This is a genomic window from Xylocopilactobacillus apicola (assembly GCF_033095985.1).
GTDB lineage: Bacteria > Bacillota > Bacilli > Lactobacillales > Lactobacillaceae > Xylocopilactobacillus > Xylocopilactobacillus apicola.
On the sequence record NZ_AP026802.1, the window covers coordinates 2,244,758 to 2,302,428 of the forward strand.

Annotated in this window: 30 protein-coding genes (2 of these 30 running past the window's edge); 10 read left to right on the forward strand and 20 right to left on the reverse strand. The window is 40.0% G+C overall.

The window, feature by feature from the left end:
• Nucleotides 1-2,475: the 3' portion of a bacterial Ig-like domain-containing protein gene (locus R8495_RS10920; protein ID WP_317635487.1), read on the forward strand. The gene continues 3,621 nt to the left of window position 1, outside the view; only the last 2,475 of its 6,096 coding nucleotides appear in the window; its start codon lies off the left edge, out of view; its stop codon occupies nt 2,473-2,475.
• 331 nt (nt 2,476-2,806) lie between these two features.
• Here the strand turns inward: R8495_RS10920 and R8495_RS10925 are convergent, their stop codons facing one another.
• Entirely contained in the window at nt 2,807-8,518 is a 5,712-nt protein-coding gene (locus tag R8495_RS10925; RefSeq protein ID WP_317635488.1) for a KxYKxGKxW signal peptide domain-containing protein, read from the reverse strand.
• Between the two features lie 601 nt (nt 8,519-9,119).
• Here R8495_RS10925 and R8495_RS10930 point away from each other — a divergent pair.
• The 3 genes from R8495_RS10930 (at nt 9,120) to R8495_RS10940 (ending at nt 19,547) form a co-directional block, all read left to right on the forward strand.
• Nucleotides 9,120-16,964, forward strand: a complete 7,845-nt coding sequence (locus R8495_RS10930) for a KxYKxGKxW signal peptide domain-containing protein (protein WP_317635489.1) — start codon at nt 9,120-9,122, stop codon at nt 16,962-16,964.
• A gap of 643 nt (nt 16,965-17,607) precedes the next feature.
• Complete coding sequence (gene istA / locus R8495_RS10935; protein WP_317636635.1) at nt 17,608-18,873, forward strand: IS21 family transposase; 1,266 nt, start codon at nt 17,608-17,610, stop codon at nt 18,871-18,873.
• Nucleotides 18,873-19,547, forward strand: coding sequence for an ATP-binding protein (locus R8495_RS10940; protein ID WP_317635490.1), 675 nt, complete (start codon nt 18,873-18,875; stop codon nt 19,545-19,547). The genes istA (R8495_RS10935) and R8495_RS10940 overlap by 1 nt, the downstream gene beginning before the upstream one ends.
• Before the next feature lie 281 nt (nt 19,548-19,828).
• Here R8495_RS10940 and istB read toward each other — a convergent pair whose 3' ends face one another.
• Genes istB through istA (R8495_RS10960) form a run of 4 tightly spaced genes read right to left on the reverse strand, consistent with a single transcriptional unit; the run spans nt 19,829 to nt 21,810 of the window.
• A complete protein-coding gene (gene istB / locus R8495_RS10945) occupies nt 19,829-20,401 on the reverse strand; it encodes an IS21-like element helper ATPase IstB (protein WP_317636636.1) in 573 nt (190 codons plus the stop codon).
• Nucleotides 20,402-20,566: a hypothetical protein gene (locus R8495_RS10950; protein WP_317635491.1), complete on the reverse strand. Its 165-nt coding sequence runs from the start codon at nt 20,564-20,566 to the stop codon at nt 20,402-20,404. It lies immediately after the preceding gene.
• Nucleotides 20,567-20,569: 3 nt separating this feature from the next.
• Nucleotides 20,570-20,827: a Mu transposase domain-containing protein gene (locus R8495_RS10955; RefSeq protein WP_425613246.1), complete on the reverse strand. Its 258-nt coding sequence runs from the start codon at nt 20,825-20,827 to the stop codon at nt 20,570-20,572.
• The gene (gene istA, locus R8495_RS10960; protein ID WP_317635493.1) at nt 20,767-21,810 is read right to left on the reverse strand and encodes an IS21 family transposase; all 1,044 of its coding nucleotides are present in this window, start codon (nt 21,808-21,810) and stop codon (nt 20,767-20,769) included. The genes R8495_RS10955 and istA (R8495_RS10960) overlap by 61 nt, the downstream gene beginning before the upstream one ends.
• 20 nt (nt 21,811-21,830) lie before the next feature.
• Here istA (R8495_RS10960) and R8495_RS10965 point away from each other — a divergent pair, with 20 nt between their 5' ends.
• The 3 genes from R8495_RS10965 to R8495_RS10975 all read left to right on the forward strand — a co-directional run bounded on the left by R8495_RS10965 (nt 21,831) and on the right by R8495_RS10975 (nt 23,914).
• Nucleotides 21,831-22,163, forward strand: a complete 333-nt coding sequence (locus tag R8495_RS10965; protein WP_317635494.1) for a hypothetical protein — start codon at nt 21,831-21,833, stop codon at nt 22,161-22,163.
• A 207-nt stretch (nt 22,164-22,370) separates the two neighbouring features.
• Nucleotides 22,371-23,135, forward strand: coding sequence for a Mu transposase domain-containing protein (locus tag R8495_RS10970; RefSeq protein WP_317635495.1), 765 nt, complete (start codon nt 22,371-22,373; stop codon nt 23,133-23,135).
• Nucleotides 23,135-23,914: an ATP-binding protein gene (locus R8495_RS10975; protein ID WP_317635496.1), complete on the forward strand. Its 780-nt coding sequence runs from the start codon at nt 23,135-23,137 to the stop codon at nt 23,912-23,914. The genes R8495_RS10970 and R8495_RS10975 overlap by 1 nt, the downstream gene beginning before the upstream one ends.
• Nucleotides 23,915-24,906: 992 nt before the next feature.
• Here R8495_RS10975 and R8495_RS10980 read toward each other — a convergent pair.
• The 10 genes from R8495_RS10980 to R8495_RS11025 all read right to left on the reverse strand — a co-directional run bounded on the left by R8495_RS10980 (nt 24,907) and on the right by R8495_RS11025 (nt 50,150).
• A complete protein-coding gene (locus R8495_RS10980; protein ID WP_317635497.1) occupies nt 24,907-34,056 on the reverse strand; it encodes a MucBP domain-containing protein in 9,150 nt (3,049 codons plus the stop codon).
• Between the two features lie 384 nt (nt 34,057-34,440).
• Nucleotides 34,441-38,226, reverse strand: a complete 3,786-nt coding sequence (locus R8495_RS10985; protein ID WP_317635498.1) for an immunoglobulin-like domain-containing protein — start codon at nt 38,224-38,226, stop codon at nt 34,441-34,443.
• 126 nt (nt 38,227-38,352) lie between these two features.
• Entirely contained in the window at nt 38,353-41,334 is a 2,982-nt protein-coding gene (locus R8495_RS10990) for an immunoglobulin-like domain-containing protein (protein ID WP_317635499.1), read from the reverse strand.
• Between the two features lie 15 nt (nt 41,335-41,349).
• Entirely contained in the window at nt 41,350-44,481 is a 3,132-nt protein-coding gene (locus R8495_RS10995; protein WP_317635500.1) for an immunoglobulin-like domain-containing protein, read from the reverse strand.
• 263 nt (nt 44,482-44,744) lie between these two features.
• Nucleotides 44,745-45,992, reverse strand: coding sequence for a tyrosine--tRNA ligase (tyrS, locus tag R8495_RS11000; protein ID WP_317636637.1), 1,248 nt, complete (start codon nt 45,990-45,992; stop codon nt 44,745-44,747).
• A gap of 36 nt (nt 45,993-46,028) precedes the next feature.
• The gene (locus tag R8495_RS11005; protein ID WP_317635501.1) at nt 46,029-46,718 is read right to left on the reverse strand and encodes a 2,3-diphosphoglycerate-dependent phosphoglycerate mutase; all 690 of its coding nucleotides are present in this window, start codon (nt 46,716-46,718) and stop codon (nt 46,029-46,031) included.
• 112 nt (nt 46,719-46,830) lie between these two features.
• A complete protein-coding gene (locus R8495_RS11010) occupies nt 46,831-47,697 on the reverse strand; it encodes a DNA/RNA non-specific endonuclease (RefSeq protein ID WP_317635502.1) in 867 nt (288 codons plus the stop codon).
• The gene (locus R8495_RS11015) at nt 47,691-48,812 is read right to left on the reverse strand and encodes a hypothetical protein (RefSeq protein ID WP_317635503.1); all 1,122 of its coding nucleotides are present in this window, start codon (nt 48,810-48,812) and stop codon (nt 47,691-47,693) included. The genes R8495_RS11010 and R8495_RS11015 overlap by 7 nt, the downstream gene beginning before the upstream one ends.
• An 11-nt stretch (nt 48,813-48,823) precedes the next feature.
• The gene (locus tag R8495_RS11020; protein WP_317635504.1) at nt 48,824-49,663 is read right to left on the reverse strand and encodes an ATP-binding cassette domain-containing protein; all 840 of its coding nucleotides are present in this window, start codon (nt 49,661-49,663) and stop codon (nt 48,824-48,826) included.
• Complete coding sequence (locus tag R8495_RS11025; protein WP_317635505.1) at nt 49,656-50,150, reverse strand: hypothetical protein; 495 nt, start codon at nt 50,148-50,150, stop codon at nt 49,656-49,658. The genes R8495_RS11020 and R8495_RS11025 overlap by 8 nt, the downstream gene beginning before the upstream one ends.
• Before the next feature lie 75 nt (nt 50,151-50,225).
• Between R8495_RS11025 and R8495_RS11030 the strand changes: the two genes are divergently transcribed.
• Both R8495_RS11030 and R8495_RS11035 read left to right on the forward strand, forming a co-directional pair.
• Nucleotides 50,226-50,579, forward strand: a complete 354-nt coding sequence (locus R8495_RS11030; protein WP_317635506.1) for a hypothetical protein — start codon at nt 50,226-50,228, stop codon at nt 50,577-50,579.
• Nucleotides 50,580-50,648: 69 nt separating this feature from the next.
• Nucleotides 50,649-51,074 carry an Hsp20/alpha crystallin family protein gene (locus tag R8495_RS11035; protein ID WP_317635507.1) on the forward strand — a complete coding sequence of 142 codons (426 nt, stop codon included), beginning with the start codon at nt 50,649-50,651 and terminating at the stop codon, nt 51,072-51,074.
• Nucleotides 51,075-51,104: 30 nt separating this feature from the next.
• Here the strand turns inward: R8495_RS11035 and R8495_RS11040 are convergent, their stop codons facing one another.
• Nucleotides 51,105-52,442 (reverse strand): replication-associated recombination protein A, encoded by a 1,338-nt coding sequence (locus tag R8495_RS11040; protein WP_317635508.1) that lies wholly within the window; start codon nt 52,440-52,442, stop codon nt 51,105-51,107.
• Between the two features lie 52 nt (nt 52,443-52,494).
• Here R8495_RS11040 and R8495_RS11045 point away from each other — a divergent pair, with 52 nt between their 5' ends.
• On the forward strand, nt 52,495-53,430 hold the full coding sequence (locus R8495_RS11045; protein ID WP_317635509.1) for an alpha/beta hydrolase: 936 nt from the start codon (nt 52,495-52,497) through the stop codon (nt 53,428-53,430).
• 52 nt (nt 53,431-53,482) lie between these two features.
• Here R8495_RS11045 and R8495_RS11050 read toward each other — a convergent pair whose 3' ends face one another.
• The 4 genes from R8495_RS11050 to R8495_RS11065 all read right to left on the reverse strand — a co-directional run.
• Complete coding sequence (locus tag R8495_RS11050) at nt 53,483-54,181, reverse strand: DUF1003 domain-containing protein (RefSeq protein WP_317635510.1); 699 nt, start codon at nt 54,179-54,181, stop codon at nt 53,483-53,485.
• 3 nt (nt 54,182-54,184) lie between these two features.
• Nucleotides 54,185-56,059, reverse strand: coding sequence for a tRNA uridine-5-carboxymethylaminomethyl(34) synthesis enzyme MnmG (gene mnmG, locus R8495_RS11055; protein WP_317635511.1), 1,875 nt, complete (start codon nt 56,057-56,059; stop codon nt 54,185-54,187).
• Between the two features lies 1 nt (nt 56,060).
• Nucleotides 56,061-57,413, reverse strand: coding sequence for a tRNA uridine-5-carboxymethylaminomethyl(34) synthesis GTPase MnmE (gene mnmE / locus R8495_RS11060; protein WP_317635512.1), 1,353 nt, complete (start codon nt 57,411-57,413; stop codon nt 56,061-56,063).
• Between the two features lie 94 nt (nt 57,414-57,507).
• On the reverse strand, nt 57,508-57,671 hold the 3' portion of the coding sequence (locus tag R8495_RS11065; protein WP_317635513.1) for a Jag N-terminal domain-containing protein. It continues 541 nt past the right edge of the window; the window shows 164 of its 705 coding nt (coding positions 542-705); the start codon falls outside the window, past its right edge — the gene reads right to left on this strand; it ends in the stop codon at nt 57,508-57,510.

Genomic DNA, 57,671 nt, shown 5'->3' on the forward strand with positions numbered 1-57,671 from the left:
GGTAGTTACGAAGTAACATACAAGTATACGCCAAAACGCCCAGTTCCAACTACAAGTGACGTCCCGCAAATGCCAGTGGACTTGCCAGAAGTTACAGTAATGGTGACGGTAACAGTTCATGCGAAAAAGGCGATCACGCTACATTACGTTGACCAAGATGGTAAAGACATTGATAGCTCATACTTAACTGGTGTACCAGAAGCCATGAAAAATGGTGATCACTTTGGAGCTTATGGTTCAACATTTACCATCAATGCACCTGAGAAGTTAGGTGACAGTTACAAATTTGTTCAAGCGGAGAAGACCGGCGATGCAAGACATGCGCCGTTAACAAACAATACCTTAACCTTTGGTGATGATGCGCAAGAGATCAACCTGGTTTACCAGAATGTTTTAAAGATTCAATTTATTAATGACGATGACGGCAATCCGCTTCACGATGCACTGAGTCTTGACGGTGCTAAGAATGGTGAAATAGTTTCGATAGCTGATGCAAAACAAATTATCGACGGAATTGAAGAGAATGGTAAGTATCTCGTTAAAGCCGATAGTGATAGTCAGACGCCAGTTGTTTTTGAGACCAACGGCAACTCGACAATCAAGTCAAATGGGAAACCGCAGACAATCACGTATCACTTCAAGAATAATCAGGCATCCTTAAAGGCGAAAGATCTTGCACTTTCAGAAGGTGCTTCCTGGAGTCCAGCAGCTTCGTTTGATAAAGGGCTTGATTACAATGGAACTGAATTTAATTTTAGCGATCGAACCGTTAACTATACTGGGACAATTGATACCAGTAAGGCTGGAACCTACACCGTAACTTACAAGTACACACCAAAACGACCAATTCCTGGCACAAATGACTTTAAGGAATTGTCGGAAGTTACAACAACGGTAACGGTTACAGTTTATCCAAGAAGAGCTATCACGTTAAATTACATTGACCAAGACGGCAACAAGATTAATGATTCATATTTAAATGGGTTGCCACAAGGCATGGAGAGCGGTGATCATTTCGGAGCTTATCACGGAACCTTTACGCTTAATCCTTCGAAGACGTTAGTTAAAGATGGGAACACGAGCTATAAATTGACCAAAGTTGAAAAGGGCAGCTCTATCCTAACTGAAAATGACTATACCTTAACGTTTGGAGATGACGTCCAAGAGATCAACTTAGTCTACAAGAGTATCGCAACCATTAAGTTTGTCAATGACGACGACCAAGGTGCAAACCTTCATGATCCACTTACTCAAGATAGTGGTAACAAAGATCAAGTCGTTGAGTTAAAAGATACTAAAACTATCGTCGATGGAATCGAAGGCAAAGATCGATATCTTGGTAAAATTGAAAGTGGCGTGACTGTTACTTCTGCTAAAGATACAAACGATAAGATTACCTCAGACGGTCAGCCGCAAGTAATCACTTATCACTTCAAGAACAACCAAGCTAAACTAACAGGCAAAGACATTACAATCGCTAAAGGCAGCACTTGGGATCCCGCATCAACACTTGATAAAGGAACTGATTACGATGGAACTGAATTTAACTACAGTGAAAGAACTGTTAACTATACTGGAACAGTTGATACCAGTACAGTTGGAGAATACACCGTAACTTACAAGTACACACCAAAACGCCCAATTCCAGGCGCAAATGACTCCAAGGAATTACCGGAAGTTACTACAACGGCAAATGTTACGGTTGTTGACAAGCAGCCAATTACACTTGAGTACGTGGATCAAGATGGCAATAAAATTGATACTAAATACTTAGCCGGTCTATCGCAAGATATGGCAAGTGGAGCTCATTTTGGTCCATATCAATCAACATTTACCCTGAATCCACAAGCTAATCTTACCTTCGACAAAGATGTTTATTATCAATTTGTCCAAGCTGAGAAGACAGGGGATTCAACGCATACCAAATTACCAAGTAATACGCTAACCTTTGGTAATGCTGCTCAAAGTATCGATCTGGTCTATAAGAAGGCTAAGAGCACTATTACAATCCACTTTATAGACGCAGGTAAGGGCAAAGAACTTGCTAAGGATGTTAAAACGGAAGAAATTGGCAGTACACCTTTAGATTTAAGTGAAACCAGCAGCTATATTAAAAGTAAAATTCCTGATGGATACGTTTATGCGAAAGATAGTGAAATAGCAGGCAATGGATTAAAACAAACACCTGAGGTTAAATTCCTTGCTAAGGCCCAGGATGTCAATGTTTATCTTTTAGGAAAACCAGTTAGATTCAAGATTCTACATCGTATTTATATGAACCCATCAAAAGACGTTAAGGGTCTGCGAGATTTGGATATGGAGGTACGTACAGGTTATCAGTATGACTTTAGTTTAAATAATAAGGATCACGCAGCACCTAGAGGCTATACGTTAATACCTGGTCAAGAAAGCAAGACAAATGGAACAGTTGAACGTGATACAGTAGTTATTTTATATTACTCAAGAATTCGTTAATATTATTATTTTGGACATATAATTTATCTGTTCACATTGCGAACCGCAATTCTTCTATGATTATAGAAGAATTGTGGTTCTTTTTTTGATCAATGTGAAAGTTGAAGGCGGGCACAACCAAGATGATGCGTACCACAAAAGAAAGGCTCGCAATTCTGATTTTAAGAATAACAGAATCGCGAGCCTTTTAATATACGTCGGTTATTTGGTACATACGTTAACAGAACCAACACAAAAAGCTCCCAATTCAGTCTCTCGACTGTCTTGGAAGCTTCTTTCTTTGGTACTTATGTTATGAACTCTTGTATTTAGCTTGTGCTAAAACCCAGTTCTAACGAATCTTTGCGTAATACAGGATTATTTCTTTGCCGTCAGTACCCATAGTTCCTTTCAGCTTACTTTCCTGACCCGGTATCAATGTATAGCCTCTCGGTGCTTTATGTGCACTGTCATTAATATCAAAGTCATAATCTGAACCCTCCTCTATAGAAGTTTGGAAGTCTTTTAATCCTCTAACACCTCTTGTTGAAGGAAGTTGTTCCTTATGTATAACTTTCAAAATATGTGTTGCCTTTGATTGAGGGCTCAAATACACATTTATATCTTGAGATTGAGTTGTATATGTTGGATTTTCTGGCTGTTTCAGATTCATACTTGATAACTCACTATTAGATGTATAGGAGTAGCCCGTATGAGCATTAATAAAGTCCGAAACATAATTACTTGCAGCATCTAATTTTAATACATCTCCCGTCCTATAAGAGGCTTTAGGATTAGAATTTGAATCAGGATTCTCTTTTGGAGTTACAGTTCCGAGTTCTTTCAACGTTTTAGCATCTAAAAAGTGAACTGTAATATTACTTTGTGCTTCACCAATAACATAAACTGTCTGAACTCCACTTGTAACACCATACACTAATTCTGGTTGCGTCAAACTACTTCCCAAATCATCTAACTCAGCTTTACTTGCTACATGATATCCTGCTGGAACATGTCCTTTGACCTCGTCACTATCTACCTTTAAGTTGTCGCCGGTTACATGTCCTGATGGGATATATGGCATACCTACTTTCTTCGTAGGATCGGAAGCATTTACAAATTGGATTGAAATGTTATCTATTGAATCGGCTGTATAGTAATAAGTAACTTCATGTCCGCCATCAGCTGTTAGTTCCCATGTATCAGGTTGTTGGTTTGGAACAATTGTATAGCCTGCAGGTGCTTTTTGTTCTGGATCATCTGGACTAACTGTTACGTTATCTCCGATTATGCCACCTTTATAACTATTTCCAGTTCCAACTTCCCCCATGCCTGGTACAGGAGTAGCAGTGCCTTTAAGATAATGGTGAATCGTTACTCTGCTTGATGCATGACTTGTGCCATCAACTACATCTCCTGCTACATATACAGTTTGTGTCTGTGGAGTTGTTGAGAACTCTAGGTTTTTATCTGGCTGAGAATTACCATTCAGTTCACCATTTGTTGCATAGTGATATCCTGCTGGAATTGTCTTCTTAATATAGCTATCAGGACCTACACTTGTGAGATCTAAAGTATCACCAGTCTTACCCTTTGGAGAATCAGTCTTAACAGTTTTACCATTCTTCGCGTTTACAAAGTTAATTGTAACGTTACTTTGTTCTTTAGCTGTGTAATAGAAGGTAATATCACCTGTACTGTCAGGCTTAAACTTATAAGCTGTCTCTTTAGATTCAGAAGCTAAAGTATACCCTGCTATTGGTGCTGTTGGTTGAACTTTGATAGTTTCTCCAACACGTCCATTCATTGTGATATCAGACATTCCTGGAACGTTTGTTTCAGTATTATTCGGTCCTTTAATCTTATGATGAACAGTTAATGCATTACTTGCAGTAGTTTCTTTACCAACAACATAAACGATTGGATTTTCCTTTGGTGCTTGTGGTCCATATGTTGGGTTTTGGGGTCTTGTTAATCCCTTAGCCTTCAATTCGTCATCACTTGCCAATTGATATCCGTTCGGCACTGCACTCTTGATCTCTGGGTCGTTACTTAAATCTAATTCATCCCCTGTGAAGTGAAGTGTAGGAGTACCCGTACCTACTACATCCTTACCCGAACCATTGATGTTAACAAAGTCTACTGTAATATTACTTAAAGAAGAAGGCTTGTAATACAAGTTAACAGTTCCTGGCTTCTTAGGGTCAAATTTATAGCTAGTGTCTGATTGAGATACAAAATCATATCCAGGCGCTGCTGGTGTTGGTTGGATCGAGATCGTTTCGCCAACTTTTCCACCCTTCTTGATGTCTTCCATGCCTGGAACCTTAACTGGATTGCCATCTTTATCAGTCTTGTCTTTGAGATAGTGGTGAATGGTCAACGCATTTACATCGCCTTCAGCAATATCATTACCAACAACATAAACTGGAACCGGAACAATCGTACTGCCTGGTTTATAAACTGGATTGTCTGGTTGCTTAAGCTGATTGCCATCTGAACCTGTCTTACCTACTAATTCATCATCAGTTGCTACATGATAACCATCAGGAAGTTTAACTGTAGATAGATCAAGGGTATCTCCTGTGTGATTGCCCTTAGGAACTTCAGAACCAACGCTAACATTACTGTTGTTAACATCCTGGAAATCAACCTTAATATTGTCTTGAATATCAGCAGTATAGTAGAAAGTAATCTCGCCTGGTTTCTTTGGATCAAAAGTATAATCAACAGCTTTTGATACTGGATCTGTACTATAGCCATCTGCTGCTGGTGTTGGTTTAACATTAATAGTCTGGCCAACGCGTCCACCCTTCTTAATGTCCTTCATTGTTGGAACTGGAACGTCATTACCGTTCTTGTCTTTCATCATGTGGTGGATTGTTAGTGCATTAGCGTCATTTTCGCTAATATCATTACCAATAACCCAAATTGACGGATATTGATCTTCAGAAGTATATGTTGGATTAGCTGGCTGTTTCGCTGTTGTACCATCTTCGCCGACTAATTCAGCACCTGTTGCAACATGATAACCATCTGGCAGATGTCCTGCTAAATCAGAATTAGGATTATCTTTTGGAGAAGAGAGATCAAGACTATCGCCAGTATGATTACCTGTTGGTGTATAAACTGGCTTCACTTCTTTTTTATTTGTAACATCCGTGAAGCTGATATGAATGTTGTCATATTGATTTGCGGTGTAGTAGAAAGTGATTTCTCCTGGTGTGCTAGTGCTAGTATTTGGTGCAAAAGTGTAATCAGTAGCTTTTGCAGTTGGATCCAAAGTATAGCCTGCTGCAGCTTCTGTTGGTTTAACTTTGATAGTCTGACCAACACGTCCACCCATCTGAATATCTTTCATCGTTGGAACTGGTACATCATTACCATTCTTATCCTTCATCATATGATGAACAATTAATCCGTTTGTAGCACCCGGAGCGATAACGTCACCAACTACATAAACTGTTTCTTTTTTTGCATCTGTATCAAAAGTAGGATTAGCTTGTGGCTGTTTTTGTCCTGGTTTTAATTCTGAAGCATCGGCATAGTGGTAACCATTTGGTAATTTAGCAACGCCAGCGCCATTCTTACCAAGATCTAATTCTTCACCAATATTACCTGCTGGATTGTCAGAAGATACTGGTTTCTCTGGATGATCAACGTCAACAAATTCTACTGTGATGTTATTAGCAGCTGATCCGTTATACACAACTTTAACTACTTGATCGTTGTCACCGAAAGTTAACTTAGAACTAGCAGCGTTTTGCTTAACACCGTCAACCTCAAAGTGATCTAAAGTATAAACTTCTTTACCATTGAGTGATAAAGCATTTACGGGTGTAACTGTAAAATCAGATCCGTAAGGAAGGCTATGCTGTCCACTAGTCAAATTATCTTTCAAATCTGTCAAGAACTTAGGATCAATCTCATTACCCTTTTGATCGACATATTTTAAAGTGATATATTTACGATCAACAATACTTATATTAGTCTTCTGAGAGCTAACCTGACCATTATTTCCGTAAGGATAGTTATAAACAACCTCGTAGCTTCCAGTATTTTTCGTTAAATCATCATCAGTTGGATTTAAACTTGAATTAGGAACTGTGTTATTTACATGAGTTAAGTCTTTAAACTCTAGATCAACCTTTGCTCCAGTGCTATCATGTTTCCAACCACTAACAAAGAGGTCTTCTGGATTGAATTTATCATCCTTGTAATAAGTTTTTGATGGTTTAACGGTAAAATCTGCCCCGTGAGTAGGATCATTAGGTGCATAGATATTAACAGTCGACTGTTTAGTGATTTTAGTAGAATCGTTACCATATGTGTATGAATATGTAATCGTGTATTTACCAGGATTCTTTGTTACATCAGCAGCATCAACTACTTTGCCATCAGGTCCCGTAATAGTAACGTCAACACTTGTATTCTTAATTGGATCGCCATTAACTTCTTCGCCCCCAATTAAACCTTCATACTTATCAAATGTGTCACCAACGAAATGATTAACATCTTTTACATCAAGATTTGCCTCGGCGGTCAACTGCATATATTGGTTTGGAGATGTTTGACCATATTGATCGACAGTAAATACTGCAATCTGATGGGTATCTCCGACGGTCAACTTATCTTTAGGAATCACAAAAGAGAATGGTTTCTCAGTATTATCAGTTAACACTGGACCAGTAAACTCAATTTCTGTTCCACCATCGATACTATAATAATATTTCAATGGCAAAGCTGTAGTATCTTTGTCTGATACTTTACCCGTTACTGTATAGTCATTCTTACCAGTATATCTCTCAGATTCTTTGTCCAACTTAATAACAGCTGTTTCAGCATTTTCATTGATCATCCCAGTTTGATAACTAAGTTCACGCGATTCGCCAACTTTTAAATCCTGACCTTTCCAAACCATGAAAAGTCCTGGATCACTTACAGGAGTAGTTGTAGCGTATTCGCCATCTTTATGAGGGGCTTGACCTTTTGGAACTTTACTACCTAGAGAATCAGGTGTAGGAAATAGTCTCTTAGCATCGTCGTAAGCATTACCTGGACTTACCCAGCCAGTTGGAGAAGTCGGAGTATTAAAGTAATAATTTAAACGATATGTATTTCCGTCAGGCCCTTTACCTCTACTAAATAATCCAGCATTATTTGCGATATAGTACATTGGAGCTGAGTCACCTTGATCCATAAAGTATGTATCGAAGTCTGATTCAAAGAATAATCCTGGCAAATCGTTAGCAGGGTCATTTTGATTACCACTTGCCAAACCGGTAACGTTACGAGCAGAAATAGTGTAGTTAACGTAGCTACCATTAGGCTTAAACGTTTGCGTGTAATCCATCGTATAAGTCTTGCCCTTAATTAAATAGTCAGAAGAATATTTAACAATCAAGTTCTGATTTAATTCAGGATCACTAGGATCATTATTCTTACTAGGTTCGGTTCCGATGTAGTAAAGTCTTTGACTCCCTTGGATTGGCCCAGCAAGAGTTTGCATATCATTATTGATTCCGATCTTAATTCGTCCACGTCGACGACCAGAATCATAAAGAGCATTACTAAGAACTTGACCTGTAGTTTTGTTTATGACGTTAAAGTTTGGGAGTGCTCCATAAAGTGAAACACTTCCCCCGCCAGTAATTTGTCCAGTTGCATCACTTGCATAAATGCTTGCAAGTGGTGCAGTAGTTCCGTCCCCGTAGAAATAACGTAGATAAGTATCTTTACCAGTAATGATTTTACCAAATACTGGTGCAGAGTTAGCAGTAGTAAGCTGTGTATATTGTTGTGCTAAAGTCAAGCCTGAATCCTTAAGCAGTGGATTACCACTAAACTGACGCATCAATTCTGCATTTTGATTAGCGTTGCTCTTTGCTGTTAATTTTACTTCGCTTGCCTTGGTAGCAGCATTAACTGATGCTGTAGGCAAACCAACAGCAAGGCAAAGACCAAAGGCAGTAATTCCAGCAACTACCCAACTTTTACCTGATTTGTACATCTTATAATGAACCTTTTCGTCCATTAACATATATTTTCTTCTATTTAGTTTCAAAAAACTTTCCTCCTAGATAACCAATAGATATTTTACAAAAGAGAATTATATCACATATATTTTAATTCGAATAATTTTTTTGATGATAAATACAAAAGATGTGTTTCCGAAATAAGAAACAAAATTTCAAAATTACGTTTATAAGATGCCCCTAATTTAGACCCTCAAATATAATATGCACGGAGCATTGATAGACTTCAATAATGAGCGACCGTTTTCGTATAAATTAAAAATCAATTGTAAATATAATCAGAAATTTGAAAATAATTTTCTGGACATTTTTAACTATCTTCGATTTATATGTTGTATAATAATCTTGTCAAAAGGGATTAATTTTTAGTAATTCGGAGACTAAATACTGCTTACTGTTGATCTGATTTCACTTTCTAAATTAAATCGGGCTTGCAACATAACTCAACAGGATTAATCTTATTTAATTAAGTGAGGATAGACCACGCTTTTAATCGCAAATATCGCAATTGTGCAAACTAATTAATGATGTTTTTCTTTTTTTGGCGGAAACAATCAAGTTTATGTTAAAATAATTCTGTCATTAGAGTTGATCTTTTGATGGTTATATATTTATATGGAGGATATGTAGTTGAGATTTAAGAATCAGAAAAACAGATTAATGGACGAAAAAGTTCATTATAAGATGTATAAAGCTGGTAAACATTGGCTTGTTGCTGGCATCACTACATTTGGCTTTTTTGTTAGCATTGGATTGGGGTCCACATTAACGAAAGCCGACGATACAAGTAAAAATGTGACCCAAATAACAGCAACATCAAATAACCTAACAACAAGTTCCACATCTGCTGTTAACAAGGGAAATAGCTTAATGCCAAGCTTTACCCCAAATATTATAAATATAGGACCTGGCAAGGATGCCCCTGTCATAGGTCCTCAATTGACGCCTCAGGATGGAGACACTGATTACACTCCAGCGAGCGAATTTACTTGGCAATATAACGCTGATGGAACTGCCTATATGAAAAAATTTAATGGGCAAGAATCAAGGGTTAATATACCACCCAAGATTGTCAATCCTAAAGACGGGCAGACTTATACAGTAACCAGAATTGATGGTAATTATGGGGGGTTTGGAGATGGAGTAAATGGCACTCCTAATGGCCTCATTAACAATTCCCGAATCACTTCATTAGTTGTTCCTGGAACTGTAAAAACTTTATATGCCGGTACAATTGGGACTTTGCCAAACTTAGTTTCTTTTACGTTGAGCGAAGGGGTAACTTCTATTAGCCAATCTATTAAAGAATTGGGTCCAAGTAACGTAAACGAGAATTTTTGGGAAATCTTTTGGGCATGTCCAAAGCTAACTTATTTATATTTACCAACAACTTTGACCGGATTAATTAACCCAGGAAACATAATTAGTACTTTAGTTGGTCATAGTGAATCTCCTTTAACACATTTTACAAACGTTGATTACGTCTTTAAAAATTATAAACATCTCTATAGTGACAACTGGGGTCAGACAGAAAAATTTTTAACTGATTTTACAGATATTAATTACCATATTCCTGATAAAGATGGCTACCTTAAAAATCCAGATGTGGTGCAATGGACTCGAACCAATGGAACACGTTTGCCAGTAACCATATCTAACGTTCAAAACGCAACTTATGATTCAAATAGAGATACATTTAAGATTAATCCAGGAATGACTAGTATTAAATATACAGTGACGATTGATCTATCTTCTCTTGGGGTTGCAAACAAAACAATTAATGTTACTTTGCCGATCTTCTTAGGAAATATTCAGGTTAAAGACTATCACTATTCCGTAGGAGATACATTCAGCGCCGCAAATAACTTTACTAGCGGAAGAAGTGCTGTTGGTGGCGTCCTTGCTTGGAATGATCCCGCAGTAAAAGCAGTGGTTACTGACTCTAAAGATAATCCAGTCGCATTAGATCAAATTACTAAACACGATGGCGAATATAAGATTAAATACGTTTATACTTACGGATTTGATCAAAAGACATATACATCTGATACTGCTAAGATTACAGTCGGTCAGACAAACAATATCAAGGTTTCCTTGGTCGCAACTAATACTAATCAAACTTTGAAAACCGACGCAGTAGCTCCTGGTACCCCTAAAACTGGCGACACTTTGGATCTGAGCGCTAATAGTTCATTCCTAAGCGATATCATACCTAATGGTTACCACTACTCAACAACAGATGAATTAAAGGGTAAAGTTCAACCAAATAGTCCAAAGTATGGTCCTGTTGCTCAATCATTAACCGTTTATATCACAGGTGATAAGGTTCAACCTACGGACACAAATGCTGTAACTGTTCACTATTACTTAAGAAAACCTGACAACACTCCAACAACTATTCCTGTTAAGAAAGACCGTCAAATTGGTGGAAACATTGGTGATACGATAACGGTTAACCCTGGCGATCCAGAACAGGCAGCACCAGCTGGATATACGATCGTTCCTAATCAGAAATCAGATACGTGGACTTTACAAGTTGGTACGGGGCATGAAGTTATCTACTACTACACGGCAAATCAGTACGACAATATTACGATTCACTTTACTGATGTCACAACAGGTGATCCAGTAGAACCTACATATACGCCAACGGGTCATCACACTGGTGATGAACTTGATATCATCGGTAAAGATGTGGCAGGACATTTACCACCGGGATATCATGTAGCTAAAGAAGATGAGTTGAAAGATAAGGATGGTAATAAGGTTGAACAGCCAAAGAATCCATCATATACAGATCAGAAACAAGATCCCGCAATCTGGGTTATTGGAGATACAATTGGCAAAGATGATGCCAATGCATTAATCATCCATCACATGATGAAGGATAAGGACGGTAAAGATGTTCCAGTACCAACGATGCCAGATATCAAGAAAGGCGGACGAGTTGGTCAAACTATTAAGGTTCAACCAACCAAAGCAGCAGCTGGATATACTTTAGACCCAGCTTCCCAGGAAACGTCGTATACTTTTGATCCAAAGAAGCCAGGCGAGATCACCTTCTACTACACGGCAAATCAGTATGACAACATTCATATTCACTTTACTGATGTCACTACAGGTAAAGAGGTAACCCCTGTATATACACCAACAGGACATCACACTGGAGATACGATTGATATCGTAGATAAAGATGTGGCAGGACATTTACCACCGGGCTATCATGTCGCTAAAGAAGATGAGTTGAAGGATAAGAATGGTAATAAGGTTGAACAGCCAAAGAATCCATCATATACAGATCAGAAACAAGATCCCGCAGTTTGGGTTATTGGAGATACAATTGGCAAAGATGATGCCAATGCATTAATCATCCATCACATGATGAAGGATAAAGATGGTAAAGATGTACCAGTACCAACGATGCCAGATATCAAACAAGGTGGACGAGTTGGTCAGACTATTAATGTTAAACCAACAAAAGCAGCAGCTGGATATACTCTAGATCCAACTTCGCAAGCTGTTAACTATACCTTCAAGCCAAAGGATGACAACAGTAAGCCAGGAGAGATCACCTTCTACTACACGGCAGACCAGAATGACAACATTCACATTCACTTTACTGACGTAACAACAGGTGACGAAGTAACTCCTACTTACACTCCAACCGGTCATCATACTGGAGATACGATTGATATCGTAGATAAAGATGTGGCAGGACATTTACCACCGGGCTATCATGTCGCTAAAGAAGATGAGTTGAAGGATAAGAATGGTAATAAGGTTGAACAGCCAAAGAATCCATCATATACAGATCAGAAACAAGATCCCGCAATCTGGGTTATTGGAGATACAATTGGCAAAGATGATGCCAATGCATTAATCATCCATCACATGATGAAGGATAAAGATGGTAAAGATGTACCAGTACCAACGATGCCAGATATCAAACAAGGTGGACGAGTTGGTCAGACTATTAATGTTAAACCAACAAAAGCAGCAGCTGGATATACTCTAGATCCAACTTCGCAAGCTGTTAACTATACCTTCAAGCCAAAGGATGACAACAGTAAGCCAGGAGAGATCACCTTCTACTACACGGCAGACCAGAATGACAACATTCACATTCACTTTACTGACGTAACAACAGGTGACGAAGTAACTCCTACTTACACTCCAACCGGTCATCATACTGGAGATACGATTGATATCGTAGATAAAGATGTGGCAGGACATTTACCACCGGGCTATCATGTCGCTAAAGAAGATGAGTTGAAGGATAAGAATGGTAATAAGGTTGAACAGCCAAAGAATCCATCATATACAGATCAGAAACAAGATCCCGCAATCTGGGTTATTGGAGATACAATTGGCAAAGATGATGCCAATGCATTAATCATCCATCACATGATGAAGGATAAAGATGGTAAAGATGTACCAGTACCAACGATGCCAGATATCAAACAAGGTGGACGAGTTGGTCAGACTATTAATGTTAAACCAACAAAAGCAGCAGCAGGTTATACTCTAGATCCAACTTCGCAAGCTGTTGACTATACCTTCAAGCCAAAGGATGACAACAGTAAGCCAGGAGAGATCACCTTCTACTACACGGCAGACCAGAATGACAACATTCACATTCACTTTACTGATGTAACAACAGGTGATCCAGTAGAACCTACATATACGCCAACTGGTCATCACACGGGAGATACGATAGATATCGTAGATAAAGATGTGGCAGGACATTTACCACCGGGCTATCATGTCGCTAAAGAAGATGAGTTGAAGGATAAGAATGGTAATAAGGTTGAACAGCCAAAGAATCCATCATATACAGATCAGAAACAAGATCCCGCAGTTTGGGTTATTGGAGATACAATTGGCAAAGATGATGCCAATGCATTAATCATCCATCACATGATGAAGGATAAAGATGGTAAAGATGTACCAGTACCAACGATGCCAGATATCAAACAAGGTGGACGAGTTGGTCAGACTATTAATGTTAAACCAACAAAAGCAGCAGCAGGTTATACTCTAGATCCAACTTCGCAAGCTGTTGACTATACCTTCAAGCCAAAGGATGACAACAGTAAGCCAGGAGAGATCACCTTCTACTACACGGCAGACCAGAATGACAACATTCACATTCACTTTACTGACGTAACAACAGGTGACGAAGTAACTCCTACTTACACTCCAACCGGTCATCATACTGGAGATACGATTGATATCGTAGATAAAGATGTGGCAGGACATTTACCACCGGGCTATCATGTCGCTAAAGAAGATGAGTTGAAGGATAAGAATGGTAATAAGGTTGAACAGCCAAAGAATCCATCATATACAGATCAGAAACAAGATCCCGCAATCTGGGTTATTGGAGATACAATTGGCAAAGATGATGCCAATGCATTAATCATCCATCACATGATGAAGGATAAAGATGGTAAAGATGTACCAGTACCAACGATGCCAGATATCAAACAAGGTGGACGAGTTGGTCAGACTATTAATGTTAAACCAACAAAAGCAGCAGCAGGTTATACTCTAGATCCAACTTCGCAAGCTGTTGACTATACCTTCAAGCCAAAGGATGACAACAGTAAGCCAGGAGAGATCACCTTCTACTACACGGCAGACCAGAATGACAACATTCACATTCACTTTACTGATGTAACAACAGGTGATCCAGTAGAACCTACATATACGCCAACCGGTCATCATACTGGAGATACGATTGATATCGTAGATAAAGATGTGGCAGGACATTTACCACCGGGCTATCATGTCGCTAAAGAAGATGAGTTGAAGGATAAGAATGGTAATAAGGTTGAACAGCCAAAGAATCCATCATATACAGATCAGAAACAAGATCCCGCAGTTTGGGTTATTGGAGATACAATTGGCAAAGATGATGCCAATGCATTAATCATCCATCACATGATGAAGGATAAAGATGGTAAAGATGTACCAGTACCAACGATGCCAGATATCAAACAAGGTGGACGAGTTGGTCAGACTATTAATGTTAAACCAACAAAAGCAGCAGCAGGTTATACTCTAGATCCAACTTCGCAAGCTGTTGACTATACCTTCAAGCCAAAGGATGACAACAGTAAGCCAGGAGAGATCACCTTCTACTACACGGCAGACCAGAATGACAACATTCACATTCACTTTACTGATGTAACAACAGGTGATCCAGTAGAACCTACATATACGCCAACTGGTCATCATACTGGAGATACGATTGATATCGTAGATAAAGATGTGGCAGGACATTTACCACCGGGCTATCATGTCGCTAAAGAAGATGAGTTGAAGGATAAGAATGGTAATAAGGTTGAACAGCCAAAGAATCCATCATATACAGATCAGAAACAAGATCCCGCAATCTGGGTTATTGGTGATGACATTGGCGAGAATGACAGTAACTCCTTAATCATCCACCATTACATTAAGGATAAGAAAGATGCCAAGGGTAAGCCGGTTAAAGTACCGGGGATGGATGATATCAAGAAGGGCGGAAGAGTTGGACAGATTCTCCCAGTCCAACCAACCCAAGCTGTACCAGGCTATAGCATAGCTAATGGCGAAAATACCATTAACTATACGTTCAAACCTAAGACTGATAACAGCAAGCCGGGCGAAATTGCTTTCTACTACACGGCAAATACGCAAACAAACATCACAGTAGACTTTGTTAACATCAATGGTGCTGGCAAAGATATCGTTGGTCATAGCACTCCTCAGAACCACTTCACAGGGGATGAATTAGATCTAAGTAATGATCCAGAGATCAAGAGTGCAGTGCCAAATGGATATCAATTGGCAACTGATCCTGAATTGAAGGATAAGGGATTAACAAGACCCGTAAATCCAACGTATGGACCACAAGCACCAACTGAAAATCCAATTGTTTATGTTGTTGGTAAAGAAACTACTGCAAGTAATGCACTAACTGTTCATCATAAGATTAAAGGACCGAATAATACTGAAACAAACGTTCCAGGAATGCCTGATATCACAATGAATGGACGTGTTGGAGAAACTATCAAAGTTCAACCAACAGCACCAATAGCAGGGTATACTTTATCTTCTGAATCTAAAGAGACAGCTTATAAGTTTAAGCCTGACAGTACAGGTGATATTACCTTCTATTACACAGCTAAAGAACAAAGTAACGTTACAATTAACTTTGTAAACGCGAAGAATGGTAAGACTGTTAAGACTGATTCTCCAAAGGGTAAGACTGGCGATACTTTAGATCTTACAAGCAAAACTGCTGGAAGTTATATTGATAACACGCTGAAACAAACGGGTTATCACTATGCAGAAAATGGTGAACTGAATGGTAATAAACAACCAGATAAAAACCTAGAGTTCTCAACAACTCCACAGACACAAACTGTATATGTAGCAGGAGATGTAGTTGATGGTACAAGTCATGCATCAAGCAGAGTAACGGTTCATCATTATCTTAAAGGCACAACAAAAAATGTACCTAGAATGACTGATACTTATAAAGGTGGCATAATCGGAGATAACGTAACAGTTAGTCCAGATGATCCAGAACAAAAAGCACCTGCAGGCTATACAATTGTTCCAAACCAACAACCTGATACATGGGAACTAACAGCTGATGGCGGACATGAAGTTACTTATTACTATACAGCCGATTCAATAGATAACATTTCAATCCAATTTGTAAATGCTTCCGATCCTACGAAGAAAGTAGGTATGCCATATATCCCATCAGGACATGTAACCGGCGACAACTTAAAGGTAGATAGTGACGAGGTCAAAGGACATGTTCCAGCAGGATATCATGTAGCAAGTAAAGCTGAGTTAGATGATTTGGGAAGTAGTTTGACGCAACCAGAATTAGTGTATGGTGTTACAAGTGGAGTTCAGACAGTTTATGTTATTGGTGAAGCACAAAGTAATATTACAGTTCACTTTTTAGATGCTAAAACGTTGAAAGAACTCGGAACTGTAACTCCAAAAGAGAATCCTGATTCAAATTCTAATCCTAAAGCCTCTTATAGGACGGGAGATGTATTAAAATTAGATGCTGCAAGTAATTATGTTTCGGACTTTATTAATGCTCATACGGGCTACTCCTATACATCTAATAGTGAGTTATCAAGTATGAATCTGAAACAGCCAGAAAATCCAACATATACAACTCAATCTCAAGATATAAATGTGTATTTGAGCCCTCAATCAAAGGCAACACATATTTTGAAAGTTATACATAAGGAACAACTTCCTTCAACAAGAGGTGTTAGAGGATTAAAAGACTTCCAAACTTCTATAGAGGAGGGTTCAGATTATGACTTTGATATTAATGACAGTGCACATAAAGCACCGAGAGGCTATACATTGATACCGGGTCAGGAAAGTAAGCTGAAAGGAACTATGGGTACTGACGGCAAAGAAATAATCCTGTATTACGCAAAGATTCGTTAGAACTGGGTTTTAGCACAAGCTAAATACAAGAGTTCATAACATAAGTACCAAAGAAAGAAGCTTCCAAGACAGTCGAGAGACTGAATTGGGAGCTTTTTGTGTTGGTTCTGTTAACGTATGTACCAAATAACCGACGTATATTAAAAGGCTCGCGATTCTGTTATTCTTAAAATCAGAATTGTGAGCCTTTCTTTTCGGTTTAGAATTTTATTTGAATTACTTTAATACCGGCATTTAGCTTGAACTTCTGAAGAATGCCATCAAAATAGGCCACTCTCTGCCACGAAATAGTCCACTACTTTAAAACTTCCTGTATACTTTAGAGGCATGCGCTTTCAAGCATGCCAATTCTATCTTACAGGAGGTTTATTTTGATCCATTATCGTAAAATTCTTGAGCTTTATGCCCAAGGAATAGTTCACAGAGAAATTGCTGCTATTATCGGCAATTCTCGCCCAAAAATTGCAGAAGTCATCAAACAGGCTGAACTTCATCAGATTGGTCCGCCATTTAAAGATGAAATTACTGATCTTTGGCTGGAATCTCTGCTCTTTCCCCAGAAACACCCAAAAGCTAAGGGGCGCCAAGTTCCCAACTTTGAACAAATGCACAATGAGCTGGCTAAACCAAACGTCACGCTATCATTACCTACTATGAGTATGAACAAGAATGCCGTCAGAACCATAAAGTTCCTTATGCTTACCGGACTTACTGTCAGTATTACCGTGCTTATGCACAAAAGTGCAAAGCTACAATGCGAATTCATCACAAGCCTGGAATAGTTATGGAAGTTGATTGGGCGGGGTCAACTCTGAAAATCATTGACTCTGATTCAGGAGAGTTAATCCCTACTTATCTATTTGTTGCCACGCTTCCTTGCAGTTCTTATAGTTACTGTGAAGCATTTCTTTCAATGAAGGAAGAATCATGGTTAACTGCACATTTACATGCCTATGAATTTTTCGGAGGAGTAACTCAATACCTAATCTCCGATAATCTGAAAACCGGTGTTAAAAAGTATCGGCAGGGCGAAGCGGTGTTAAATGATGCATATCGAGATTTAGCTGAATACTGCAATACAATTGCCATGCCCGCCAAAGTTAGAAAACCCAAAGATAAACCAAGTGTCGAAAAAACCGTTGGAATTCTTTCAACTTGGGTGATTGCTGCATTAAGGAATCAACAATTCTTTACACTTGAAGAGCTAAATAAAGCCGTTCGTCAGAAACTTAGCGAGTTCAACGAGCGGCCTTTTAGTAAAAAACATAAAGCAGGCAACAGGTTAACAGCATTCAAAAAAGAAGAACAATTTGCCCTAAAACCATTACCCGCTGAGCCCTACAAAATGACAAGCTGGAAAAAAGCTTCTGTTCAACGAGATTACCACGTCAACGTTGAAAGTCAATTTTATAGCGTTCCCTACGAGTATATCTCAAACCAGGTTCAGATCAAATTGACCAAGGATCTAGTAGAAATATTCTACCAAGGGAATCGAATTGCGAGCCATAAACGGTTAAAAGGTAAATATGGTCAATTCTCAACCAACCATGATCACTTACCAGCCAATCATCAGCTTTACCTTGACCATACGATAGAAACCGCAACGAAATGGGCTGAAGGAGTCGGCATCAATACTCTCAAGGTAATGCGCTATCTCTTAAAATCAGCACCTAGTGAGAAGCAGGGGCTTAAGGCAGCGTTTAGATTTAAAGGATTAGCACGTAATTATGCTCCAGTTGAAATCGAAGCTGCCTGTATAAAAGTAAATAAAATTGCCAACGCACCTTCCATTTCAGCGATTGAACGAGTTTTAAAAAATAAACAACAGTTAGCTGTAACCAAAGCACCTGAGCAGGAGAGTCATGGATTTTCACGAGGTGCTGAATATTTTGAAAGGAAAAACAAATAATGATTACTGATGAAACTAAACGAAAATTAAGAGAATTGAGACTGACAGCAATGGCTGAGGCTTTAGAAATCCAAGAACAGAATCCAGATTACCAAGGTATGAGCTTTGATGATCGCTTTCAGCTCATTGTCGATGGAGCTTATGACAATCAACAATCTAACCGCCTAACCCGCTTAATCCGGCAGGCTAATTTTTCCACCCACGAACCTTGCGTCTCTGACATCGATTACCGAGAAGACCGCCAGCTGGACCGAAATCTAATTCTAAGTTTAGCGACTGGAAATTATATTAAAGAGAGTCACAATATTATTCTTAAAGGAGCAGCCGGTTGCGGGAAAACTTGGATGGCAATTGCTTTGGGAACGGAAGCCTGCCAACAGTTTTATAAAGTAAAATATTTACGCTTACCGGAACTTTTGGATGATTTAGCGGTGGCAAAACATGAAGCTAATGGAGATTTCAGAAAGATTATTGAACGGTATAAGAAAGTCAATCTGTTAATTATCGATGAGTGGATGCTGACACCAATCAATGATGAACAAGCACAAATTATTCTTGAGTTAGTTGAATGTCAAGAGCGGTGTTTTCATGCCCTAATTTTCCGGAATATTTTTGTCTTTTTTTCCAGGATCTTGATCCAGTTAATCTCCTTTCTCTTTTCATTTCTTTCTTAGCTTGTTCTATTATTTTCCCGCTTTGGAAATCACTTCACTAGTGATTCTACCCCTGAATTATTCGTAGGTTTCACAATCATCATTCACTTCTCAACTTAAGATTGGCTTTGGCTGTTTTGACTTTCTCCTAGATATTTAGCCTGCAGCCGGCTGTTGCCGATGTTTAACTCTTCTGAATCCTGTTTCCGGAATTGATCAATCCCGGTTTCATGATGCCCAATTTCTCCAGTCTGATTATTTATCGCTGGCTTGCTTTCTTCATTCGCGCTTTTTACTTCTTCTTAATTTTTACTGCTTGAAATGACGTGCCCTCTCATTCGGTAAGATTGTCCGGTGATCTTAATCACTCTTGAACGGTGGATTAACCGATCTAATATCGGATTAGCTAACTTCTTATCACTGAAGACCGTGCCCCACTGGGATAAAGCAATATTGGTAGTAATGATATTGGTCTTTCTTTCATACCTCTTTTCAATTAATTGGAAAAATAACTCGGCGCCTATTCGACTGATTGGTAAATAACCAATCTCATCAATGATCAAGACTGAATAGCCGAAGAATTTCTGTAAAAGTTCCTTCTCCCGGTTTTGATCATAAGCTGCCTCTAACTGGCGGATTAATTCACCGCACTGGATAAAACGAGTTCGTTCTCCCTGGCGGCAGCATTCTATCCCCAGAGCGGTTGCTAAATGAGTCTTGCAAACCCCTGAATTCCCAACGAATAGTACATTCTGCTGTTCAGCCAGGAATCTTAAAGAATTCAGATCTTCAATTTCTGCCTGATTAATACTTGGCTGAAAACTAAAATCAAAATCCAATAGATCTTTTTGATAAGGAAAGCGGGCTTGTTTAATTCATCTTTCAATCCGCTGCTGATCTTGATAACTCAGTTCATATAAGGCATCCACTAAGGAAATTTGACGCTTCTTTTGATCATCGAACACTCCTGGAAGACAAGCAGCAAAGCATTTTAAATTAAGAAGTTTTAAGTTGTTTTCTAATTCTTGGTAACGGCTCATTGTTTACCCCAACTCATCAAACTGCTGCATATTTTTATCAACGAAGGCATCAATGATTTCATCATCTCGATCATGGTAAAGATCACTTTCAACAATTTCTCTCATGTCTTCCCGCTGATAGTTAAATCTTTTTTTACTTAAAACGTGCGTTCGAACTAAACTGCCGTTATGACAAAGGTAAAGATTATTGTCGTCGTGTTTTAGCTGCACAGTTCCGCCAATATATTTTGTAGGTAATGAGTATTTGCAATTATTAAACACAACAATCGATTCTTTACTGACTTTTCTTTCAATAATGGTTTCAGTATAAGATTCGAGAAGTTCTGGATCATAATCATGAGATACTCTTTTTCTTTACGCCAGAGTTCAATTGGGGGCTTACCTGTGGCTTGTGATTTCTCATAGTTGATCTTTTGACTAAACCGTCTGACCACTGAAGCAAAATCTTCAGCATCGATTACTTCGTTGCTGTAAACTTTTAAGCGGTCAACCAATCCCGCTAAGGATTTAATTTTGCCTTTTGTCTGCGGCCTGCCGACCCGACAAAGAAAAGGAATAAAACCAGCGTCATGGGCATGAGCGATGAACGTTTCGTTAAACACCCGTTTGGTAAAAGTTGAGCGGGCACGATCAATCACCACCTTTTGGTTATCAAACCAAATCTTTTCTGGAATCCCCCCCGTTGATGTAAAGGCATGATTTAAACAATTGAGAAATGTTCTTTGATCCCGTTTATAAGTAAACTCCACATATTTAAATCGAGAATGAGCCAGAATATAGAGGAAAATGTTACCAGTAATTTTGGTTCCATCTTGAGTAATGATGGTAATCCCTTCTTTCCAGTCAACTTGAGCCGAATCTCCTGGACCAACCTCAACTCTAACCGTTGCCTTTTTTAGCTTTTTCTTTTTAAGGGTCCGGCAGTAGTCAGAAACAAGAGTCTTTCCTCCCTGATAACCAAGTTCATCCTTAATAAAGTAGAAGATAGACATTGCGGTATTTCCATCATTGTATTTAGCTTGAATTACTTTCTTGTAGGGATCCAGCTTACTAGAGTGTTTTTTTCGAGGTTTAACTAATTCTGTTTTTCCATTTCGATAATTTTTCTCCTTTTGAAAATATTTCTTAACTGTTCGGGGGTCGGCATTAAGTTTTCTTCCGATCTCCGAGAAATTTGGTTTTAATTTACTGCTGTGATTCATAACTTGGAACTGGATCATCCAATCCGAGACATCTAAACGCATTTTATTTTCTCCTTAAGGTTATGCGTGTAGTTTATCCAATTAATGTCGTTTTTCTGACAATTTTTTTGGATTTTAATGACATTTTAAACCCGGAATTTACAAACAATGTCCTTCCTTACTCATATCGGACTTTTTGTCGTGACTATACGGCTTATGCCAAAAGATATAAAGCAACTTTGAGAATTCGTCACAAACCTGCTGAAACTATGGAGGTAGATTGGCCTGGGTTAGCCTTACATCTGATTGATCAAGAAAACGGTGTGATCCTTGATGCACACTTATTCGTTGCAACTCTTCCATGTAGTGGTTATGCCTACTGTGAAGCTTTTCTATCCCGCAATGAAGAGGCTTGAATCACAGCGCATATTCATGCCTATGAATTCTTTGGCGGTGTTACCGACTATCTAATTCCGGATAATTTAAAGACGGGGGTTACTAAACATAGTCGAGATGAAGTAATCCTAAACAATAATTATCGCGATTTTGGCCGTCACTATAATACAATTATTGATCCCACCCGAGTCAGAAAACCGAAAGACAAATCAACTGTTGAAGGAACCGTGAGGAATCTTTCAACCTGGGTAATCGCTGCTTTAAGAAATGAAACGTTCTTTAGTCTTGAAGAATTAAATGAAGCTGTCCAATTAAAACTAAAAGAGTTTAATGAACAGCCATTTACTAAGAGCTATAAAAAAGGGAGCCGCAAAGAGGCATTTCTTGCCGAAGAACAATCAATGCTTCATTCATTACCACCTGATCCATACAAAATGGTTAATTGGAAAACTGCCACCGTTCAACCAGATTACCATATTAATGTGGATAACCGTTTTTATAGCGTCCCTCATCAGTATATATCCACTACCGTTCAGGTCAAGTTAACGACTAATTTAATTGAAGTCTTCGTTCATGATAATCGGATCGCAGCACATAAGCGTCTTTATGGGAAGTTTGGTCAGGTATCAACAAACCGCAATCATATGCCAACCAATCATCAATTATACGTTGATCATACACCCAAATCAGCAATGAAATGGGCACAAGGGATCGGAGTTAATACTCTGAAGGTAATGCGCTATTTTCTAAAAGACAACTCTAGTGATCGAAGAGGCTTAAAAACGGCATTTAGTTTCAAAAGCCTTACTCACAAGTATGCAGCAGTAGAAATTGAAGCTGCTTGTGAAACCGTAACGAAGATTGCCACAGCACCAACTTTGACAATTATCAAACAAATTTTAAAAAATCAACAGCAACCAAAAACAAAATCAAAAAATGAAGAAGATCATGGCTTCTCTCGCGGAGCTGGATATTACGGAGGAAACAAATAATGATCAACGAAGAAACTAAACGTAAATTAAGAGAAATACGCCTAACTTCAATGGTAAATGATTTAGAGATCCAGGATCGAAACGGCAGCTTTAGGACCATGAACTTTGAAGATGGTTTTGAAATCATTGTCGATAATGCGTATGCTACTTGGCAAAACAATCGATTAGATCGGCTGATCCATCAAGCAAATTTTATGACTAATGATCCTTGTATCGCAGATGTTGATTATTCACCTGAACGGAAAATCAATCAAAATTTAATTGCCAAATTAGCGAGCGGGACGTACCTTAAAGACAAACATGACGTCATCATTATGGGAGCAGCAGGATCAGGCAAAACCTGGTTATCAACAGCTCTAGGGATGGAAGCCTGTAAACAATTTAAACGAGTGAAGTATCTTAGACTGCCAGAAATTCTAGATGAGTTGGCAGTGGCAAAACATGAATCAAATGGTGATTTCAGAAAGATTATCGAAAGATACAAGAAAGTAGACCTTCTAATTATTGATGATTGGTTAATTGACAATGTAACAAACGAAAACGCGCATAGTATCCTGGAATTAGTAGATTTTAGAACGCAGAGAGGATCAACAATATATTGCAGTCAATATGATCCTAAAGGGTGGTATACAAAATTTGAAAATCCCCAGATTGCCGAAGCAATCCTGGATCGAATAGTAAATAATGCTTATCCAATCCAGATCCAGGGTGAAAAATCAATGAGAGAACTTTACGGACTATCCAATGAGTTAAGGGAAGAAGCCGAAAACTGGAATTAAAACCAGCACCAAGTAAAAAAGGGTAATACTAATGGAAATTAAAAATTCCTAGTGTTACTCTTTTTTTAAAGGTATTTCCTGTTTATAACTGCAGTGGCCTATTTCGTGGCAGAGAGTGGCCTAAAACTTGGCACGAGGTGGCTTGCCCTTTGGCTATATTCACAAGGTGAGATTTCAATGAGAGAACGCTATGGATTGCAGCAAAATCAAATAAATACAAGTGATTTAGAATAGTTAAAAAATAAAGAGGACAGTCACTAGAAATAGTGGGTCCTCTTTTTGGTCAAAAAACTTCGCATTGTGTGGTCAATTTCTTCGCCGAGTGGGGTAAAATACTTAGCAATCGTTGGTCAATTGGACTGCCGTCTTCACTTTATGAAGGATAATGGGCAAGCAGGTCTTAAAAAAGAAAATTTTCTCTTTAAAAAAGGGGGTCATCAATGACAATTTTTGAGAATTGTCATTGATGACCCCCTTTAATTTCCTCCTAATAAATTGTGATGCATCTAGTATACGAATTTGAGAAACCTCATACAAAAATGTACAAAATGAGAATTTTCTTTTTCTCGTTTTTGTACATTTTACCGTTGCTGATTACATCTTTCGAAATAATATTTTCAAAAATAAAAACCTCCATATATATAATTGCATGCGATTTCACGCATACAACTAGAGTATACAGGAAGTTTTAAAGTAGTGGACTATTTCGTGGCAGAGAGTGGCCTATTTTGATGGCATTCTTCAGAAGTTCAAGCTAAATGCCGGTATTAAAGTAATTCAAATAAAATTCTAAACCGAAAAGAAAGGCTCACAATTCTGATTTTAAGAATAACAGAATCGCGAGCCTTTTAATATACGTCGGTTATTTGGTACATACGTTAACAGAACCAACACAAAAAGCTCCCAATTCAGTCTCTCGACTGTCTTGGAAGCTTCTTTCTTTGGTACTTATGTTATGAACTCTTGTATTTAGCTTGTGCTAAAACCCAGTTCTAACGAATCTTTGCGTAATACAGGATTATTTCTTTGCCGTCAGTACCCATAGTTCCTTTCAGCTTACTTTCCTGACCCGGTATCAATGTATAGCCTCTCGGTGCTTTATGTGCACTGTCATTAATATCAAAGTCATAATCTGAACCCTCCTCTATAGAAGTTTGGAAGTCTTTTAATCCTCTAACACCTCTTGTTGAAGGAAGTTGTTCCTTATGTATAACTTTCAAAATATGTGTTGCCTTTGATTGAGGGCTCAAATACACATTTATATCTTGAGATTGAGTTGTATATGTTGGATTTTCTGGCTGTTTCAGATTCATACTTGATAACTCACTATTAGATGTATAGGAGTAGCCCGTATGAGCATTAATAAAGTCCGAAACATAATTACTTGCAGCATCTAATTTTAATACATCTCCCGTCCTATAAGAGGCTTTAGGATTAGAATTTGAATCAGGATTCTCTTTTGGAGTTACAGTTCCGAGTTCTTTCAACGTTTTAGCATCTAAAAAGTGAACTGTAATATTACTTTGTGCTTCACCAATAACATAAACTGTCTGAACTCCACTTGTAACACCATACACTAATTCTGGTTGCGTCAAACTACTTCCCAAATCATCTAACTCAGCTTTACTTGCTACATGATATCCTGCTGGAACATGTCCTTTGACCTCGTCACTATCTACCTTTAAGTTGTCGCCGGTTACATGTCCTGATGGGATATATGGCATACCTACTTTCTTCGTAGGATCGGAAGCATTTACAAATTGGATTGAAATGTTATCTATTGAATCGGCTGTATAGTAATAAGTAACTTCATGTCCGCCATCAGCTGTTAGTTCCCATGTATCAGGTTGTTGATTTGGTACTATCGTATAGCCTGCAGGTGCCTTTTGTTCTGGATCATCTGGACTAACTGTTACGTTATCTCCGATTATGCCACCTTTATAACTATTTCCAGTTCCAACTTCCCCCATGCCTGGTACAGGAGTAGCAGTGCCTTTAAGATAATGGTGAATCGTTACTCTGCTTGATGCATGACTTGTGCCATCAACTACATCTCCTGCTACATATACAGTTTGTGTCTGTGGAGTTGTTGAGAACTCTAGGTTTTTATCTGGCTGAGAATTACCATTCAGTTCACCATTTTCTGCATAGTGATAACCCGTTTGTTTCAGCGTGTTATCAATATAACTTCCAGCAGTTTTGCTTGTAAGATCTAAAGTATCGCCAGTCTTACCCTTTGGAGAATCAGTCTTAACAGTTTTACCATTCTTCGCGTTTACAAAGTTAATTGTAACGTTACTTTGTTCTTTAGCTGTGTAATAGAAGGTAATATCACCTGTACTGTCAGGCTTAAACTTATAAGCTGTCTCTTTAGATTCAGAAGATAAAGTATACCCTGCTATTGGTGCTGTTGGTTGAACTTTGATAGTTTCTCCAACACGTCCATTCATTGTGATATCAGGCATTCCTGGAACGTTTGTTTCAGTATTATTCGGTCCTTTAATCTTATGATGAACAGTTAGTGCATTACTTGCAGTAGTTTCTTTACCAACAACATAAACAATTGGATTTTCAGTTGGTGCTTGTGGTCCATACGTTGGATTTACGGGTCTTGTTAATCCCTTATCCTTCAATTCAGGATCAGTTGCCAATTGATATCCATTTGGCACTGCACTCTTGATCTCTGGATCATTACTTAGATCTAATTCATCCCCTGTGAAGTGGTTCTGAGGAGTGCTATGACCAACGATATCTTTGCCAGCACCATTGATGTTAACAAAGTCTACTGTGATGTTTGTTTGCGTATTTGCCGTGTAGTAGAAAGCAATTTCGCCCGGCTTGCTGTTATCAGTCTTAGGTTTGAACGTATAGTTAATGGTATTTTCGCCATTAGCTATGCTATAGCCTGGTACAGCTTGGGTTGGTTGGACTGGGAGAATCTGTCCAACTCGTCCGCCCTTCTTGATATCATCCATCCCCGGTACTTTAACCGGCTTACCGTCTTTATCTTTCTTATCCTTAATGTAATGGTGGATGATTAAGGAGTTACTGTCATTCTCGCCAATGTCATCACCAATAACCCAAACTGCGGGATCTTGTTTCTGATCTGTATATGATGGATTCTTTGGCTGTTCAACCTTATTACCATTCTTATCCTTCAACTCATCTTCTTTAGCGACATGATATCCCGGTGGTAAATGTCCTGCCACATCTTTATCTACGATATCAATCGTATCTCCAGTATGATGACCGGTTGGAGTGTAAGTAGGAGTTACTTCGTCACCTGTTGTTACGTCAGTAAAGTGAATGTGAATGTTGTCATTCTGGTCTGCCGTGTAGTAGAAGGTGATCTCTCCTGGCTTACTGTTGTCATCCTTTGGCTTGAAGGTATAGTCAACAGCTTGCGAAGTTGGATCTAGAGTATAACCTGCTGCTGCTTTTGTTGGTTTAACATTAATAGTCTGACCAACTCGTCCACCTTGTTTGATATCTGGCATCGTTGGTACTGGAACATCTTTACCATCTTTATCCTTCATCATGTGATGGATGATTAATGCATTGGCATCATCTTTGCCAATTGTATCTCCAATAACCCAGATTGCGGGATCTTGTTTCTGATCTGTATATGATGGATTCTTTGGCTGTTCAACCTTATTACCATTCTTATCCTTCAACTCATCTTCTTTAGCTACATGATATCCCGGTGGTAAATGTCCTGCCACATCTTTATCTACGATATCTATCGTATCTCCCGTGTGATGACCAGTTGGCGTATATGTAGGTTCTACTGGATCACCTGTTGTTACATCAGTAAAGTGAATGTGAATGTTGTCATTCTGGTCTGCCGTGTAGTAGAAGGTGATCTCTCCTGGCTTACTGTTGTCATCCTTTGGCTTGAAGGTATAGTCAACAGCTTGCGAAGTTGGATCTAGAGTATAACCTGCTGCTGCTTTTGTTGGTTTAACATTAATAGTCTGACCAACTCGTCCACCTTGTTTGATATCTGGCATCGTTGGTACTGGAACATCTTTACCATCTTTATCCTTCATCATGTGATGGATGATTAATGCATTGGCATCATCTTTGCCAATTGTATCTCCAATAACCCAGATTGCGGGATCTTGTTTCTGATCTGTATATGATGGATTCTTTGGCTGTTCAACCTTATTACCATTCTTATCCTTCAACTCATCTTCTTTAGCTACATGATATCCCGGTGGTAAATGTCCTGCCACATCTTTATCTACGATATCTATCGTATCTCCCGTGTGATGACCAGTTGGCGTATATGTAGGTTCTACTGGATCACCTGTTGTTACATCAGTAAAGTGAATGTGAATGTTGTCATTCTGGTCTGGTGTGTAATAGAAGTTGATCTCTCCTGGCTTACTGTTGTCATCCTTTGGCTTGAAGGTATAGTCAACAGCTTGCGAAGTTGGATCTAGAGTATAACCTGCTGCTGCTTTTGTTGGTTTAACATTAATAGTCTGACCAACTCGTCCACCTTGTTTGATATCTGGCATCGTTGGTACTGGTACATCTTTACCATCTTTATCCTTCATCATGTGATGGATGATTAATGCATTGGCATCATCTTTGCCAATTGTATCTCCAATAACCCAGATTGCGGGATCTTGTTTCTGATCTGTATATGATGGATTCTTTGGCTGTTCAACCTTATTACCATTCTTATCCTTCAACTCATCTTCTTTAGCTACATGATATCCCGGTGGTAAATGTCCTGCCACATCTTTATCTACAATATCAATCGTATCTCCAGTATGATGACCGGTTGGAGTGTAAGTAGGAGTTACTTCGTCACCTGTTGTTACGTCAGTAAAGTGAATGTGAATGTTGTCATTCTGGTCTGCCGTGTAGTAGAAGGTGATCTCTCCTGGCTTACTGTTGTCATCCTTTGGCTTGAAGGTATAGTCAACAGCTTGCGAAGTTGGATCTAGAGTATAACCTGCTGCTGCTTTTGTTGGTTTAACATTAATAGTCTGACCAACTCGTCCACCTTGTTTGATATCTGGCATCGTTGGTACTGGTACATCTTTACCATCTTTATCCTTCATCATGTGATGGATGATTAATGCATTGGCATCATCTTTGCCAATTGTATCTCCAATAACCCAAACTGCGGGATCTTGTTTCTGATCTGTATATGATGGATTCTTTGGCTGTTCAACCTTATTACCATTCTTATCCTTCAACTCATCTTCTTTAGCTACATGATATCCCGGTGGTAAATGTCCTGCCACATCTTTATCTACGATATCTATCGTATCTCCCGTGTGATGACCAGTTGGCGTATATGTAGGTTCTACTGGATCACCTGTTGTTACATCAGTAAAGTGAATGTGAATGTTGTCATTCTGGTCTGGTGTGTAATAGAAGGTGATCTCTCCTGGCTTACTGTTGTCATCCTTTGGCTTGAAGGTATAGTCAACAGCTTGCGAAGTTGGATCTAAAGTATAACCTGCTGCTGCTTTTGTTGGTTTAACATTAATAGTCTGACCAACTCGTCCACCTTGTTTGATATCTGGCATCGTTGGTACTGGTACATCTTTACCATCTTTATCCTTCATCATGTGATGGATGATTAATGCATTGGCATCATCTTTGCCAATTGTATCTCCAATAACCCAAATTGCGGGATCTTGTTTCTGATCTGTATATGATGGATTCTTTGGCTGTTCAACCTTATTACCATTCTTATCCTTCAACTCATCTTCTTTAGCGACATGATATCCCGGTGGTAAATGTCCTGCCACATCTTTATCTACGATATCAATCGTATCTCCAGTATGATGACCGGTTGGAGTGTAAGTAGGAGTTACTTCGTCACCTGTTGTTACGTCAGTAAAGTGAATGTGAATGTTGTCATTCTGGTCTGCCGTGTAGTAGAAGGTGATCTCTCCTGGCTTACTGTTGTCATCCTTTGGCTTGAAGGTATAGTCAACAGCTTGCGAAGTTGGATCTAGAGTATAACCTGCTGCTGCTTTTGTTGGTTTAACATTAATAGTCTGACCAACTCGTCCACCTTGTTTGATATCTGGCATCGTTGGTACTGGAACATCTTTACCATCTTTATCCTTCATCATGTGATGGATGATTAATGCATTGGCATCATCTTTGCCAATTGTATCTCCAATAACCCAAACTGCGGGATCTTGTTTCTGATCTGTATATGATGGATTCTTTGGCTGTTCAACCTTATTACCATTCTTATCCTTCAACTCATCTTCTTTAGCGACATGATAGCCCGGTGGCAAATGTCCTGCCACGTCTTTATCTACGATATCAATCGTATCTCCAGTGTGATGTCCTGTTGGTGTATATACAGGGGTTACCTCTTTACCTGTAGTGACATCAGTAAAGTGAATATGAATGTTGTCATACTGATTTGCCGTGTAGTAGAAGGTGATCTCGCCTGGCTTCTTTGGATCAAAAGTATACGACGTTTCCTGTGAAGCTGGGTCTAAAGTATAACCAGGTGCTGCTGCTGTTGGCTGAACCTTAATAGTTTGACCTACTCGTCCGCCCTTCTTGATGTCCTTCATGCCAGGAACTGGAACTGGTTTACCATCTTTATCTGTCTTGCCTTTAATATAGTGATGAACAGTTAAAGCATTGGTGTCGTTCTCACCAATTGGATCGCCAATAACCCAGATTGATGGATACTGATCTTGGGCTGTATACGAAGGATTTGCGGGCTGTTCAACCTTCTTGCCATCTTTATCCTTCAACTCATCATCTTTAGCTACATGATAACCATCTGGGATATGGCCCGCCAAATCTGACTTAGGATTATCCTTCGGTGAACTAAAGTCTAATTCATCACCAGTGTGATGTCCTGTTGGTGTATAAGTCGGTTTTACTTCATTACCTGTTGAGACATCAGTAAAGCTAATGTGGATGTTGTCATACTGATTTGCGGTATATTCGAAAGTGACCTCTTGATGCACTTGAGCGGCTTCTAGTTTCAAGGAAACATCTGGATGTGCAACAATTGTATAGCCTGCTGGTGCTGCCTGTTCTGGATCCCCTGCCTTAATGACTACAGTGCTTCCTACAAATCCACCTTTAAACGTATCACTCATGCCTGGAACATTAGTCTTTGTCCCTTTCAGATAATGATGAACTACGATCGAATTCTTACTGTCTGACGATGGTTTAACCTCGTCACCGGCAAGGAATACAGTTACCTCTTGGGCAGTTGGTTTATATTCCATACCGGTTGTCTGAATGTTGCCGTTTAATTCATCAGGTGTTGTTGCATAGTGATAACCTGCTGGAATCTTACCCTTAACATAAGATCCATTTGCACTAAGATCTAAAGTATCACCTGTCTTACCTTCTGGATTATCGGTAGCTAGTGTTTCCTTGGTCCGAGCGTTAACGAATTTAACCGTTATATTAGTGAGAGTATTAGCAGTATAGTAGTAAGTAATATCCTTGCCTAAGTTCGGTTGTAATACCCAAGTATAACTGCTTTGGTTAGGAACGATCGTGTAGCCTGCTGGTGCTGCATGTTCTGGATCCTTCGGATTGATAGTTATCGTGTCACCAAAATTACCACCCTTAATCGTATCTGTCATTCCCGGAACATCACGCTCTGGTTGACCTGGGGCAGCTTGAAGTTTATGATGAACGACTACTTGACTCTTAGGATTGCTGTTTGGATTGACCGGTGCACCTTGGTAAACCAAGTTAATGTGCTGATCTGAATCACCAAAAGTAAGCTTGTTGCTTGGCAACGGCGTTGGTGTGCCACTGTCAGTAGACTCTGCTCTCACAAAAGTATAATAACCAGTATTCCCTCCAACTGGCAGACTTTGACTAGGACTCAAAGTGAAGTCTGAGCCATATAATCCACCGTGATCACCACTAGTCATCGCTCCACTAATGCCGGTCAAGAATTTCGGATCAATTGCGTTACCCTTCTGATCAACATACTTCAATGTAATGTGTTTGGCATCAATTACCTTGACTGTGCTCTCACGATCTAGAGTCTGGTTGTTGTTACCGTACGCGAACTTATATGTGACTTTATAAATGCCAGCCGTCTTTGTGATATCAGTATCCAGCACATCAGGACCACCAATAACGTTCTTAGTAACGTGCGTTAACTCACTCGCAAGCATGGTCTTGTTGCCGTTCTTACGTCCGGAAACAAAGTTGTCATCTGCGTTGAAAGTTTCGCCAACGTAGTAAGTACGATCTCTAACACTGTAATCAAAACCAACATTCGGATCAGTAACAGCATACACTACGAAATTAGCTGTGCTGGTTGTTGAACCACCTTTATTGGCATTACCATATGTATAAGTATAAGTAACAGTATACTTCCCTGGATTAGCAGTAACCGTTGCCAGATTAGAAACCACTTGTCCACTGGCATTCTTAACTACTGCACTTTGAACCTTCTCTTGTTTCAGCTGAGTTGCATCAACATCTAAACCACCATCGAAACAGTCAAATTTATCAAATTTATCACCAACGAAATAACTCATGTCCTTGGTCTTAATTTGAGCCTGAGCTGTTAACTTCAATGATTGGTTCTCAGAAGCACTACCGTTTGGATCAGTAGCATAAACTACAACCTGGTGTTCGTTACCGACATCCATTGACCCTGCAGGAATTGTAAATTTGAAATCATGAGTAGCAGAATCAGTGAATTGTGGTCCTTCAAACTCTACACGGGTTCCACTATCAATGGTGTAGTAATATCTAATCTTACCGCCACCATTATTTGGATAATTGATCTTACCATTAACCGTGTAATCACCACCGGTATAGTTGTCAGTCATCTTATCCAAAGTAACTTTCGGCAATACTGCTGTATCTGATGAAAGACTGACCTGGTAACCAAAATGGCGTGTGCCATCATTCTTCAGATCTTTACCTTCCCAAATCATGTTGAGGGCTGAATCCCCGTAGCTAGCTGGCCAAGCAACAGTTCCCTTCTTTGGTGCTGTTGCAGAGGAAGCGGTCTTCTGACCAAGATCGGTTGGCTTTGTAAATCGTGTTTTGGTTTGCTGACCATTAAACCCGAAGTTTGAACCATCTGCAGCCCAGCCGGTTGGCGCACTTGGACCAGAGAAATCAACTTTTAGCTTATATCCACCATATTGCAAATACAAACCTTGGTTCTCGCCAGTGTAGTAGAATGGTACGGCATCAGGTCCACTACCATCTCCTCCAACACTATATCCACCACCTAACATGGTGTCATACATTGAACCGAACCAGAAATTCTTTAAATCTGGGTTCGGATTGTTAGGTTGAGCAACACTTGTAATATTACGAACATCAACGCTGTAATCGACAACACTACCCATTGGCATTAAAGTCATCGTAACATCAAGCGTGTAGGTGTAAGGTGTGCCAAATTTGAAATCACCAGTCGCCTTTAAAGTGATCGTCTTGTTTAGCTGATCAGTACCACTAGCCATGTTTTCAGTATTTGAGCTCGTTACCGACCAGAGACGCCAGTTGGTCCCGGTATCCATTGTCGACATATCATTATTAATACCCGCAATAAATGGATAGGAATTATACTGGGCACCTCTTTGCCAGAGCCACCCTTTCTTACCACCATTTCCTTGCAAAATATTGAAATCAGGTACTAAATAGTTTGGTGCCTGATTGCGAACGTTGGTTCCCCAAACATAAGAATAAGACGAGGAAATTTGTCCATTTGCTAAAGCAGCTAGCGGTGCATCACCAGGTCCTTGATATCCATTAAAGTAACTGAGCTTTAAATTACCGGTATGATCACTTCCGGCCTGCAAATAACCATCTAAAGCTTTAGAGTTAGACGCTGTTAATTGGTTAATATAATGTTGTTGGAATGTCTCAGATATTCTTCCTTGAATTCCATCGCGCATCAAATTACCCAAAGGAGAACTTGATTGACTATTATTCTGTAAGCCAGTTTCAAGCTTTGGTTGCTCTTGAACAACTGGCGCACTAGCATTGCCGCTAGCAACAGCTTTGGTTGAAGTTGAAGCTAAACCTAAACTGATCCCAAATCCAAAGGTGGTAATCCCCGCTACGAGCCAGAGCTTACCAGCCTTATACATCTTGTAATGAACTTTCTCGTCCATTAAAATATGTTTCTTTCTATTAAGTTTCACATGAATTCCTCCTAAAATGGTCTCTAATAATTATTACTAACAGAATCATATTAACACAAAATTCTGGATATAAGTAGTCCCATTCTAATTTGCACTAAAGTTTAATTTCTCAGGAACAGTTATATAGTGAATATATTCATCAGGATTTCAAATAGTTCATGATCTTGGATTGGTTTATAAAACTTGGATCTTTAAACACTTCTTTGGTCGAAATCACAAAACATGCGCAATATATCTAATTCAGTTCTTGTTTGAAGTTATGCAGGTTATTAAAGCATTTAGGAATATATACAATTGAAATTAACTTATTGAACGACGAGACTCTCTAACAAAAAATTGGATACAAAAAAAGCCTCACATTGTGAGGCTTTCATCGTTTAAAGATTATTTAAAGCTAACGTATCTACCGTCAACCCATTGGTTTCCACCAAGGTTGTAGTAAGTAACACCAGCAACTGTTTGTTTCTTGAATACCTTCCAAGCAGTTCCGTCAGGTAATCTCTTAGCTGCGCCAGCTTCTTGAACAAGTTCAGCTGAACCTGCACCAGTGTAGACAGCAATTCCGTAACCAGGAACATAAGTTACAGTTGCAGTTCCAGTAGCGTCAACAGCTGTGTCAGGAGCCTGACCAGCTTTAACGTATTCAGCTTTAACATAGCTACCGTCACTTAACTTGTACCAAGTTTCGCCATCACTGTAAACAGCTTTGTTTGTAACTTGTACAGAAGTACCGTGAAGAAGTTGCTTGCCAGTCCATTCAGCTCTTGGAGCACTGTATGCACGAACATTGTAGCCTGGAACATAATCAATGTAAGCAGGGCTCATGTTGAATGCAGTTTCAGTTGGTGCTTCTACACCAGAACCAACAGTGATTACACGAGTTAATTTAGAAACTTTGCCAGCTTTGTTAGTAACTACATAGTTTAATGTGTAAGTACCTTCAACGTTAGTGTTGATCTGACCGTTAATCTTAACATCAAGTGAATCATCGCCTTGGCCTTTCCAAGCTGCAGCGCCTGGACGAGCGAAGAATTGGATACCCTTGTAAGGATCAAATTGTGCACCCTTAGCAATTGTTACATTCTGTCCACCAGAAGTGAATGCAATAACTGGTGAGCCAGCAACTACGCCACTACCGTCAGTAATTTCGATTGGGAGTGTATAAGTAGCAGGAGCGCCATTAGCAAAGATCTGATCAGCATCATGTCTTGAAAGTTTAGCTTCTGGATTTGAGATGTTTGAGCCATCTTCAGAAGCAGTTGCAGTATCAGGAGAAACCTTATCGCTACCGAAAACATCAGTAGTTAAAGCGCCACCCTTGAATAAGTGACCTTGTGCATCAGTGATTGCAACTTTCTTGTTAGTGTTACCAGCATCAACGTTCTTGTTGATTGATTGTAATGGTTTGTAAGTAACAGTGATTTCGTACTTACCTGGCTTAGTAACATCAACTTTACTTGTGTCGATTGTCAAGTCTTCTGCTGGGATAGCACCATTAGCGATGTATGCAGTAGCAGCATCACCTTTAATGCCTGCACCAGAGTAAGCGTTGAAGTAACCATTAGTCTTGCTGTCTGTTTCAGTGTTAGGGTTAGATAACTTAGCAGTCATGTATTTCTGAATGTTATCAGTAACTCTAGCTTTAAGTTGATCAGCAGTATAGTAGTTAGCTGTGAATGAGGCAGGTGCAAAGTATGCATCTGATTTGCTAGGAGCAGCACTTGATGCTGATGAACCAGTACCAGATACAATAACTCCACCAGATGGGTAGTATGGATTGTCATTAGCAGCAGCACTTGTTTCTAATGAACCATAGTTGAACCAGTTATTGATTGTTGCACCATTGCCGTAGTATGAAGCTCCACTTGTGTATGTATCAAATGATACTTGTGGAAGATACTTGCTAGGAACATCAACTTTAGTAGTCCGACCAGCATTAGCAACGATCTTGTCTAAGTTAGTTGCTGGTACAGTATAATTTGGTTTACTATCTGGATCTTTTTGAGTGACAAATCTACTATCAGGAATACCCATTATCAACTGATTAATTGATTCTCCTAAAGTAGACTGAAAAGCCGTATGAGCATCTGGTTTTGAATTATTACGTCCATAGTTATCAAAAATACCATCAGATGTACGAGAAGAATTAGGATTAAAATAAAAGGTTTTAGTGTGATCGATTACCAAGTTAGCAATCGCATCTGAACCAACACCTGTTTTAGCTGTACCACCAGTAACAGGAATATCATATTTAGTTAAATCAACGTATATGTTTTTAAAGTCTGTAACATTTTTAACTTTAGTACCGTCCAAATAAGGCGCTGCGGCTTTATACATTACATCAATCAATCCAGCAGCTTTAACTTGAGCACCAGTTCCAATACTATACATGTATTCATCAACTGCATCATTAACTGCTTTTGCAGCATTAACACGACTTTGAGCTGCTGTAGTTTCTTTACCGACTGTTGTAGTTGAAGTTACTTTACCTGCAGCGTTGATGTAGTAGATGTCTACTGCATCGTTATAGCTACCAAATTTAGAATAGTAAAGGTTAGGGTCTGTTGAGTAGTTATCTGTTGCTAAGCCTGAGCCCTTCATAGAAGTGCCAAAAGGATCGTTTGCAGCTAAAGCATCAGTTCCTACAATACCGCCAGTTAAGCTAGCCAAAGCAGTCAAGTCAATATTGTTCTTGCTGTCTGTGTAGTCTGCTAAGTTTGTGCCAGCAGGTACAACGACAAATCTCTTGCTATCCATTGGTAAACCAGTTGCGTTATCAATACCATTAATACCAAATGATGGGCTGTAGAAGTCACCTGGTAAACGAGTGATGTTGCCTAAGCCGCTTGTATCAACAGTATACTTAGCATTGTGTGACAACCAGATTGTAGGTGTCTTGTATTCGTTTTGGCCTGAATCTTTGAAGATCATCTGGATGCTGATACGGTCAGCATTCTTGATTTCGTCTTTAGTGATGAATTCGTTCTTCAATGGATCCTTGCCGTTAACGATCATTCTAGCTTTGTAGATGCCAGTAGTTGTCAAGTCCTTCAATGGGAAGCTAGCATCTTTAGGGTTCATCATTGATTTAAGAATGACATTCCAAACTTTACTTCCTTCATTTGCAGGAGCAGCAGTAACATATCCGTTACCAACTTTGAACTTACCAGCAATATCATTAAATGGGTTACCTGACTTATCTACACCTCTGTTTTTAGCAGGAACCAAGTTGATAAGTTCTTTCTCAGTATAAGTTTGAAGGTTAACTAAGTTATCTCCAACAAAACTAATGCTTGGATCATTTTCGTCAACAACAGTTGTATCTGTTCCACCGTTAGGAACAACTGTTACATATCCACTTTCTCCAGCATCATCCGAGTCAAGCGGTGTAAATGTTGCTTGCTTTCCATTTATCTTATTTGCTACACCTGCAATATTAGATGTAAACACATTATACGGAGCAACAGCTGGTTTTGAAGTGGTAGTAACAAACCACCAAAGGGGCAGATTAGCAATCTGTTGTTTTAATTGGGCTGCCAAAACTTCCTTAGTATAATCACCAACGGTCTTTGTCTGATCCTTATCTCCCCAAAAATAGGTACTTGATAAAGGAGTTTCTCCGTGATCCTTATCTACCTTAGTATCATTATCAAATTGAGCAGCCCAACTAGAAAAGGTAACTTGATTATACTTGTTAACAGTCCCGTACTGATCTTTAACTAAATTCCCAATATATGCAACAGATACCCCATTAGTCAATGAAGAACCATTAAAGCCTACCCCCAACATCCAAGAAGTATATACAGATGAAAGAGGTAATGAATCTGCAGGACCATTGTTCACAAAAGTATTATAAGCATTCGTAGCAAACTCTGATCTAGCACTTTCAGCTGTATCTTTTAATCTTTTAAGGTAAGCTTTATCTACAGCATTCGTTTCAGGTTTCGCAATATCTTTAACATTAATTGAAGTTAATTGATCCCAATCAGCGTCACTAACTGGAACAATTGAGTTGTCTGCTTTAAAAGCAGCGGTAATGTTGTCTTGAAGACCAGCAGCCTTAACAGTTTGCTGACCAGCAGCTGTCATTAAAGCTGGTGTTACAGCTGGTGCAGCAGCAAGTAAAGTTGCAGATGCTACACCAAAATATTTAACAAAAGTTTTTTTCAAAATCTTCCTCCTAATAATCGGATCTTTCTATATAGATTTCACATTTACATTATAGGATATTGCCGTAAACAATGCAAAACTATCCTAACAATGAAAAGGTTGTTACAATTTTTTAACAATCAGTGATTAGCCCTGGATTCCGTATTCAGATTTAATCCATTGATCTTTACCAACGTTATAGTATCCGTTCAATTCGCCAAATACTTGCCATTCAGTACCATCTTGTAAGAACTGTTCAGTTGGCTGAGTTGTATCAGCTCCTTTATAAACCCGAACGCCATAACCTGGTACATAGCTGATCTTGATTGAACCAGTCATTGGTTTCATATGATCAACTGGGTTAAGTGAAATATAGCTTCCGTCAACCCATTGGTTAGCGCCAACTTGATACCAAGTCTTGCCATCAATTGTTGTCTTATGATCAATCTTCCAAGCTGACATATCTGGTAATCTTTGACCAGTGAACTTGCCATTCGGTGCGTCCCAAACATTAATTCCGTAACCAGGAACGAAGTTTACATAACCAATGGCATTAAATTCAGTAACATCGGGCGTTGCTGGTTTAGATGGATCAGTTGGAGCAGTGTTACCAATAACTGTAATTGTACGAGTCATTGTTGTTGACTTGCCACTTGCAATATCAGTTGCAGTATAAGTTAATGTGTAGTTACCAGGAACAGTTGTATCAACGTTACCAGCAATTGTTACGTTAATTCCTGTCTTAGCAGGATCAATAACGTAATCAACACCGTCATCAGCAGTTCCGTTAGCGATCATTTGGTTGATTTCATCCATACTATGACCAACTTTGAATTTCATTGGGTCAAAGCTATCGCCAGTCTTAATTGTTTGATCAAGACCGCCCATGAAGTAGAATCCTGGTTCATTAGTTGAAGCAATCGTTACAGGAATTGTGATAGTTGAGCTTTCACTACCTAAACCAAATTTGCCATTCTTAGCATTAGTATAAGTAATCTTAACATCATAAGTACCTGCTTTAGAAAGATCTACAGCTGAAGCATCAACACTAAATGATGAACCGTCGCCAGCATTATTTGTGTTAGCATCAGGTCTTTGAGTGTAGAAGATTGCTCCATTAGGGAAGTCAACGTCAGCAGGTAAGTTGTTAGTATCGATTGGATTCTTTGAAGAAGTCTTAATATCTTCGTCAGAGATCAATACTTGCTTCTTAACAACTGCATCACCAAAAGCACCCTTGATGTAGCTTGCTAACTTATTCTGGGAAGTAGTCTTACTACTTGCATCGTAGAATCTTGAATCACCAACTGTGATATTCATTGTCTTGTTTTGTAATGCATTAGGTAAGTCAGTTTCTTTGACAGATTGTCCGTTATCGTAGAAGACCGGAACTGCACGATCTACAGTTGTTGGTGGGAACATTGCAAATGAAGGTAACGTTCCTAAGTTATATTGCTTGCCCCAGAAACTTGGGTTTGAATATACAACAACATTTACCGTTGCTTCTGTTTGGAAGTTCTTCATGAAGACTTTTCCATTGGTGAACTGGTAAGTTGGTGTACCATCAGGTTTTTGTGTAGTAGCTTTCGTCGGTAAGTATACATTACCTGTTACTGGAACCTTAATTGTATAAGATCCTGGACGTGCAACGAGAGCTTTATCAGAAACACCGGGCTTTCTAATATCTTTCAAAGCCAGTGCAGTTTTTCCATCAGTAACATTACTAAAAGTTGCGTTACCTAAAAGCTTCGTCCAATCAGTACTACTACTTGCATTTACATCATCGTAAGCTAAAAAGTTTTGATCTTGGACAAGAGTTGCACCATAATTTCCAACAGAAGGCGCACCATTATAACGCACGTTATTTAATTTGCTAACGATTGTGCTCAAATCTGTACCTTCAGGAACGACTACTGAGTCCATTGAGTATGAACTTAAATGTCCATCTTTTTTCAATTTATCAACTGCATTGAAAGTATCTAAATCAGACGAATTATTGGCATCATAAGCTTTGGGATCCACAGCTGACGTAAATTGTTTATAGGCTTCATCAGTTTTTTCGATTACTTGTTTCCATTCGTAGTTGTCATCAACATAGTTAGGGAGCCCCTCTGTTGAATCCAAAGGATTGACAATGTCAGAAGATATTTTAAATGGTTGGTTATGGATATAGCCACTATTACTTGCTTTTGCAATATCTCCTAAATTTGAACTATTAGCTAATTGTTTAGCTACAAACGGTATATGAATATTACTTTGCACTTCATTAGTCCATGTAGCACCAGTAGGTTTATTAGCATTAACTGCTTTATAATCAATTGACTCACCCGTCGCTCCATCAAGAAGAACCGTTGAATTTTGTAGACTGATAAATGCTGTAGCTGCATTTTTTGTTCCACTATCCAATAAACCTGATTCTGCAACTAAGCTAACTACAATCCGACCTTGTTTAAGTAAATCGACTGCCTGCAATTCTTTTCCATCTGACCCATTAATCAAAATTTTAAGTGTTGCTTTATTTGGGTCACCAAAAAATGAACTTCCTAAAATATCAGCTGCATTCTTTCCGCCAATTTTATCAGATATAAATTTGGCTGCTTTGTATACAGGTGTTTCTGTTTTTAATTGTACAGATTTTTCTTTTCTAGTTGATTCGTAGTAAAAATCACTTAAGTTATTTCTTTGGCTTCCGTCAGTATTAGTAAAAAGATATTTAGCAACATCAGACGCATGAATTTTGACTCCATCTGCAAAAATATCATCTGGAAGCTGTCCACCAACTCCATTTGACAATTTTGCTAACTGAATTAACCCTTCGACGGTATCAACATTGTACTGAACTTTTGGATCCATAACATAGCCAGGATCACTCAGGCCACTTGGCCACAATCCGCCAGTAATTCCTCTAAATGGCGTATCTGCATTATTGATTGAACGTTGAAACAACTGACTGTATTCATCTTGACCTGAAAGATCCATTCGAACACTAGTGCCAGTGTTTCCTGTGGCAGAAACTTTATTAGTCAATGTTGCATTTAAAGCATTTTGAACAGCTGGAGCTGCAGCGGGTGCAACAGCAAGCAATGTTGTTGATGCAACACCAAAATACTTAATTAAACTTTTTTTCAAATTTATTCCTCCTAATTATTTAACCACGTTGATATATTGCTTAGATACCCATTGGTTACCGCCAAGGTTGTAGTAACCATTCTCTTCACCGAAGACTTTCCATTGAGTACCATGTTGCAAATATTTACCGGTCCAGCCAGCGCCATCGCAGTTACCCCAAACTTTAACGCTGTAGCCTGGTACATAATTAATTTCACCAACAGCGTTAAGTGGTGTCATATGACTAACTGGAGTCATTGAAACATATTCAGCCTTAACCCATTGGTTCTTACCAACTTCGTACCAAACATCTTTACTGTCTTTGTTAGATACTGCTTGGTGGAATGTCTTCCAAGATGTACCATGTTGTAATCTCTGACCAGTGAAAGTGCCGTTTGGTGCGTTATAAACGTTAACCCCGTAACCTGGAACATAGTTGATGTATCCAACTGACTTGAAGTCACTTACATCGTAATCATTAGTAGCGTCATTATCAGAATTAGCCAATACAGTTACATTTCTAGTAAATGTAGCAATTGCACCACTTTCAACGTTAGTTGCTGTATAGGTCAAGATATAGTTGCCTGGAGTATTGGTATCAACACTACCAGTAACTGTTACATTCAAACCAGTACGAGTTGGATCGTTAACGTATGGAGCACCATCGTAAACTTTACCAGAATTAACTAATTCATTCATTGAATCCTGATCTTTAGTTACCTTGAAGACCATTGCATCAAAGTTGTCACCAGCATGAATTGTTTCTGTATTGCCATGTACAAAAAAGAATACTGGATCACTAGAAACACCTACTTGATAAGGGACAGTAATTGTTGAAGTTTCTGTTCCAATTCCATGTTCATTCTTGCTGTTGGTATAAGTAATTGTTAAAGTGCCGCTACCAGTCTTAGAAAGATCAACCTTAGAAGCATCAACACTAATGTTCTTGCCTCTGATATCACTTCTAACTGTGTATTTGTCAGCATGAGGATAATCTGTATCACCTGGCAAATTATCAAGATCAACACTCTTATTAGAAGTTGCTTTATCTTCATCAGAAATCAAGATTTCTTTGTTTACAACAGATTTACCAAACTGTTCTTCAACATAGCTTGCAAGTTTCTGGGCACTAAACACACCATTTGTTGTGAAACGACCATCATTAACTGAGAAGTTCAATGATTGTTTCAAAGTTCCTGGTAATTCAGTTTGATTTAAAGTAGCTCCATCATCATAAGTTGTGTTGTAAATTGCATTACTACTATTTGACTTGTTAAAGAACAAGAATGAAGGTTTCGTACCGATTGTATATTTAGGAGCATCATTATCGTAAACAATAACATTTACTTTAGCAGTAACTCGCTCTTTAGAATAACCATAACCTTCAATAAAGTAGTTCTTTGAATCACGAGGAGACGAATATAGTTTTATATCTTTCGTATCATCATCTGGATCAGTCACGCTATTCGTCATGCCCTTTTCTGGAATTTTGATATCGCCATATACTGGGACATCGATTGAAAAACTGCGACCAACTACTGCATTTTTTAGATCTTTAACTGGGGTTCCAGAGCCACCATTGAAATCAAAGAAATTGTTTTTTAAAATTCCCTTTTGTTCCAACAAACCATCCCAAGTAACACCAGGAACATGATTTGGACGAGCATTTACGTTATCAAAAGTCATGGCTGTAGGATTTGCTACTGGAACATTTTGTTTATATTGCTCACTATTTGGTGTTCCATTAAATTTAAGTTGGTTAAGATCGTTTACAATAGTTTCATACTTTGTACCTTTAGGAACAATGATGCTACCTGTTGCGTAAGCGCCAACGTTTTCATTTTTAACATCAACTTCTGGTTCAGTGAGACCAAGCTCTGCTGCTGCTGCAGAACCACCAATATATTTTTCTGACGAAGTATCTTTATCCGTCCAAGGTTCTGGATTAATACCCATATGCGATGCTCCAGCTCCATCGCTATAGTATCCACTAAAGAACTCCTTTTGTGGTACTACGGTAGGGTTATAATTTCCAGTCTGAAGTGCCGGAACAGCACCATAAGGAATATAAGATAAATTATTAGTTGATGAGGGACCCACCGATGCACCATCAAATTCAATTCCTGTACTCAAAGTTGGCAAAGCTCTGCCTAAATCTCCAGCATTGGATAAGATTGAACTACCTCTACTAAAGCCGCTATCTTTACTGCCAAATTCATCGGCAGTTGTATCAGCAGGTACTTCCTTTGCATTTACACCCTTGAATAACACGTTTGAGTTTCTTAATACGATATTTGCTTGAGCTGTCCGACCATAGTAATCTCCAGATCGAGCAACAAGAGTGATGGTAATTACACCTTCTTGAAGTAAAGTTGTCAAATCAGGAGTATCAGCACCATTCTTACCATCAATATATACTTGAAGCGTTGCTTTATTTGGGTTACCGAAGAACGACGAACCTAAGATACCTCTAACTGTACCGCCATCTAAATAGCTAGAAAGATACTTAACACCTGCACTTATTCTTAGACCAATATCAAAAAAACTAGTATCAGACGTACCATTAGGTACACGCATGGTTAGAGGCTCTGTTATATTGTTTGAAAGACCTTCCATTGCCGTTCTAGTAGTTCCATCAGTATTTGTAAACAGATAGTGCATAAAATCTTCTGAAGTAGCATGAACATTTGCTTCTGCTTCATCAACATCAACACCTGGAGCAGGATCTTTAGTTCTAAAAACTTCTGAAGGAACTTCACTTATGCCGTCAGTATACTTAGCTAACTGTTGAATACCTTCTAAAGTAGCATAACTAACCCCTTTTTCTCCAACAATACCCGTCTTTGGGGTTACTGTGTCATCTAACGTTACATCACTAGTAATCGTCTGCATTGCAGGGAGTTCAGCAAAGCGATCTCCCGACAAGCTCATCTTTACACCATTTTGGAATAATTTGTCATAATCGGAATATCCCGTCCGATCGAAAGCACCGAGTTCTTCAACTCCGGCCTTCACATCATTGCTTGTAGTTGAGAATACAGAGTTTGCCCCGTACCAACCAAGCACGTTTGTCACAGTTGGCGCAACGACTGGAGCTGCAGCGAGCAGTGTTGCGGAACTGATCCCAAAATACTTAATAGTATTTGTAATTCTTGAAGATTTCTTCAAAATTTCTTCCTCCTAAATATTTATCAGGAAATATTTCCTTAATAAACTGAACGACTCAAATATATTTAATTAAATGTATACTGAATCTCAGTGTACTAACGTATGTATTATAAGCCAGAAAGGCATTCATTGCAAAGATGAGCCTTGTAATACTCACTTCAAATCTATTTGCGCTAAATTGCAAGATAACAGGGATAACCTTTAATTCCCTTGCCCCTCAGCCTTTCTGCCTTTTGTTAAGCTTAGATTACAATCTTGTTTCTCTATTTCACATGCGCTAGATAATAGCGCTTCTTACCGATCTTCACGACGACGTATTTACCTTCGTATTTGGCAGCAGGATCGATGACGAATTCTTCGTCGGTCACCTTCTCGCCGTTAATTGCAATCGCACCGTTCTTCAGATCTTCCCGTGCTTGCCGCCGGCTTGGTTCGATCTTCGTTAGATCAACAAGCCACTCAACAATTTTTGCTTTCTCGTTAGCGACTTCGACGTGCGGCATCTCAGCCAATGCTTGCTTGATCTCGTCAGCTGAGAGATCTCCGTATTCGCCGGAGAAGAGCGCAACACTGATGCGCTCAGCTTGCTTCGTAGAATCTTCGCCGTGAACGAAAGTGGTAACTGCCTCGGCTAAAGCTTTCTGTGCTGAGCGTTTCTCTGGCTGATCTATTACTTGTTGTTCTAAGTACTTAATCTCATCTTGATCGAGGAAAGTGAAGAATTTCAAGTAGTTAACCACAACTTCATCCGGCTGGTTATACCAGAACTGGTAGAACTCATACGGACTCGTCTTCTCTGGATCGACCCAGACGCTCTGCCCATCGGCAGTTTTGCCGAATTTCGTTCCATCAGCTCGCACAATTAACGGACAAGTCAGCGCAAATGCCGTGGTGCTTGAACCCATCTGACGGTGAATGAAATCCACTCCCGCCGTGAGATTACCCCACTGGTCGCCGCCGCCGATCTGAAGCTCAACGTGATGATCACGCCGTAAATTCAGAAAATCAATTGCTTGTAAGATCGGATAGCTAAATTCAGTGAAAGAGATGCCGTTTGCGAGGCGATTCTGCACTGAATCCTTAGCAATCATCGTATTGATGCTGAATTGCTTGGCATAGTCACGTAAGAATTCCAAGAGATCAATCTTACTGAGCCAATCATAATTGTTGACAAAGACGAAGCCGTCCTTGCCAAAGAAGCGTTCCAATTGATGCTTCAAAGACTCAGCGTTTGCTTCGATCGTCTCCATGCTTTGGAGCACCCGTTCAGCACTTCGCCCAGATGGATCACCGATTGAGCCGGTTCCACCACCGATAACGATGTAAGGTTGATGCCCAAATTGTTGGAAACGTTTTAAAATCATTAAAGAAACTAAATGTCCAATATGGAGTGACGGACCGGTCGGATCAACACCTTCATAAAGGGAGATCTTGCGTTCCGTCGTTATTTTTTTTAGTTCTGCTTCGTCGGTGGCTTGGTTGACGGCTCCCCGCCAAGCAAGCTCATCCATGATATTATCTGCCAATTAAATTCCTTTCTGGGCAAATTATTTCAGCAATTCCTTGTGAGTAACTTTCAAGTCTTGATCTAAGTCATAGACAATTGGTTGACCCGTAGCAATTTCAAGATCCAAGATATCTTCATCTGAAATGTTTTCTAAGTATTTCGTCAAAGCCCGAAGTGAGTTGCCGTGAGCTGCAATAATCACGTTCTTGCCTTTTAAGAGATCAGGTGCAATATGATCTTCCCAGAATGGCATTACCCGCTCCAAACAAATCTTCAAGTTCTCGCCCTGTGGAACTTGTTTTGGATCAAGATCGGCATAACGACGATCATGAGCGATTGAATATTTCGCATCAGTTGGTTGTAATGGCGGCAAAACATCATATGAACGACGCCAGATATGTACTTGTTCGTCGCCCCATTTCTCAGCAGCTTCCTGCTTGTTTTGGCCCTGCAAATCGCCATAATGGCGTTCGTTTAAGCGCCAAGATTTTGTTTCAGGCACCCAAACTTGTTCGCTTCCTTCAAGTGCGAAGTGCAAAGTCCGGATTGCCCGAGTTAAAACTGAGGTATAAGCTTGATCAAATTGAATTCCTGCTTGTTTAAGCAACTTGCCAGCATTCTTGGCTTCTTCAATTCCCTTTTCGGATAAATCAACGTCCCACCAGCCAGTAAATAGATTCTCTAAATTCCATTGACTCTGACCATGGCGGAGCAAAACTAATTTCGACATAAAAAATAAACTCCTTTATTTATAGGTTATACGTTTAAAATAATACACCAAAACTCTGGCGATGTGTTCAATTTCTTACAAAATAAAAACCCTAATCTTGAAAATTAGGGTTTTAATTCTTTGCTTTGCGGTATCCTGCCTGCTGTGCTTGCTCTTCCGAGTCAAACCAAATTCGATTGGCAGGGTTACTATTTTGTTGATTATAAGTTTGTTGGCCGGGCACGTGATAAACTTTGGAGCGCTTATTGCCCCAAATTCTCTCCGTAGCTTCACTGCTGCTAGTGCTTGGTGCTCCAGCTACTTTACTATAGCCCGTCGCATAATCGATCTCCATGCCACTTTGGACATTGAAGATGTATTTATTAAAGACGATGCGCTGATCATTAAGCGATTGTCCCCGCATCCAAACACCACGAGCAACTAGTTCATTGCCCCGATAGACCGGTCGCACTTCATAGCGTACGTAATTCTTCGGGCTCTCTTTGAGATACGCCGCAATCGTATCTTCAATCACCAACATCTGCGGATTATTTAAACTCACCGTGCCGGTCATCAAGTTCTTTGGATTATTATTCTGCCCGGTAAATTGATAGCCAATTAAGTGACTGCGGTTGTAAAGATACGTGCCGTTTGGCATCTTCTTGTTGTGCCAGCCGGTCGGATTCCAGACCAGAGGTTCTCGCTTAGCTGTTGGCATCAACGACTGATTCAAGAGCGCCTGGGCATCGACTGCCCGATTCAATTGATCAAGGTCGCTGTATTTCTCCCACGGCTCGGTCTGCTTCAGCTCATCTTCCGTAAATCCGGGCTGATTATCATTAACTGCGATCACCTGCTCGCCCTCGTAATCAAGCTTCTGCAGTTTCTCATAGGTTGCTGGATCTTGGAGTGTAGTCGTGACGGGTTTTTGCGCTGTACAGGCGCTAAGAGATAATGCTACCCAGATAAATAATAAGAAGCTAAATTTCTTTCTTACCATCGGATTTTCCTTTTCGAGAAGTTGACCTGAATCTTCTCAAAGTCGTTCTGTCGTAAGAAGTCCTTGATTACTTCCAAGTAAGCCTGGTGGTCAATCGGCAGGTTTTCCGTTTGCGGCGACAAGGTAATCTGGTGGATATTTTGCGCAATTTTGGGAATTGGCAGCTCGATGTACGGGCGGATGTACTGCTGACCCTGGAGCATCTTGACGTCGTACTTACTAGGGATGAAATGCTCCGGGTTCAGACTCGGATTGAAATAGACGATTCTGATCTCCCGCTCGAACTGGTACGAGTCATTCTTTAGTGCCGCCGAGAGCATCAAGAAAAACAGCAGCACGTCTGACTTCCAGGCGTATTTCTCCTTAATGTAAAGGTCGTTATTGTAAACGGTGCGGAAGATTTCCTCTGGCGTCATCTCCGGTTTGATCGTCTGGGCGCTGACCAGCAGGAATCTTAAGCTATAGATATAGCTCGTGATGAAGTAAGTCGTGTACTGCCCGACGTTTGTTAGATCAAAGACCGACGTGTCGAAGTGATTATTCTTAAGAAACGATTCGTGGCGGCTGAAGATGTCGGGGTGCTTCGCCGTCCGCAAGAAGAAATTGCCCAGGCGCTGCGGCAACTCCATGTTAGAAAGATCCATTTGTTCATTGACGTAAGTCACGTCAGTCAATCCAATGTAAGCTTTATTCTTCGCATCAAGCGACGATGACAAATCTGCCACTAGTCCTGGGATATCAAGCGACAGCTCCATTCCGCCCCGCCCGTAATAATTCCACATTGGGATCGAATCGCTATCACGAGTCAATGCCATTACGTACATATTGACGTGATTTAGAATGAAGCGCAGGTATTTCTCAATTGGCGCCTTCTGATAGATTTCTTCTAGCGCCTGAGATTGACTGCCCCCGATCTGTCTAACCGTTTTGGCAATATCGTGGCGGTGAATTTTCGTGAATTTCGAGATAAAGATATTAGAGATCCGGGTATCGGTCGGATCGTTTAAGAACTCTGAACGGGTCAGGCGGATTTTGGAAGTTGAGATAATTGAGAAGAAGCTTTCAACCGAGGTGTAATGCTGCCCCCGGCGCAGTTTAGTAACTGTTTTATCCATCTTGATCCTTTCTATATGATTTCTTCACGCAGATACTTTAATGAGTAGCCGCGCTTAATTAGCTCCAAGACGATTTCGTTGACCTCATCTGGTTTGGCGATCAAATCCAAGGTCAGCTGGTCGTCTTTTAGAACCCAGGAATTTGCCAGCAAATAATCGGGCAATTTCTCGGCGAAAGGTTCCCGCTTGAAGATTAAATGTGGTCGCATCAAATCGACGAAATCTTGGTCATAAATGAGCTTTAAATTGGCATGGCTAAGTTCGTACACCTTCGTCGCATCCGGCTCAAAAAGATGGGCATCAGCCGCTACAACGACAATCGCCACCCCAAGCTCGTGGAATCGATTAAGCTCTGAGCGAAATGATTTGACCTCATCTTGGGTGAGATAAACTAACGGCTCGTCAAAGGCAATCAGATCAAGGGGCACCAGAAATGCTTGGGCGAGGCTTGCTAGTTGTTTAATGCTATCGGAGAGCGTCGCGACGTTCTGGTCAAGGAAGGACTTAAAGTTAAATTTAACTGCAAGTTCTTCGATGCGCTTAGAGCGGGCTTCCCCGCGCAAGCCAAATTTGTGCCCCAGTGTGGTGAGGCTTTGGCGAATCGTCTTCTTATGACAAATCAGCTCATGTTCAATCTTCAAGCGGCGCAGATTTTTGCGTTTCTCGACGTAACCAAAGTTCGGCTTTCCCTCACCGAATAGTAAGCGCAGAAGTGTCGTCTTCCCGCTTGCTGAACTGCCAGTAATTAAGATCCAACTCTTCACGCTAATTTCGAGGCTCACCCCAGAAAATAAGACCTCCGAGCGGAGGTCTTTTCGCAAATCAACCGATTTTAAATAAGGCTTAACCACGACCGGTTTCCTTGATCGCTTCAGTCGCTAGCCAGATACTAACTGCTGCATCGGGGGAAGTGATCTTAGCGAGATCCTCTGCGGGAATCACTCCTGCTAAAGCTGAGAGGACCGCAAGTCCGTACTGCACGATATTAAGATCAGTCTTGACGTTATATTGACCACTCTCATAAGGATCTTCGTGGCGATAAGCAAGGCTCACGTTGCCCTCGCGCACCGACCCATCAGTATGACTAATAATCAGGCGATCTAACAACTCGCTGACCTGGTGACCCGAGAAATCAAATGAGAATTTTCCGTCGCTAAGATTTTCGGCGTACTCATCTTGGCTCATTTCAAGCACCTTTGCCATTGGTCGATCAAAGACGCCAAGTTCATCAACCATGCGTTCAACCGCTTCAACTGGATACTTCTTTAAGTTATCCTCATAGGCTTCGCGGTTTGCCACTAGTTCTTCGTATAAATTTTTCATCTCTTCTTTTTCCATAACAGCATCATAAGCCAAAGAACCGCTAATTGGCAAGTCCCTTAATGGTAGAATTAACGCAGGAGGTTCTACTTAATGACAAATTTCGAGAAGTTTCACCCACTCTTAACTGCGAACTTTAAACTTGACTGGCTGACGACAGTACCTTTAAATGTTCTATTGGCCTTTGGTTATAGTGCCGAAGAGGTTCATTTAAAGATGCAGCAGACAATGCGAGGGGCGCAGTTGTCCTACGCAATCGTTGAGCGTGCAAGTAACAGTTTCCAGGGCGTCCTGACTATCAAATTTAGCGAGTCGACTGCTGAGATTGCGGGCACCGTTAAACCCGAATTCAGCGGAGAAAGCGAAATCATGGACTATTTAAAGGGATTCCTGGCCGCTAATTTCTCCGTCAACCATCTTAAGAAAAACTTTATAATTTTTTCTTAGCACTCTCTTGACACGAGTGCTAAAAGATCTATAATGGACTCGTAAATAAAAGAAAGGGGTTTTGAAATTATGGCAAATGATTTAGTAACTCGTAATAATGATTGGTTTGATCCACTCTTCGTTGATGACTGGGATCGCTTCTTTAATCGCGGCTTTAAGAGCGTAAATAATATGTTGACTGATGTTAAAGAAACCAAGGATAACTACACTGTTGCCGTTGATATCCCAGGGGTCGATAAGAAACAGATCCATCTTGATTATCATAATGATGAATTAAAGGTTAGCTACCACAATGAACACACTAATGAAGAGAAAGATAAAGAAGGACATGTGATTCACTCCGAGCGCAAGTATGGATCCTTCCAAAGAATCTACACTTTCCCTGATATTAATCCAGAAGAAATTACCGCTGAATACGTTGACGGGGTTCTGCATATCACCTTACCAAAACGTAAACCAGCAGAACGAGATGCAAAACGCATTGAGATTAAGTAGCAAAAAATGCACCAGTTGACGGTGCATTTTTTATTTGGTTTCACGTGGATCATGTTTCTCATGCCAAGCACGAATCCAATCTTTTCTTTCTTTAAACCTTTTCTCCCCTGCTGAATCTCCAGGACGGAAATAAGTTTTCCGCGGTAAAGTTTCAGGCCACGTATCGAGATCAGTGATCTTGTCTTCATAATTATGAGCGTATTTGTACCCTGCTCCATAATTAAGTTCTTTCATTAGTTTAGTTGGCGCATTGCGAATTGCCAGGGGCACTGGATCATTGAAGTGATCTTTGACGTCGCTCTTCGCCTCGTTATAAGCATTCTCCAAGGCATTCGATTTCGGACTCAATGCACAGTAAACTACTGCGTGCGATAAATGGACTGAGCATTCTGGCATTCCAATAAACTTGCAAGCCTCAAAAGCATTGATTGCCACATTAAGCGCATTGCTATCAGCAAGACCGACATCCTCTGAGGCAAAGCGGACTACTCTTCTGGCCACGTAAAGCGGATCAGCTCCTCCTTCTAAGAGGCGTGCAAGCCAATAAAGAGCGGCATCATCATCGCTATTACGCATTGATTTATGAAGGGCCGAAATTAGATTGTAGAACTCTTCGCCATTCTTGTCATAGCGCAATTGCCGTCCACTTAAAATTTGATTGAAGACTTCTGGAGTTACGATCACTTCATTTCCTTCGTGGTTGGCATTCGTGTAAAGCATCTCTAGAAGATTTAACGCAGTTCTGGCATCACCGTTGGCAGCACCTGCTAGTTCTTGCAATTGCTCGTCAGTTAGTTTAAAATTTTGGTCACCGTAACCTCGGGAACTGGTCATTGCTTGCGTCAGAATTTCTTTAACTTCTTGATCGTTAAGCAACTGGAATACGATCACTTTACTGCGAGAAAGCAAGGCGCTGTTAATTTCAAACGAAGGGTTCTCAGTTGTTGCACCAATCAAGATCACAGTTCCATCTTCTACGATTGGCAAAAGTGCGTCCTGCTGAGCCTTATTAAAACGATGAATTTCGTCGATAAAGAGAATGGTCTTCTGACCTGTTGATTTAAGTTTCTGGGCTTCGGTTTCAATTTCCTTAAGTTCCTTTAATCCACTAGCAACTGCTGAGATGCTGACGAATCTTGCTTTCGTCATTCCAGCAATGATTGAAGCTAAGGTGGTCTTCCCGGTGCCAGCTGGGCCAAAGAAGATTAAAGAAGAGAGCTGATCTTTCTCAATTAGATTACGGACGAACGCTCCGGGAGCAACAATGTTGCCCTGTCCGACAAACTCATTAAAGTTTCGTGGCCGCATGCGAGCTGCTAAAGGCTCTTCCGGCTGTTTATTTGTAAATAAATTTCCTGATTCTACCATTAATTCCTACCTTTTGGTTTCACGTGAAACATTTTTAAATTTAAGGAGACCTATGAAGAAAATTACTAAAGATCTATTAATCGCAGCCCCGATTGCTGTGGGCGGCGCTCTATATTCTGCATCTCGTCTATTATACTCCTATGCCTTTAACCGCAGCGACATTGTTCCTGAGCCTGGCAAGGACATTATTGGTTACGCAAACGACTATTACTACTATATTGACTGGCTGAACGAGCAGAAACATGCTGAACACTGGCGTCTTGTTTCCAAAGACAAGAAAGAAGAACTGAATGCGGTCTGGGTTCCAGCAAAACATCATAGCAAGTTCTCGGTCCTTATCTCTCATGGTTATAAAGGAAATGGCGTGACGATGGCTAATCTAGCTCAGATGTATCACTTTATGGGATTTAACGTCCTGTTGCCTGACAGCCGCGGGCATGGCGATACCAGCGATCCCTACATTAGCTTTGGTTGGCTTGACCACTACGACGCTCTTGCCTGGCTTAACATGATGATTAAGCGAGTTGGACCTGAAAGCAAAGTATTTGTTCATGGGGTTTCGATGGGAGGCGCAACTGCTTTAATGTTAGCTGGCGAAGACTTACCTCCGCAAGTTAAGGGAATCATCGACGACTGCGGTTATTCATCATTAAATGAAGAGTTAGTCTATCTAGCTCGAAAAGTTACTAAGCTTCCAGTTGAACCTGTCCGTCGATTGATGAGTAAAATCAACAAAGTTCGAACTGGCTTTTCCTTTGATGCTGTTAGTAGTGTTAAGCAGCTTAAGAAAGCAAAGGTGCCAATCTTCGTTATTCATGGAGCTGATGATGATTACGTTCCAACATATATGGCGTATCAAAATTATAACGCAATAACCACTCCGAAGAAAATCTGGATTGTTCCAAATGCTGGTCATGCAATGGCTTTCTGGGTTGATCCGCGTGAGTACCATAAACAAGTTACCAGTTTTATTAAATCAACTCTCTAAGATGTTTCACGTGAAACATCTTTTTTCTTTACAAAAAAAGCAGTGCCACGCACTACTTCTTCTGAGTGATTCTTATCTCTGACAAAATCTCAAAAATCATCGCTTGAATTTCAAGGTTATGGTCAAACTGATGTTGCATCAAATGATCCATCTTAGCATGAAGAATTCTTAGCTCCTCTTCCGTCTTTAAGTTAATGTGATAATCATTCTCTGAACTCATTCGATCACGATAAGCTGCCCGGTTTTGACTCATCATAATTACTGGTGCTTGCAAAGCAGCAATACAGCTCAAAAATAGATTTAACAAGATAAATGGATAAGGATCGAAAGTGATCCCAAACACATGGAGTCCATTAATCACAATCCACCCTACTAGTACAATAATGTAGAAGATAATGAAGCCCCAACTCCCCGCAATCTCTGCTACCCGATCAGCGATCTTCTGACCAAATGTTTGGGTTTCTTTAAGGGTCTCATTAACATCAGTAACTCGATACTCTTGATCTTCCATCGTTCGAGTAAGTTTGCGGTTTAACTTATCAATTTGTTTCTCATCAGATCTCATCATCGATTGAATCATCTCAACTTGATAAGGCAACAAATGCTCAAAACAAATAAAGTCCTGGTTGCGAGCTTTTGGATAATCCCTGCGAATCCGATTCACGATCGAAGGTCTTAAGGTCCATAAATAAGCTCCTCGATCATACAAATGCTTATTACCATCAACTAAACAAACAACATCGCGTTCCACAAGTTACCTCCCTTTGGCGACATATACTGATAAAATTGCGAGATCTGCTGGATTAACGCCACTAATTCGCTGAGCTTGCGCTAACGTTGTTGGTCGAATCTTCTTCAGTTTCTGACGTGCTTCCGTTGCTAATCCCTGCAAATCATCATAATTGAGCTGAGTTGGAATCTTCTTTTGTTCCATGCGTTTCATCCGATCAATCATCACGTCTTCCTTCTTAATGTAACCGTCATATTTAGCTTGAATTTCAATTTGTTCGATCTCTTGCTTGCTAATATCAGCTGCAGGTTCAATAAATTTACTAACAGCCTTATAAGTTGTGTGCTGACGCTTTAATAATGCAAATGCCGAAATCCGATCATTTAACTCTGAAAATCCCTTTTTAACTAAATATTCATTCAATTCTTTACTTGGATTTATATACGTGTTTTTTAATCTATTTACTTCTTTCTCAATTCGATCGCGATGTTTTGTAAATTCTTGATAATGTTCTTCATCAATTAAACCAATCTCATAACCATAATCAGTTAATCTTAGATCTGCATTGTCATGTCGTAGAATTAATCGGTACTCAGCTCTTGAAGTCAATAAACGATACGGTTCATTAGTGCCTTTTGTCACTAAATCATCAATCAAAACGCCAATATACGCCTCCGAGCGCAATAAAGTAAACGCTGGCTCCTGGCGAATTTTCCTAGCGGCATTAATTCCCGCGATCAGACCTTGCCCCGCAGCTTCTTCATAGCCCGAAGTCCCGTTAGTCTGACCTGCGCTGTATAAATTCTCGATTAGTTTGGTCTCCAGAGTGTGCTTGAGCTGCCACGGATCAATCACATCGTACTCGATCGCATAGCCAGGCCGAAGCATCTGAGCGTGCTCAAGTCCTTTAACCGAGTGGAGCATCTTTAACTGGACATCTTCTGGCATCGAGGTCGAAAAATCCCCCACATAGTATTCATTGTTATTTCGCCCTTCTGGTTCAATGAAAAGTTGGTGCTGATCTTTATCAGCAAAACGCACCACTTTAGTCTCAATTGAAGGACAATAACGCGGTCCAACACCTGAAATTGAGCCCGAATAAATCGGCGAACGATCAAGATTTGAGCGAATAATCTGATGCGTCATCGGATTGGTGTAAGTCATCCAACAAGAAATTTGGTGGGCTAAATACGCACTATCAGGTGTCGAATAGCTAAAATGATGTGCCTCAGTGTCGCCTTTTTGCTCGATTGTCTTTGAGAAATCAACGGTTTTTGCGTTAACTCTTGGCGGCGTGCCAGTTTTAAATCGCTTCATCTCAAAGCCTAATTCTTCAAGATTTTCCATCAATTTGATCGAAGGAATCGAGTTGTTTGGACCAGATGAATAAGCCAGCTCGCCAATGAAAATTTGACCACGCGCAGCCGTTCCGCATGCTAAAATCACAGCGTCAGAGCGATAACTCACGCCCGTACTCGTCACAATTCCCTTGCAAACTCCGTTTTCAACAATTAAAGAATCAGCCATTCCTTGTTTTAACAACAGATTTGGCGTGTTCTCCAAAGTTTCTTTCATCACTTGATGATAAAGTTCTTTATCAGCCTGGGCTCTTAGCGCGCGCACCGCCGGACCTTTACCGACATTAAGCATGCGCATCTGAATATAAGTGCGGTCGATCGTCTTGGCCATCTCACCGCCCAAAGCGTCAATTTCGCGCACCACCGTTCCTTTGGCGGGGCCACCAATCGATGGATTGCAGGGCATAAAAGCCACTAAATCAAGATTAATCGTCAAAAGCATCGTTGATACTCCAAGGCGCGCGCTAGCAAGTGCTGCTTCGCATCCGGCGTGCCCAGCTCCGACGACAATCACCCCAAAATCGTTATTTTTTTCTGTCATTTTACTTTCCTAAACAAAATCTGCTGAATAATTCGTTCACTAATTCATCCGGCGCATTTTCGCCAATTATTTCACCAAGCGACTTCCACGCCTCATTAAAATCGATCAAAACTAAATCAAGCGGCATCTCCTCTGCGAGCCCAGTTAACACGCTTGTTAAAGACTCATTTGTTGATTTTAATAAGCCTAACTGGCGCGCATTAGCCAGCAAAGTTGCACTACTTGAGTTTTCGATCCCACTTAAGAACAGAGATTCAATCTGCTCTTTAAGTTCATTGAATCCAGTCCCATTAAGCGCAGAAATGTTGATATGATCAACTGACAGATCAAGGACTGGTGCCAGATCGCTTTTGTTAACAATGATGATGCGCTTCTTGTTCTTCGTCGCTTCTAAAAGTTCCTGCTCTTCTGGCGTCATTTCTCTAGATCCATCAAATACTAGCAATACTAAATCTGCCAGCTGAATCATTTCGTGGCTCTTTTCGATCCCCAGCTTCTCAATTAGATCTTCAGTTTGGTGAATTCCTGCGGTATCGACTAGATCAAGGACCAACTGCCCGATTGTGATTTCTTCTTCTAAAGTATCACGCGTGGTACCCGGGATTTCAGTAACAATTGCGCGCTCGCCTCGATACAGCATATTTAAAAGGCTTGATTTACCAACATTTGGCGCGCCAATGATCGCAGTTTTGACGCCCGTTTTAAGAACTTGACCACTCTCGCTGTAATCAATCACGCTTCTTAATTTCTGGCGAACTGATTTGGTCACGAGCGCCATTTTCTCCCTCGTTAATTCTTCTTCATCGTACTCCGGATAATCGATATTGACCTCCGCATTAGCAATGACTTTAATCATCTCTTCGCGCAAATCCTTGACCATCTTCGAGAGCGCCCCGTCAACAATCTTCACCGCAGCGCGCTCTTGCAAATTGGTCTTCGAATTAATGAGATCCATCACCGCTTCGGCTTCTGAGAGATCAATCCGGCCATTTAAGAAAGCGCGCTTCGTGAACTCACCTGGTTCAGCTAAGCGAACTGCCGAACCCAACACGGTACTCAAAACTTTTTGAGTTACATAAGGTCCTCCATGGCAATTGATCTCGACCAAGTCTTCTTTGGTATAAGTTTTGGGTGCGCGCATCACGCTAACCATGACCTCGTCGATAATCTCTTGATCATCAGCTAAGAAGTGGCCGTAATTAATCGTGTTGCTGGCCACTTTCGTGAGATCCGTTCCTTTAAAATGAGCATTTGCCGCCGTAATTGCATCCGCTCCCGATAAGCGAACGATCGAAATTGCTCCAAGCCCCGGCGGCGTTGAAATGGCAGCAATTGTATCATTCATAAAATTCATTTTTTTCCTCAAAAAAAAGCGCTCAACGCACACTTGTCGTGTCCATAAGCACTTTGACTACTTAATATTTATCTTACTGATTAATTTTTACTTGTCAACCAGCTAATCTCTTTGAAATTTCAATATATTTGCGTGGATAAGAACCGCGAACCCGAAAAGTAATATCATTTAAAGGCTCCAAACGATTAATCATCAAACGTCGCTCGACTGCAACCATTGGCGAGAAACGATAGCTCTTGCCACTTCTGCGCACAATCT

Coding starts and splice junctions, on each gene's coding strand:
- R8495_RS10940 (WP_317635490.1), top strand. CDS start 18,873: ATGATTACTGATGAAACTAAACGAAAATTAAGAGAATTGAGACTGACA.
- R8495_RS10950 (WP_317635491.1), bottom strand. CDS start 20,566: ATGAGCCGTTACCAAGAATTAGAAAACAACTTAAAACTTCTTAATTTA.
- istA (WP_317635493.1), bottom strand. CDS start 21,810: ATGCGTTTAGATGTCTCGGATTGGATGATCCAGTTCCAAGTTATGAAT.
- R8495_RS10965 (WP_317635494.1), top strand. CDS start 21,831: ATGCGTGTAGTTTATCCAATTAATGTCGTTTTTCTGACAATTTTTTTG.
- R8495_RS10975 (WP_317635496.1), top strand. CDS start 23,135: ATGATCAACGAAGAAACTAAACGTAAATTAAGAGAAATACGCCTAACT.
- tyrS (WP_317636637.1), bottom strand. CDS start 45,992: ATGGATGAGCTTGCTTGGCGGGGAGCCGTCAACCAAGCCACCGACGAA.
- R8495_RS11005 (WP_317635501.1), bottom strand. CDS start 46,718: ATGTCGAAATTAGTTTTGCTCCGCCATGGTCAGAGTCAATGGAATTTA.
- R8495_RS11010 (WP_317635502.1), bottom strand. CDS start 47,697: ATGGTAAGAAAGAAATTTAGCTTCTTATTATTTATCTGGGTAGCATTA.
- R8495_RS11015 (WP_317635503.1), bottom strand. CDS start 48,812: ATGGATAAAACAGTTACTAAACTGCGCCGGGGGCAGCATTACACCTCG.
- R8495_RS11025 (WP_317635505.1), bottom strand. CDS start 50,150: ATGGAAAAAGAAGAGATGAAAAATTTATACGAAGAACTAGTGGCAAAC.
- R8495_RS11030 (WP_317635506.1), top strand. CDS start 50,226: ATGACAAATTTCGAGAAGTTTCACCCACTCTTAACTGCGAACTTTAAA.
- R8495_RS11035 (WP_317635507.1), top strand. CDS start 50,649: ATGGCAAATGATTTAGTAACTCGTAATAATGATTGGTTTGATCCACTC.
- R8495_RS11040 (WP_317635508.1), bottom strand. CDS start 52,442: ATGGTAGAATCAGGAAATTTATTTACAAATAAACAGCCGGAAGAGCCT.
- R8495_RS11045 (WP_317635509.1), top strand. CDS start 52,495: ATGAAGAAAATTACTAAAGATCTATTAATCGCAGCCCCGATTGCTGTG.
- mnmG (WP_317635511.1), bottom strand. CDS start 56,059: ATGACAGAAAAAAATAACGATTTTGGGGTGATTGTCGTCGGAGCTGGG.
- mnmE (WP_317635512.1), bottom strand. CDS start 57,413: ATGAATTTTATGAATGATACAATTGCTGCCATTTCAACGCCGCCGGGG.